41 protein-coding genes, 1 tRNA gene and 1 pseudogene are annotated in these 41,430 nt (G+C 64.0%); 22 read left to right on the forward strand and 21 right to left on the reverse strand.

Annotation, left to right across the window (positions count from 1 at the left end; translation table 11 throughout):
* Positions 1–217: 217 nt before the first annotated feature.
* The 8 genes from GY937_27670 to GY937_27705 all read right to left on the reverse strand — a co-directional run bounded on the left by GY937_27670 (position 218) and on the right by GY937_27705 (position 7,403).
* Positions 218–1,417, reverse strand: a complete 1,200-nt coding sequence (locus GY937_27670) for an LLM class flavin-dependent oxidoreductase (protein ID MCP5060494.1) — start codon at positions 1,415–1,417, stop codon at positions 218–220.
* A 175-nt stretch (positions 1,418–1,592) separates the two neighbouring features.
* A complete protein-coding gene (locus GY937_27675; protein MCP5060495.1) occupies positions 1,593–1,901 on the reverse strand; it encodes a hypothetical protein in 309 nt (102 codons plus the stop codon).
* A gap of 59 nt (positions 1,902–1,960) precedes the next feature.
* The gene (locus tag GY937_27680; protein MCP5060496.1) at positions 1,961–2,101 is read right to left on the reverse strand and encodes a hypothetical protein; all 141 of its coding nucleotides are present in this window, start codon (positions 2,099–2,101) and stop codon (positions 1,961–1,963) included.
* A gap of 23 nt (positions 2,102–2,124) precedes the next feature.
* A complete protein-coding gene (locus tag GY937_27685) occupies positions 2,125–2,880 on the reverse strand; it encodes an alpha/beta hydrolase (GenBank protein MCP5060497.1) in 756 nt (251 codons plus the stop codon).
* A gap of 10 nt (positions 2,881–2,890) precedes the next feature.
* Positions 2,891–4,714: a hypothetical protein gene (locus GY937_27690; protein MCP5060498.1), complete on the reverse strand. Its 1,824-nt coding sequence runs from the start codon at positions 4,712–4,714 to the stop codon at positions 2,891–2,893.
* Between the two features lie 353 nt (positions 4,715–5,067).
* A complete protein-coding gene (locus GY937_27695) occupies positions 5,068–5,940 on the reverse strand; it encodes a motility associated factor glycosyltransferase family protein (protein ID MCP5060499.1) in 873 nt (290 codons plus the stop codon).
* Between the two features lie 4 nt (positions 5,941–5,944).
* The gene (locus GY937_27700) at positions 5,945–6,796 is read right to left on the reverse strand and encodes a sterol desaturase family protein (GenBank protein MCP5060500.1); all 852 of its coding nucleotides are present in this window, start codon (positions 6,794–6,796) and stop codon (positions 5,945–5,947) included.
* A gap of 1 nt (position 6,797) precedes the next feature.
* Positions 6,798–7,403: a TetR/AcrR family transcriptional regulator gene (locus GY937_27705; protein MCP5060501.1), complete on the reverse strand. Its 606-nt coding sequence runs from the start codon at positions 7,401–7,403 to the stop codon at positions 6,798–6,800.
* A gap of 81 nt (positions 7,404–7,484) precedes the next feature.
* Between GY937_27705 and GY937_27710 the strand changes: the two genes are divergently transcribed.
* Positions 7,485–7,760: a hypothetical protein gene (locus tag GY937_27710; GenBank protein MCP5060502.1), complete on the forward strand. Its 276-nt coding sequence runs from the start codon at positions 7,485–7,487 to the stop codon at positions 7,758–7,760.
* A gap of 46 nt (positions 7,761–7,806) precedes the next feature.
* Here the strand turns inward: GY937_27710 and GY937_27715 are convergent, their stop codons facing one another.
* The 5 genes from GY937_27715 to GY937_27735 all read right to left on the reverse strand — a co-directional run bounded on the left by GY937_27715 (position 7,807) and on the right by GY937_27735 (position 14,959).
* Positions 7,807–8,937 carry a hybrid sensor histidine kinase/response regulator gene (locus tag GY937_27715; GenBank protein MCP5060503.1) on the reverse strand — a complete coding sequence of 377 codons (1,131 nt, stop codon included), beginning with the start codon at positions 8,935–8,937 and terminating at the stop codon, positions 7,807–7,809.
* 63 nt (positions 8,938–9,000) lie between these two features.
* Positions 9,001–9,699: a response regulator gene (locus GY937_27720; GenBank protein ID MCP5060504.1), complete on the reverse strand. Its 699-nt coding sequence runs from the start codon at positions 9,697–9,699 to the stop codon at positions 9,001–9,003.
* A 20-nt stretch (positions 9,700–9,719) separates the two neighbouring features.
* Positions 9,720–10,724 carry a hypothetical protein gene (locus tag GY937_27725; GenBank protein MCP5060505.1) on the reverse strand — a complete coding sequence of 335 codons (1,005 nt, stop codon included), beginning with the start codon at positions 10,722–10,724 and terminating at the stop codon, positions 9,720–9,722.
* Between the two features lie 43 nt (positions 10,725–10,767).
* On the reverse strand, positions 10,768–12,180 hold the full coding sequence (locus GY937_27730) for a hypothetical protein (GenBank protein ID MCP5060506.1): 1,413 nt from the start codon (positions 12,178–12,180) through the stop codon (positions 10,768–10,770).
* A gap of 250 nt (positions 12,181–12,430) precedes the next feature.
* Positions 12,431–14,959 (reverse strand): hypothetical protein, encoded by a 2,529-nt coding sequence (locus GY937_27735; protein MCP5060507.1) that lies wholly within the window; start codon positions 14,957–14,959, stop codon positions 12,431–12,433.
* Between the two features lie 67 nt (positions 14,960–15,026).
* Between GY937_27735 and lnt the strand changes: the two genes are divergently transcribed.
* Positions 15,027–16,571: an apolipoprotein N-acyltransferase gene (lnt, locus tag GY937_27740; GenBank protein ID MCP5060508.1), complete on the forward strand. Its 1,545-nt coding sequence runs from the start codon at positions 15,027–15,029 to the stop codon at positions 16,569–16,571.
* 437 nt (positions 16,572–17,008) lie between these two features.
* The gene (locus tag GY937_27745) at positions 17,009–18,310 is read left to right on the forward strand and encodes a DUF1329 domain-containing protein (protein MCP5060509.1); all 1,302 of its coding nucleotides are present in this window, start codon (positions 17,009–17,011) and stop codon (positions 18,308–18,310) included.
* Positions 18,311–18,373: 63 nt separating this feature from the next.
* Here the strand turns inward: GY937_27745 and GY937_27750 are convergent, their stop codons facing one another.
* Positions 18,374–18,523, reverse strand: coding sequence for a hypothetical protein (locus tag GY937_27750; GenBank protein MCP5060510.1), 150 nt, complete (start codon positions 18,521–18,523; stop codon positions 18,374–18,376).
* Positions 18,524–18,668: 145 nt separating this feature from the next.
* On the opposite strand from GY937_27750, the gene GY937_27755 reads away from it, so the two are divergent.
* Positions 18,669–19,958: a beta-lactamase family protein gene (locus tag GY937_27755; protein ID MCP5060511.1), complete on the forward strand. Its 1,290-nt coding sequence runs from the start codon at positions 18,669–18,671 to the stop codon at positions 19,956–19,958.
* Here GY937_27755 and GY937_27760 read toward each other — a convergent pair.
* Complete coding sequence (locus tag GY937_27760) at positions 19,955–20,503, reverse strand: hypothetical protein (protein ID MCP5060512.1); 549 nt, start codon at positions 20,501–20,503, stop codon at positions 19,955–19,957. The two genes, GY937_27755 and GY937_27760, sit on opposite strands and share 4 nt — an antisense overlap.
* 191 nt (positions 20,504–20,694) lie before the next feature.
* On the opposite strand from GY937_27760, the gene GY937_27765 reads away from it, so the two are divergent.
* A complete protein-coding gene (locus GY937_27765; GenBank protein MCP5060513.1) occupies positions 20,695–21,225 on the forward strand; it encodes a hypothetical protein in 531 nt (176 codons plus the stop codon).
* A 27-nt stretch (positions 21,226–21,252) separates the two neighbouring features.
* Here the strand turns inward: GY937_27765 and GY937_27770 are convergent.
* A pseudogene (locus tag GY937_27770) lies at positions 21,253–22,965 on the reverse strand (amidohydrolase family protein).
* 183 nt (positions 22,966–23,148) lie between these two features.
* Between GY937_27770 and GY937_27775 the strand changes: the two are divergent.
* From GY937_27775 to GY937_27830, 12 genes are all read left to right on the forward strand, one after another.
* Complete coding sequence (locus GY937_27775; GenBank protein MCP5060514.1) at positions 23,149–23,739, forward strand: RNA polymerase sigma factor; 591 nt, start codon at positions 23,149–23,151, stop codon at positions 23,737–23,739.
* Positions 23,736–24,164, forward strand: coding sequence for a zf-HC2 domain-containing protein (locus GY937_27780; GenBank protein ID MCP5060515.1), 429 nt, complete (start codon positions 23,736–23,738; stop codon positions 24,162–24,164). The genes GY937_27775 and GY937_27780 overlap by 4 nt, the downstream gene beginning before the upstream one ends.
* 206 nt (positions 24,165–24,370) lie before the next feature.
* Positions 24,371–24,616, forward strand: coding sequence for a helix-turn-helix transcriptional regulator (locus GY937_27785; GenBank protein ID MCP5060516.1), 246 nt, complete (start codon positions 24,371–24,373; stop codon positions 24,614–24,616).
* Between the two features lie 213 nt (positions 24,617–24,829).
* Positions 24,830–27,133, forward strand: coding sequence for a Sec-dependent nitrous-oxide reductase (nosZ, locus tag GY937_27790; GenBank protein MCP5060517.1), 2,304 nt, complete (start codon positions 24,830–24,832; stop codon positions 27,131–27,133).
* A gap of 92 nt (positions 27,134–27,225) precedes the next feature.
* A complete protein-coding gene (locus GY937_27795; protein MCP5060518.1) occupies positions 27,226–27,555 on the forward strand; it encodes a c-type cytochrome in 330 nt (109 codons plus the stop codon).
* Positions 27,556–27,568: 13 nt separating this feature from the next.
* Positions 27,569–28,270 carry a c-type cytochrome gene (locus GY937_27800; GenBank protein MCP5060519.1) on the forward strand — a complete coding sequence of 234 codons (702 nt, stop codon included), beginning with the start codon at positions 27,569–27,571 and terminating at the stop codon, positions 28,268–28,270.
* 3 nt (positions 28,271–28,273) lie between these two features.
* Positions 28,274–28,897 (forward strand): hypothetical protein, encoded by a 624-nt coding sequence (locus GY937_27805; protein ID MCP5060520.1) that lies wholly within the window; start codon positions 28,274–28,276, stop codon positions 28,895–28,897.
* Positions 28,894–30,117 (forward strand): nitrous oxide reductase family maturation protein NosD, encoded by a 1,224-nt coding sequence (gene nosD, locus GY937_27810; GenBank protein MCP5060521.1) that lies wholly within the window; start codon positions 28,894–28,896, stop codon positions 30,115–30,117. Before GY937_27805 ends, nosD begins: the two co-directional genes overlap by 4 nt.
* A gap of 2 nt (positions 30,118–30,119) precedes the next feature.
* The gene (locus GY937_27815; GenBank protein ID MCP5060522.1) at positions 30,120–30,899 is read left to right on the forward strand and encodes a 4Fe-4S dicluster domain-containing protein; all 780 of its coding nucleotides are present in this window, start codon (positions 30,120–30,122) and stop codon (positions 30,897–30,899) included.
* Positions 30,896–31,858: a NapH/MauN family ferredoxin-type protein gene (locus GY937_27820; GenBank protein ID MCP5060523.1), complete on the forward strand. Its 963-nt coding sequence runs from the start codon at positions 30,896–30,898 to the stop codon at positions 31,856–31,858. Before GY937_27815 ends, GY937_27820 begins: the two co-directional genes overlap by 4 nt.
* A complete protein-coding gene (locus GY937_27825) occupies positions 31,855–32,718 on the forward strand; it encodes an ABC transporter ATP-binding protein (GenBank protein MCP5060524.1) in 864 nt (287 codons plus the stop codon). Before GY937_27820 ends, GY937_27825 begins: the two co-directional genes overlap by 4 nt.
* A gap of 273 nt (positions 32,719–32,991) precedes the next feature.
* Positions 32,992–34,029: an ABC transporter permease gene (locus tag GY937_27830; GenBank protein MCP5060525.1), complete on the forward strand. Its 1,038-nt coding sequence runs from the start codon at positions 32,992–32,994 to the stop codon at positions 34,027–34,029.
* A gap of 6 nt (positions 34,030–34,035) precedes the next feature.
* On the opposite strand, the gene GY937_27835 is transcribed toward GY937_27830, so the two are convergent.
* The gene (locus GY937_27835) at positions 34,036–34,692 is read right to left on the reverse strand and encodes a hypothetical protein (protein MCP5060526.1); all 657 of its coding nucleotides are present in this window, start codon (positions 34,690–34,692) and stop codon (positions 34,036–34,038) included.
* 128 nt (positions 34,693–34,820) lie between these two features.
* Between GY937_27835 and GY937_27840 the strand changes: the two genes are divergently transcribed.
* Positions 34,821–34,897, forward strand: a tRNA-Arg gene (locus tag GY937_27840).
* 202 nt (positions 34,898–35,099) lie between these two features.
* Here GY937_27840 and GY937_27845 read toward each other — a convergent pair.
* From GY937_27845 to GY937_27860, 4 genes are all read right to left on the reverse strand, one after another.
* Entirely contained in the window at positions 35,100–36,518 is a 1,419-nt protein-coding gene (locus tag GY937_27845; GenBank protein ID MCP5060527.1) for an FAD-dependent oxidoreductase, read from the reverse strand.
* A gap of 116 nt (positions 36,519–36,634) precedes the next feature.
* Positions 36,635–37,534: an SDR family oxidoreductase gene (locus GY937_27850; protein ID MCP5060528.1), complete on the reverse strand. Its 900-nt coding sequence runs from the start codon at positions 37,532–37,534 to the stop codon at positions 36,635–36,637.
* Between the two features lie 34 nt (positions 37,535–37,568).
* Positions 37,569–38,114, reverse strand: coding sequence for a hypothetical protein (locus tag GY937_27855; protein MCP5060529.1), 546 nt, complete (start codon positions 38,112–38,114; stop codon positions 37,569–37,571).
* Positions 38,115–38,142: 28 nt separating this feature from the next.
* Positions 38,143–38,709, reverse strand: a complete 567-nt coding sequence (locus GY937_27860) for a PadR family transcriptional regulator (GenBank protein ID MCP5060530.1) — start codon at positions 38,707–38,709, stop codon at positions 38,143–38,145.
* Positions 38,710–38,839: 130 nt separating this feature from the next.
* On the opposite strand from GY937_27860, the gene GY937_27865 reads away from it, so the two are divergent.
* From GY937_27865 to GY937_27880, 4 genes are all read left to right on the forward strand, one after another.
* On the forward strand, positions 38,840–39,667 hold the full coding sequence (locus GY937_27865; GenBank protein ID MCP5060531.1) for an SDR family NAD(P)-dependent oxidoreductase: 828 nt from the start codon (positions 38,840–38,842) through the stop codon (positions 39,665–39,667).
* Between the two features lie 48 nt (positions 39,668–39,715).
* Entirely contained in the window at positions 39,716–40,213 is a 498-nt protein-coding gene (locus GY937_27870) for a nuclear transport factor 2 family protein (protein ID MCP5060532.1), read from the forward strand.
* Between the two features lie 212 nt (positions 40,214–40,425).
* Positions 40,426–40,545 (forward strand): hypothetical protein, encoded by a 120-nt coding sequence (locus GY937_27875; GenBank protein ID MCP5060533.1) that lies wholly within the window; start codon positions 40,426–40,428, stop codon positions 40,543–40,545.
* A complete protein-coding gene (locus GY937_27880) occupies positions 40,546–41,094 on the forward strand; it encodes a hypothetical protein (GenBank protein MCP5060534.1) in 549 nt (182 codons plus the stop codon). It begins immediately after the preceding gene.
* Positions 41,095–41,430 lie beyond the last annotated feature (336 nt).

The raw sequence follows: 41,430 nt of genomic DNA on the forward strand, positions 1-41,430 counted from the left end.
AGATGACAGCCTGTGCGGTAGAATCCGGCTTCATGAAGGGGCCCTTGTTGAGGGGAAACGCGTGTTGCAACTCGTTTCTACCGCAACTGGGGCCTTCTTCAATTCAAGACCACGACTTCTTCATGAATTATTCGCGCTAGCGCTGGTCCTCGAATGCCTTCCGGCCAGCCTGTCTCACCTTGTCCATGTTTGCGCGTTGCTCTGTCGTGAGCGCTCCTTAATCGGTGATCTGGCGCCCGAGGGCAGGAAAGGTCGGGATCTCATCGTCGGCGAGCTCCTGCATCTTCTCCTTGCGGGCCATCGCGGCTTCCAGATAGGGCGCGAGTTCCTCCATCTTCTTGCGCTCACGCGCCGCTTCTTCTTCCTTGAACTCGGGCATGACACGCTCCGCGAAGAGCTCGAGGGATTCGCAGATATGTTCGTGGCGATTGCGCCCTCCCTGCTGGATGAAGGTCACCTGGTCCACACCCGCCTCGGCAAACCCGCCGAGGTGGGCACGCAGCTCGTCCGGCGTACCGATGCCGCGGTTCGCGCCGTCGTCGGGCAGCATCGGCCGCGCTTTCTCGAAGGCCTTCCAGATATCCGTGCGGCCCGGTTTGTGCTCACCGAAGATGTAGTGGTGGCCCAGACCGAAGCCGAAGAAGCGGAAACCGTCTTGCCCGCGGCGCTTCGCTTCTTCGCCGTCTTCATGAAGCGAAAAGCCCGTCACCATCGCGATGTTCGGGTTGATGGCGTGACCGATCGGCACACATTCCTCCTTGAGAATGCGGTAGTAGTCATCGACCCACTTCTTGGCCTCGGCAGGGTCGACGAAGGCGAAGGTGAGTGCGCCGATACCACAACGAGCTGCAAGCTTGATCGTCTCGCGGTTCGAGCACGCCACCCATAGCGGTGGATGGGGCCTCTGCGCCGGCTTGGGAACGATGTTCCGACAAGGCATGTCGAAGAACTTTCCCTGGAACCCCGGGTAGGGATCCATCACCAGCATGTTGGCGATCTGTTCCGTCGCCTCCCGCCAGGCTTCCCGCTTGCTCGCGACATCGACATTGAAGCCGCCGAGCTCGAGAATGGCGGAGGACTCGCCAGTGCCGAATTCGACGCGACCGTTCGAGACGAGATCGAGCGTGGCGATGCGCTCTGCGACCCGCGCCGGGTGGTTGTAGCCGGGGGGCGTCTGCACGATGCCGTGGCCCAGGCGAATGTTCTGGGTGCGCTGGGAGCACGCCGCCAGGAAGACTTCTGGAGCCGAGGAGTGGGAGTATTCCTCGAGAAAGTGGTGCTCCACCTCCCACGCGAAGTCGATGCCTACGCGATCGGCCAACTCCACCTGATCGAGGGCTTCCTGGAACAGGCGCAGCTCATCGCCGTCGTTCCAGGGCCGCGGCAACTGGTGCTCGTAGAAGATTCCGAACTTCATTGGGGGCTCCGGGCGCTAGGGGTTCGAACCGCGACACGCTCGTCGAGAGCAGAGAACGCGATCAGTGGGCCAGCTGGAACCCATGAAATGGAACGCGGGTGAGGTAGCAGGGCCCTCCCGGGCCTCCGTCGGGGCGATCCGGCAATGCCGGTGCACGAAGCGCCGCAGGTCTCGGCTAGCTGCCGCCCCAAAGACCAGGGCCTGGGTCGACGGCTCGTTCCCGATTGTCCGCGTCCCTCGGAACCCGCTTCAAGTCCGCCTGGCCGGGCGAACCCCAGAGGTGGGCCGTCGGTCTCCGCGCAGTGTTGGAAGCTCCCGGGTCCAGGAGGATTCCCTGCTCTTGCCGACCGTTGCGGCTTCCTTCGCCGCAACCGCCGTATGGCTCGCGATCCGTCGACGTGAAACCCTGGATGCGGACACTCAGTTCCGCCGACGAGTGCGAGACCTCGCTCTCCTGTGCCGCTCCATCGGGCTTCGAGTTCAACCTACACCCACCGGCACCGAACTGGAAGCCCAATTCTCGTCGATTGTGCGCAGCGGAATTCAACTTCCGGTAAACGCCGCGATGCGTTCTACCAGGGTTTCCACGCGGGTGAAGGGCAACATATGGCCGCCGCCTGGAACCATCCAGAGTTCGCTTTCGGGAGCGAGCCCGTGAAGCGTCTCCCCGACGCTGGCAGGCACCAGACGATCACCGTCCCCATGAATCACCAGGATGGCAGCTGTAGATCCGAAGGGTCGATGTCCGCGCGCCCGTCAAGATCCCGCCCTTCGTTGCGAAACGTCTCGAGCGTATGAGGCGCCGCGAAATTGGCGTCGAGCAACGCACGGTACCCCGGCGTGACGCGCTCGGGTTCGAAGGCAAGCGCGGTCATGTTCTCGCGTAGGCGTGCGGCGACCGGAGGAACCGCGCTGATCCACGAGAGAACGGGCCCGACCATCAACTCCATCAGCCACTCTGGCGGTGCAGGGCGATCCTCGACGCCCGGCCCCACCGAACCCACCAGCACGACACGAGCCAGGCGCGACGCATCCTTCTTTGCCGCCGCGATCGATGTTCCACCCCCGTAGGACCAGCCGACGAGCGTCACCTCGCGAAGATCCTCTGCCGCGAGGAGAGCGAGGAGTTCATTCGCGTTCGCATCGACGCGTGAGGGCACGGTGCGCGCGTCGGAGCGACCGTATCCCACGCGATCGTACGCCAACGCGTGATGGCCACGCTCCGCCAACGCATCCATCACCGAGCGCCAATCGTAAGCGGAACCCGGGTGCCCATGAACGAGGACGACCGGGGGGCCGGAACCCGCTTCGATGAGGTTCACCCCCACACCAGGCGCCACTTCCACCCGCCGTCCGGCCAGCGGAAGCTCGGGCTCGGCGGTTGGAAACAAGGCGAAGACCAGCGGCGGCAGCACGAGTGCCACCACCACGAGCATCAGCAGGATACGGAGGAGGCGGGCCACGCCTTCGGCGCTAGTTCACATCCAACCAGAGCCCGATGAACTCGCCGGCACGCGAGGCCTCGACGAAGGACGTCGTGAGCCCCAGCAGGCTCGGGATCGGGAACGAGCCGAGGGAGTCAGCAAGGGAGGGCAGCGCCGCATCGAGAGCAAAGGTCAGCACGGCATCGAGCACGGCCTCGTTGGTGTCGATCCGGTTCAATACGATGTCGATATTGATGGTACCGGGCACCACGCTCGCGATCGTGATCGCCAGTTCCCCGGCAACGAAGTTGAAGTCGAGGCCCACCTGCGCGTCGACCACCACCGTCACCAGCGGAACGTTGCTGCCTTCCGGCTGCAACTTGAGGACGAGACCGGGCACGTACATGAGCGCGAGCTCACCCGCCGGGCCTGGGGCTCCCGTGATGAACGGGGCGGCTCCGGGCTCGAGGATCATTTCGAACGGTTCGGCCGGATCGAGGATCGCCATCTCCGGGATGAACGCTGTGAGCAAACCCGCCGTGAGCGGAAGCGGCCCGGTGCCAAAGAGATCGAGTTCGGTAATCGTCGACGCCAGCAGGCCGCTCTCGACCTCCGCCTTCAACAGCTGATTGAAAGCGGACGTCCCAAGGGAGAGTGCAAGCCCGTAGGGAAGCCCACCGACCGGCGTGAGCGCCGGGAAGTCCGGGAATACCTCGTCCACGTGGTAGGAAGCCAGAAGATCGGGTGCGCCAGCGGCCGGCATCGAAGCCGTGATGCTCGCATCCGTCCCGATCGTCAGGCCGTTCGGATCCTCGAGGGCGGCGAACGTCGGGGCATCCATGTTCACGCCGATCGAGGTGCCGATCGCGCCGTCGATATCCAGTCCGGCCGTGGCCGTCTCGATGGCATCGGCAATCGGCGCATCCGCCGGCCCTGTTCCGTCCGGGTCGGAGAGGAAGGACTGGAAGCCGGAGGTCACGTCGTCCTGGAGGTCGCCGATGATCAACCCGATCAGATCCCCGATGATGGGCACGTCGCAGATTCCGCTCACGAATGACTGATTGAAGCCACTGAAGCTCACGCTGATCGCGGTCTGATGAACGTCGAGGCCCGGGAGGGATGTGGGAACCGTCGGCTCGACCTCGTAGGTTCCGGGAAGATCCGTCAGTGCCGCCGTCAAGCGGACGCCGCAAGTCGGAACCAGCCCGGTGCCACTGATCTGGATGTGGATATCCAGGTCGTAGATCGAAACCGTGCCGTTCAAGGCATCGGTGATCGGCACGATGTCGAGGCCGAAGCCCGAGATCGACGGCGGCGGATTGGAAATCGACGTCGTGGCCGAGCCCAGGCACGTTCCGAACGGCCCGGGGATCTTACAGCCGCTATCCAGCACGGTCCCAACGGGTAGGAGAGCCGCCGGATCCAACGTGACCAGGCTCGCCATCACCGGCGCCATCGCAGCCAGCCCGGTGTCCGTGATGCGCATGGCCATGGCCTCGAGCGAATAGGCGCCATCTGCGACGGAATCGGAATTGAAAACGGTGATCCGCTCGCGCCGGGTAATCAGCCCGGATACCCCCGTGACCATGATGGGATTTACGATCGCGACCGGGTCGAGCGTGACGCTCGTGCTCCAGCTGCCGTCGGGCTGAATCGGAACCGACGTGGCTCCCACGGTCAGCGTGGCATTCGCGGCTGCATTGAGGAAGCGCCCGTCCAGCGTGATCGATGGGGCCGTCGTAAAGATGCCACTCGCCGGAGAATCCACGATGAGCTTGGGCTTGGGGTTGCAGCTCCCGCCCATGCCGAAGATCAACACGAAGCCAAGCAATACAATCAGGGCGAACCGGTTCCGGGCGAGCGGCGAGCGCATGCAATTCTCCTTGGTGAACTGAGCCACTGTGAAGCAATCCCGGTGCCGGGAAAAAGTTCCCGACATCCCTTGGATTTCAGCAGTTTACGCGACTCGACCGATGGTTGGGCCCGGCATTTGAGAATGGGTTTTCTGCGAGTGGAAAGGTTTTTCCCTCAGGGTTCCGAGAACGGGACAACTCGCGTTTCCACCGGCGAAGGCTCCTCTGCGCCGATCCACCTGAAGAGCATCCCGCCCTGCTGGCTACGTCCCGGAAACTGGAGCTGCTTCGCTTCGCCGGGGAGGGGCACGGGTCACGCGACTCCGCACCGCGCGCGAGAAGCGAAGCGGAACCAGACCGAAGGGGCCCCGAGCTAGCCGATCCGTCCCATCGGCTCGATCACGCCCTCCGCCCCACGGATGACCGCCTCGAGGAGAGCCTTCGAGCGGTCGACCGCTCCATCCACACTGCCGTCCGTTTTCCGGGATGCGAGTTGCAGCTCGTGCAACTCGTTCTGGGTCAGGAACTCGACGACCGGGAGACGCCCGAGGCGTTTGTGCACCTTCCGCTCGGCCTTCGCTGCAGCGCGCAGCAGTGAGGCTTCGGCCGCCGTTCCCTTGCCGTTCTCGAAGCGTGCAAGCTTCTCGAGGGCCCGGTTGGCTTCCGTCTGCAGGAGGCGAGCGGCCTGGGCGAGAGAGCGACTCGCTTCGGCGAGGCCACCCGACGCTGGAGCCGCAGCCGCAGCGGCCAACGCTTCCTCCACGGGGAGCGTTGGACCTTCGAGTGCACGAATCAGTGGGCCGAAGGCCTCATGCTCGAGACCAGGGATGCGGGCCCCACCTTCCGTGCAGTTGATGAGGCGTACGCCTTCCGGCGCCAGGATCTTCCCGATGGCCCGATACTCCTCCCGGAAGCTTGCATAGCTCCGGTCGGTCCAGACCTCTTCGCCATGCCATCCTTCGACACGAAGCGTACCTGGAGCGAGTTCGCGATCCGGTGTCGGACGCCCGAACAGATCCGCCTTGATCTTGAGATTCGTGAAGTAGAGGCTGCCGTCCTCGTGCTGGGTCACCCCCATGTCCTCGTACAATGAGCCCTCCGCATAACGTCGTCCGCTGGTGAATGCGAGATCCTGGCCGATCAGCATCACGTTCTCTGCGCCGAGAAAGACGGCCAGGAAGACCGCTGAGGCTGCGACCGTTCCGCCGGAGCGAAGCCACTCGGTTTCACCCAGCGCTTCGCCCAACCACCTACGCAGCCAACGCGCGGAGTTCGTCCGAGGTATGCGTCGAACCGTCCGGGCTCCAGCCCGGCGGCTTGATCAGGTAGGCCAGGCGGGTTCGCCAGGGGCCCGGCCGGAGAGCATCGCGAATCACTGCAATCCACTCGTGGAATGCGATCCAGAAGGGGTTGTAGGAATCGATGTTCTTGGTGAGCCCGTAGACGACCTTCTCCTGCTCGGGCTCGAACGTTCCGAACAGCTTGTCCCAGACGATGAAGACCCCTGCGTGGTTGCGATCGAGATACTGGAGATTGGTGCCGTGGTGCACGCGATGGTGGCTCGGCGTATTCATCACCGCCTCGAATGCGGCGGGAAAGCGATCGATCTCTTCCGTATGGATCCAGAATTGGTAGACCAGATTGAGGGAGTAGACGGTGACGACCATCAGTGGATCGAAACCCAGCAGCGGGATCGGCGCGTAGAAGATCAGGGCGGTCATCGGCGTCCAGCTCTGGCGTAGTGCCGTCGCCAGGTTGTAGTGCGTGCTCGAGTGGTGGGTCACGTGGGCCGCCCATAGCACCCGCACCTCGTGATGCAGCCGGTGGAACCAGTAGTAGGCGAAATCGACGACGATGAACGCCGCAATCCACGTCGAGATGCCATGCCCCAGATCGAAGAAGGCATAGGAGTAGGCCCATTCGTAGGCGCCCAACTTGACGCCCACCCAGGCCATGCCGACGACGACACTGCCGATACCCATGGTGACACTCGCAATACTGTCCCTGGCCTCGTGAACCGGCGCACCACGGCGACGGGTGAGCCAGACCTCCAGCAGCAACAACGCGATGAATGCGGGCGCCGTCCAAAGGGTGAAATCCATCTCAGGCAACCTCCTTGCGAACGAGCTCGGCCAGGGCGGCGAGCATCGGCTCGTGGATTTCGAAATCCCGGGCGGCCAGGCTCCCGAGCGCAGCGCCCTGAAGAGCATTCACGACCAGGGAAACGGTGGTTTCGAAGTCAGGCCGCCCGGCCACGTTGGGAAAGAGTTCATGGGCGATTCGCCGCAGGTCGGCGCCGTGTTGATCCGCGACCGGCGCAAGCGTCCGCGCAAGCTCCCGATCCGTACGCGAGGCGTTGTACAGCTCGAAGGCCGTGTGGAGCTTCGGCTCCTGGAAGATCTCCCACAACACGCGGACCGCGGCTTCGGCTCGATCCTGGGCGCCGACCAGGCGCGGCAGCCTGGCCTGGAAGAGCTGCTTGAGATCCGCGAACAACACCGCAGCCGCCGCCGCCACGAGGGCGGCCTTTGTGGGGAAATGGCTGAATAGCGCCCCCTGGGAGAGGCCCGATCGGGCGCAGATGCGGGTCGTCGTCGCTCCCGCCCATCCATGCTCCACGAGCATCTCCACGGTGGCCTCCAGGAGCTCGCGGCGGGTCGTCTCGCGACGCTGCTTCTGGGTGCGACGGGGCAGATGGGTGCTCGGCATGGGATCACCCTAGATCAATATTTACAAAGTGACAAGTCACTTTATAAATATTCGAGGCCAGGAGGGGATAGATTTCCCGGAATGCGCATCCTCATCGTCCTCGTCAGCCTTCTGGCGCTCGGAGCCCTTTTCCTCTCGACCACCGCAGGGCGCCGTCTGGCCGAGCGGCTGGGCCTCCCGCCACTCCGCGACAAAGTCCCGAAGGAAGACCGCGCCTTCCTGTTGAAAGCATGCGACGGGAACCGTGGCCGGGTACGAGAGCGGTTGGATGCTGAGCGTGTGAGATCACCGGACGCATCGGATGCGGAACTTCACCGCAAGGCGATCCGGCGGGTGTTTCAGGAGCGCGATAGCTGAGGACGGCGCGAGAATCAGCCGGCCCCGCGGATCCAGGTCGGGCGTGTCAATCCGAGGGGAGACTGATCACGAAACAGGCCCCACCCGCTTCGGATTTCTCGACGCGGACCGACCCCGCGTGATCCCGTACAACGCTTTCGACGATCGCCAGGCCGAGACCATTGCCCTGGCTCTTGCCTTCAGTCACGAAGGGCTCGAAGAGTCTGTCCTGGATCTCCTCGGAAATACCGCGGCCCGAGTCCGCCACACTCAGCTCCACCCGCTCGTCGAATCCACGGGCTGCGACCTCGAGCGTTCCGCCCTGGGGCATCTCCTCCACGGCATTCTGCAGCAGATTGCGAAGCGCTCGCAGCAACTGGTCTTCGTCACCTCGGAGTTGAAGGCCAGGGGCCCCGTGAAGACCGACGTGGATGCCGGCGCAACCAGCGAGTTCGAGATAGGGTGCGACGGCTTTGCTCAGGAGCGCGTCAACCTGGAGATCCACGGGCGCGAGGGGGCACTTCGAGACACGGGTCACCTCGAGAAGTTCCTCGCACATTCGCGCCATGCGCTGGGTCTCCTGGAGGATTTCCGCGAGCAACTCCGACGCGGTCTCCTCTTGATCTCTGGCGATCTGCGCGAGTCCCTGGATGGCCGCCAGAGGTCCACGAAGATCGTGGACGATCGTGGCAATCGTCTTGCCGACGGCCGAGAGCCGTTCACTCGCAAGCAGCTGGGATTGCGATCTCTCTAGCTCGGCGAGCGCTTCTTGGAGGGCATGGTTCTGCTCGACCGTGATCGAAACGAGTCGCCGATTTTCCCGTGCGAGGCCGACACGAACGAGAACGCCTCGCACGGCCTCCTCCAGGTCCGGTGGCGAGCAGGGTTTATGAAGGTAGGCATGAACTCGGCCCCGATTGATGGAATCGACAGTCGAGTCCATGTCCGAGTAGCCAGTGAGAAGGATGCAGCCGACGTTCTCGTCCTGTTCGGCGACCTTTGCCAGCAACTCGACGCCGGACATACCCGGCATTCGTTGGTCAGAGACGATCAAGTCGAATGCTCCAGGCGAGAACTTCCGCCAGGCCTCGTCGCCACTGGCGGCCGTCTCGACATCACCGAGACGCCGGAGCGAGCGGACTAGCAGTCCGACCGCGCGGGGCTCATCGTCCACGACCAGGATTCGGGGCTTGTCCACGACCTGTCATCGACCGGTCCGGAAATCGACCTTAGAGAGCGCACCCGAAACTGAGCAGTTCGCCTAGGCTGTACGCCCGATCCAGGACTGGATTCGCTCTGCGGCTCCAGCGCCCACGTCGCTGAACGAGACATCCAGGCCTCCGGGGCGACCCCACGCAGGCTCCACCACACCCTCGACCCGAGCAGCCAGCGGCAGCCGTTGGCGATTCACCACGAGGGTCAGCACCAGCTCGCTCCCGGCCTCCACCGGACCCTCGGCGAGCAGAAATGCCCCATCCGGCCTAAGCGATCCAATCTCCCAGGCGACCGTGAGCGCCAGCGGCTCCTCGGGATCGACGAGCAGCGCGTAGCCAAGCGCCGCCGTCGTCCGTCGCCTGGAAGGCGCGGCCACCTGGGTGGGCACGTGACGTTCCCAGACCTCGACGATGTCGCTGAGCGCCAGAGGCTTGGGCAGGTAGTCGAGCGCGCCGAGGCGATGGGCCAGTGTGGCACCGCCGGGGGTGGGCTTTGAGGTCACAATGATCGAGGGCATTTCGGGCCTCTCGTCTCGCAGCAGATCGAAGCCGGTGCCATCGGGCAGCACCACATCCGTGACCAGCAGCTCGATGTCGTCGCGCTTTTGAAGCTGTTCCGCCGCTTCGGCGCAGGTCCGGGCGGTGATCACCTCCTCGCAGCAGGTTTCGAGCATCCGGCGCAGGGCGTCGGAGAAGACGGCTGAATCGTCGACCAGCAGAACGGTTCCCAATTCGATCGTCATCATCTGTTCCCCAGTTGTTGTGTTCAAGCCTTCATCGGCTCGGGAAAGCTCTCGCCCCGTACGGCCCATGCCAAAGAGAGCGGAAGAATGAAGCCGGTCAACGCGATGGCGTTTTGCGGCGAGCGGCCCCCCGTCACGAACTCGAAGAGCGTGATGACGACGGGAAGCAACAAGGCGACCCCGCAGCCGAGTGCGACCGTGCGCAGCCGTGCGCGCACCTCGGCAACCAGGGGCCGGCGGTAGCGTTCGACCTCGGAGACCACGAATACGACCAGCGCGACGCCGATGGCGCTCACAGCGACCAGGTGAGTCGTCGTGTACACGCTCGGTGTCCGGAGGCCCCATTGGTTGGCGGCGGCAAGGAACCCGGCGAGGATGTACGGAACGACGACCAGCCATGGGCGGCGACGCACCGGGCCGAGCGCGGTCGGGAAGCAGAGGGCCATGTGCAGGGCGCAGGCAGGCAACAGGGTCTCGGCGAGGGCGTGCACCCGGAAGGTCCGGTAGGGCCCGTAGATGTCCATCGCCGTCAACGCCCACACCGCGGCGACCAGCAGGATGGGTGCGACCGCCATCGCCGAGTCGTTGCGATCTCGGGCTCCCAGGGCGATCAGGGCGGCGATTCCAAGGGCCAGGCCGTTCAAGAGATAGAGGCCGTGTAGAAGCGTGGCGTCTCGCCAGCCGAAGTGACGGGTGGCGATCGATCGCTCGAAGCTCCCCTCGCTTCCGCGGAAGCTGTAGGCAAGCTCGGTGCCGATCGGGCTCTCGGCAACGATCGCGCGGATCGCGTTGACGTGCAGGGTGCGCTCGCCGTCGATCGCAGTGATCTCGTGCTGGTAGATCTCACCTCCGGCCGTGCCAGGCCAGAGAGAGAGGCCCACCGAGGCAACGACGCGATTCTCGAGGACCAGAAAGCCCGGGAAGGGCTGACCGATCTGCGAGAGGGCGCCCGCCCCGCCAGCCAGCCCTGCCAGGAGAAGCAGGACGGCAGCGGCGACGCGAAGCGGGTCATGAAAGAAGGAACGCATGGAGGAACTACCTGAGAGAGAGTGTGAACGAAGAGTCGTTGCTCTACTTCAGGGTTGCGGTCGCCGTGGCCCCGTCACTGGCAGTGACGGTGACCGTGCGGCCATCCAGGTTCGTGTTGGTCTTGTACTTGTACTCGAAGCGATCCTTCTTCGCGTTCCACTTCATGGCGCCTGCACCGACACCGTCGACGGTCGCGGTCAACGTCACGTCCGGGCTCGAAGCCGTGGCGAACACTTTGACGATGGCCCTCTTGTTGTTGTAGACCGACGTGGTGATCGTGATCTCGGTAGTCGGCGTGACCGGCTCCGGATCGGAAACCGTCACGAGCTCAGGTTCGGAGACCGTTGCCGGCGCCACGGCGACCGTCGATTCTTCCGTCGCCTTCAACGTCACCTCGTCGGAGCCGGCGAAGATCGCACCGAGTGCGTCCATGGTGGCATTCTCGGTCTTGTAGACGGTCGCGCCAAACGTCAGCTCGGCCATCTCCTCGGGTTCGATCGGAAGCTTGGTCACGGCAGCAGAGGCCAGCAGATCGACGGTTCGAGAGCCCGGCGAAACCTGGTCGGGCACGGAGATCGCAACGATCAACATGTCATGATCGATGTGGAAGCTCCCGTCCGGGTGGAAACCATCGCTTACTTCGTGGCTGCCACCCTGCTGGTGGGCCCTCGCGTAGGTCTGGAACTCGTGACGCCAATAGGTGAGCAGATCGCTGTTGTTCTCCTTGTCCCAGGCCTCGGCGACCTGCGAGTTGAAAGTGAGGCCGCGCAGTCCGGCGTCGTCCTCGACCTCCCATCCGTAGTAGCTACCCCATTCGCGCCCGGTGGCGTCCTCGACAGCCAGCGTGAAGAGCGTCAAGTCGACGCCATCGCGATTGTAGAACACGACGTCTTCCGGACCGAAGCGAACCGGGAGCTTGCCGAGGCTCATCGCGAACTGCGTCGGATCGAGAACGTCCCGAAGGTCGAACGGAATCAGGATGGTTCCATCCTCCGTCACTGCGACCATCAGCTCCTGCATCATGATGACTGCGTCGCCGGCCGGGAGGCGGCGCGGCAAGGCCATCGCTGTGAACAGGCTGGAATCGTAGACGTCAGTGTCTCCCCGCTCCGTCCCTTCCATCTCGGTCACATGGAGCTCGACCGGTCCTATGTTGACGAGCTTCGGCATTTCGATGCGAAGCTGGGTCTTGCTGTCGGCGACAACCGTCACCTTGGCGACGAACCATCCCGGCTTGCCGAACGAGACCTCGTAGGTCTTGCCGACATCGAACTCGTCCTTCTGGGCGTTGATCAGCATGGGCTGCCCACCCGAGGCGAACGGCGGCATGATTGGCGCCCAGGCCGGCGGCGGATGATCGCAGCCGCAGCCAGCAAGAATGGGAGCGGGGTTCGGCACCAGCGCCAGCAGCGCGAGAACTGCGGTAAGTGCGAAAAAGCGATAGATGGAGGTCATCACGAGGTCCCTTCGAGATCGAAAATCGGTTCCGTCGAGGCTCGAAGGAGCAAGGGCCATGCCATGGGCAGAAGACGCGGCAACCCCTCGAAAACGTGACGTTGTCCGCGGAGCGATCTGCCCGCGGCGGTGACGGCCCTCGGCACGTCCGGCTTCGTCAACATGCAAGCATCGACGAAGACACGCGAGATTGGGCTGCTTGCAACGCCGACAACCGGGTTGTCAGCACACAGCGACAACTGCGTTGTCGCTAGTTGCCCTCTCGAGCGAGCTGCGAGCGCTGCGGGAGTTCGACGCGAAAGCAGGTGCCCTGGCCGGGTTCGCTCCGCACCTCGAGTCGGCCGCTGTGGCGAGTCACGATCCCGTAGGAGATGGACAAGCCCAGCCCCGTCCCCGTCCCTACCTCCTTGGTGGTAAAGAACGGCTCGTAGATCCTCTCCACAACGTCCGGAGGGATGCCACAGCCGTCGTCTTCTACCTCGAAGAAGACTGAATCGTCGCCGACCTGACCGAGGCGAACCGTGATGTTGCCAGCTTCGCCGAGGGCGTCCGCGGCATTGGCCAGCAAGTTCATGAGTACCTGACCGATCTGGCCCTCCAGGCACTCGACCGGCGGGGTGTTCGCGTACTCGCGCTGTACCTCGATTCCTGTCAGGCGACCCCGCAGAAGGTTCACGGTGGCATCGAGGGCCTGGCCCAGGTCGACCTCGGAGACCTCACCTGCATCCGTTCGAGAGAAGCTACGCAGATCCCGAACGATGCGAGTTGCGCGCTCCACGCCCTCGTCGCAGCCCTGAAAGACCGATCCTAGATCTTCGAGAACGAAGTCCAGGTCGTGCGCTTCGCGAATCGCCGCAACCCGCTCGCAAAGCCCGGGCCCGTCCTCCTTCGCAGCATCCTGAACCTCCTCGAAGGCCCCGCGCAGGGCCTGCATGTAGCCCCGAAGATGGTGAATGTTGCCTTCGATGAAGTTCAGCGGGTTGTTGATCTCGTGGGCGACGCCCGCCACCAGCGCGCCAACCGAGGCCATCTTTTCCTGATGCACCATCTGACGCTGGGTCTCCTGCAACTCCTCGAGGGTTTCCGCCAACTCAGAGGTTCGTGCTTCGACCCTGCCCTCGAGCGTACGGTTGAGTTCCTGAAGCGCGTCGACGGCCAGCGCGTTCTCGAAGGCAATGGCGCCCTGGTTGGCGAGCACGTGGAGGAGGCGCCTGTCCTCACCGCCAAAGAAGGCCCCGGACCGTCTACCACCCAGCACCATCAAGGCCACGAGTCTGTCTTCCAGGGCGAAGGGGATTGCCAAGCCGCCGCCATCGAGGTCGTAGGCGAACTCGATCTGGCCGGAATCGAGTTCCTCTGCAATGTCTTCGGGAACCGCCATACGCGTCAGTTCCGGGCTGACGGAAGAGGCGTTCGACGCGCGAACCAGCAGCACGACGCTCTCGGGCTGAAATGCCTCCGTCACCGCTTCCCGGATCTTCTGCTCGATGAAATCGAGATCCGTAGCCGAGGCCAGGTCGGCACTCGTCCTCTCGACCAGAAGGCGAAAGTCGTAGCTGGTGCGGAAGAAGACGCGGTCGATCGCCGACTGCACTCGGTTCCGCAGGGGAAGCAGGACCAGGACGGACGCTCCTGCGAAGAGCCCACTGCGGGCACCCAGAGAAGGCGAGCCACTGAATTCGAAGACAGCCTCCATCAGCGTCGCGGTCAACGCATAGACACCGGCCAATGCGACGGTGAGTGCCGCGTAGCCGAACCCCCGCCGGACGATGATGTCGATATCGAGCAGGTTCTGGTGCAAGACCGCGTATCCGATCGCCAGCGGATACAGGAACACCGTCAGGGCAGCGGCACTTTCCGATGCCGCGCCGCCGGTCGCGACGGAGCTGAGGATCAGCAAGCCGGGCGGGCCCAGGGAGACCACCGTTCCCAGGGCCAGCACCTTCACCCGTTGACGCGCCTCGAAACTCTCCGACCAACGCCACGCGTAGACCTGTGAAGCCAGCAAGGCCGCCAGCCCGATCCCGAACCCGATCACGGCCACACGATGGGTCGCGGTGTACAGCACGGGATCGTAGAGGCCGACCTGATTCGCGACAGCGAGCACGGCTGACGCGCCATACACGCCGGGGAGAAGCCATGGATACCGCTCGAGGAGAGCATGGGGAGCAGGAAAGACCAGCGCGACATGAACGGTCGCCGCGAACAAGAAACACTCGAAGGCAGCGTGCAGTCGAAATAGATGATAGTCCCCGTAGAGGTCCATCGCCGTCAGTGCGAACATGCCACTGATCCAAAGCGACCAGGCAATGCCGCCTGCACGACGCATCTCGCCGCCACGCAAGAACCGGATCGTCAGCGCGACGCCGCAGAGACTGAGTCCGCATAACAAGAAGGCGCCGAACAAGAAGATGTAGTCCGTTCGACTGAACATCCGGGTCTCGATGATGCGTTCCGTTTCCTCACCGGTGGGTGCGCGGAATCGAAGAGCGACGGGCGTCCCTACGGGAACCGTTCGCGCGTATTGGCGCAGTTCGCGCGCATCTGCGAGGAGGTTCCCGTTGGCCGCGACGAGTTCCTGTTGGAAGAGGTCCCCTGCGGCGGTCGCTGGCCAGTTCTCCAGCCCCGCCGAAGCGACGACACGGTTCTCGAGCAGGAGCAGTCCGGAGAAAGGTTGATCGACGAAGCCCAGCGAACTCCGCACACCCACGGCCGTCGCAACCAGCCACAAGGCGACACCGATCCAGAGGATCGCATCCTTCTCGCTGCGCACAGCCATGCTGGCCGTTTTCGGTCTGACACACGGGTAGCTAAAGGCACACCTGCGCACGGACGATGCCCCCGGCGTGGGTCGTGTGCTTGCCGTCTTCGTCTCGGCCGTGGCGTACGGTGCGCTGTGCTTCCCGCCATGGGCCTGGAGCTGGCTGGCCTGGATCGTGCTCGTGCCCTTGCTGTTGGTGCTTCGCGGCTCGGGCCCCTTGAAAGCCTTCATATGGACAGCTGGATGGGGCTACCTGGCCACGATTTCCGTCATTGCGTGGCTGCTCCCCACGCTGACAGGCCATTTCGAGTGGTCCCAGCCCTTGAGTCTGGGTTTCATCGTCGGCTTTGGGGTCGTTGCTGCGGCACCGTTCTACGGGCTGGGAGGTGTCTTGTACGGAGCGGCCGCACGACGGCACGGCCCCCTCGCGGGCGCCGTCCTGTTCGCGGCCTGCTGGGTGGTGGGTGAGTTCGCGCGCACCCATCTCGGCTTTCGCACCCCCTGGGCCCTTCTCGGCGACAGCCAGGCGGAGGCGATCAGGATCCGCCAGTTGGCAGACCTCGGTGGCGTCTATCTGGTCACCGCCATGGTTGCCTTCGTCAACGCCTGTCTCGCGGAGTTGATCCTCGTCTGCCACCGCGTCCTGCAACGCTCGCAGGCGTCTCCGCGACTGGCGCTTCCCGTCGCAGGTGCTGCTGTGGCGGTACTGCTCGCCTCGAATGTCTACGGCGAACTGAGGCGCCGCCAGTTCGCGCCGACCGAGAGTGCGTTCAAGGTGGCGCTCGTCCAGGGCAATGTCCCCCCGCAGCTCCGCTGGCGCAGCTCAACTGCGAGCCATGTCGTGCGACGCTACGGAAGCCTCACGCGGAACCTCCTGCTCGAACGCGAGGAGCCAGACCCCGATCTCATCTTGTGGCCCGAGAACGCCATCCAGACTCCGCTCGACCACCCGACCTACGGTGCAGCCATTCAACGGGTTGCCATGCGAAGCCCTGTCTTGCTCGGCGCACCGCGCAATGAGGTCCTGGAGGGAAGCAACCGCGCGTACAACAGCGCTGTGCTGGTCGATGCCAGCGGCACGGTGGGTTCCTACGACAAGCGCCGCTTGCTTCCTTTCAGTGAGACCCGGCCGCTAGGCGATTGGTTGAGTCTCGGCGAGCGCGGCGATCTGGACGCAGGCTCCTACTCGGCCGGGCAATCCCCAGGGCTCTTCGCTGTCAATGGCGAAATGCTTGGTGTCCTGATCTGCATGGAGGGTCTGTACCCTGATCTGAGCCGTGAGGCCGTGCTGGGCGGCGCCAGCCTGCTCATCAATCTCTCCAATGACGGCTGGTACCGCGGCCTCGGCGGCGCCGAGCAACATCTGCGACAGGTGGTCTTCCGCGCGATCGAGAACCGACGGCCTCTGCTTCGGGCAACCACGACGGGCATTTCAGCGATCGTCGGGCCCGATGGCTCGATCGTGGCCAGCTTGCCTCAGGACGCGACGGGCGTCCTCGAGCATGCGGTTCCGGAGACGCCTGTAGGACTCTCGCCCTACACCCGCGCTGGAGATCTCTTCGCCTGGTCCTGCGTCGCAATTGCCGGGTTCGCGGCTCGACCACGGCAGAAGAAGAGCGATTCCGGGTAGGACCGCGATATTCCCGGAGACCCCGCGCCCTTCCCTGCAAAGGATCTCCGATGACCTCGGCCCCCTCGAGGCCTTTGGCGTCTGCGAACGTCGGGATGACGTCTGCGCGACCGCCGACCTCTGTGCCCGCAAACCCCAGACCGTCCCGGCCCTCGATCTTCCGGGCGCGCTCGCCGAGATTGCCCGTCTCACCTACGAGCGGCCCACGGATTTCGAGCGAGCGCTCGCCCCGATGATCCCCTGAACGGGCGAAAAGGGGCAAATACCGGGGGCCCCGAAGGGCTCCGGCTGAGCCGCGGGAGCTGAGCCGTGGTAGGATGGCCGCCCGCTGAAACGCCCCCGCGGGTTTCGGGGTCTACCCGGGTGCGTATGGAACCGCTCCACGCACGATCCCGCTCAGAACGCCAACCCTTTCATCCCATCCCGAGGAGGATGCAATGATTCGCTTTTTGATCTCCACGCTCGCGCTCCTGGCCCTGGCCATGCCGGCGGCCTCACAGGAAGACGCGGGAGGCGCGCCGTCCTTCGCGGAAGGCGACGTCATCACGATGGACCAGATCGACAAGCTCAAGCCCTTCCTGCCGGAGGAGTTCTGGTCGAATCGCGACTTCTTCTTCTACGAGGGCATGCAGCTCGAGATCGGCCCGGCCAATTTCGACTACAGCCCGCCGCAGGTCTACATGGACGCCACCAAGAAATTCTCGGCCCAGGTGAAGCTCGGCCCCGAATCCAGCCTCGAGAACTACCGGGCCGGCCAGCCGTTTCCGATGGAAGACATCGATTGCAAGGGCGATCCGGGTGCCGGCGCGAAGGTTGCGTGGAACTTCATGCGACGCTGGGCGGGCGCCGGCGGAAAAGCGCGCTTCTACTACAGCTATTGGGATCGCGGGGAAGAACTGCCCCTCTACTACGAGGGAAACAGCAACGGCGTGGACCTCGCCTACCGATCGGAGCCCGAGTACGACGCCACTGATGGCGACATCTTCCGCGGCGAGAAGCGGTATACGGCCGGCGGCCCGAATGTCGAGGCGCCGTTCGACGCCCGCGGCATCATGTTGCTGACCTACCGCTACAAGGATTCATACAATCCCGAGGCCACAGGAAAGAACGACGACACCTGGGTATACGTTCCGACGCTTCGACGTGTACGCCGCATCTCGACTGCTCAGCGAACGGACGCGGTCTCCGGGACGGACTTCACTTTCGACGACCTGTTCAGCTTCAACGGCGTCGTGCCCCAATATGAGTGGGAATGCCTCGGCGAGGAGGACGTCATCGCACCGGTGAACACCAAACAGATGGCGTTCCCGTACAACCGGGACCACAACTTTGGCCCCTACGGCCTCTCGTTCGCGGACGATCGCTGGGAACTGCGCAAGACCATCAAGATCCGCTTCGTGCCCAACGCCCCAGATCATCCCTACAAGTTCAAGGATATCTACATCGACATCAACTCGATGGAGCCTCTGTACTCCTTCGCCTACGACCGCAAGGGCGAGCTGTGGAAGATCCTCTGGCATAACCATCGCTGGAGCGAATCCGAAGGATACGAGGAGTATGCCGGATGGGAAGGCGTCGAAGAGCCCCGCGATCTCCGAGTGGTCTCGGACATCATCGTGAACGTGCAGACCGGCACCGGCAACCGCATCGAGTTCTGGGATGTCTCCGGCACGCCCATGAAGAGCAAGGGCAAGATCCGCCGCTTCATCGACGTGGGCCGCCTGACCAAGGGCCGCTAGATCCCACGGAACGTTGCTGACGGGCCGGGGCGGCTGCCGCCTCGGCCCGTCTTGCGTTCTGCCTCAAAGCGAATGCATGCCCTGGAGCGGGAGCCGGCCCGTCGCGGCCTTGACGTTGCCATCCCGGAGACACGCCTGGATCGCCCGCTCTGCGATCCGCCATGGGTGGACCACGTCCGCGCCATCGGCGAGATGCGACCCATCCCGCCCCATTCCCCCGGCAGTTGGGACAGCCGGAGACCGCGCTGGTGGGCTTTCATCGACATCTTGATGACACCGGCGACGAGGTCATTGCAACGCTCCCGAGTGAAGCCGCGGGGTAGGAGTGTCGCCGGGGAATGCCTACTATCAACGGGCCATGGATGTCCTCGAACAACTCGGTCGCCTTCCCCTTCCCTTCCTCGCACGTTGCCGGGTGCCGAGCGATCTGGCTGGCGTGACCTCGCGAGGCGAGGAGGTCAGCGCCTGGGATACGGGCTCCGACCCGAAGGGCGTTGAAGCGATCTGGGAAGCAGCCGAAGCCCTCTACCGGACCGGCATCACACCGGCTCTGCAGTTGTGCATCCGCCACCGCGGCGAGATCGTCCTCGACCGGACGCTCGGCCATCTCTCCGGGAACGCTCCGGGCGACGATCACCGCACGCCCGAAGTTCTTGCCACCCCGGACACGCCCTTCTGCCTGTTCTCTTCCTCGAAACTCATCACCGCAATGCTGATCCACAAGCTCGACGAACGTGGCCTCGTCCACCTCGAAGATCGCGTCGCCGATTACGTACCGGGCTTCGAGCGCCACGGAAAGAAGTGGATCACCCTTCGGCACCTCCTGGCGCATAGGGCGGGCATTCCGAACCTGCCTCCCGAGGCGATGGATCTGGAGTTGCTAGCCCATCCGGATACCGTGGCCGAGCTCATCTGTGAAATGCGCCCATCCACCCGTGCTGGACGGCTCGTAGCCTACCACGCCATCAGTGGCGGCTTCGTACTCGGCGAGGTCGTGCGTCAGGCGACGGGGAAGACCATTCGGGAGTTCCTGGCGGCCGAAGTCTGCGAGCCCCTCGGCTTGCGCTGGATGAACTACGGCGTCGCCGAAAGCGATCTCGACAAGGTCGCCGTCAACGCGCGCACCGGCCCAAACCCGCCGCCGCCTGTCGCAGGGCTCCTTCGCCGCGCCCTCGGCAAGAGCATCGACGAGATCGTAGAACTCTCGAACGATCCGCGATTCCTTCGCGGGATCATCCCGGCCGGAAACGTCGTCTCGAACGCTCGCGAGGTGACGACCTTCCTGCAATGCCTGCTCAATGACGGCAGCGTGGGCGATGTGCGCATCTTCGATCCGCGCACCATACACCACGCCCTGACAGAGCAGAGCTACCGGGAGATCGACCTCACCCTCTTCATGCCGCTTCGCTACGGCCTCGGGCCGATGCTAGGCGACGATCCGGTGGGCCTTTTCGGGCCGAGCACGGGCCGCGCGTTCGGCCATCTGGGCTTCTCGAACATCATCCCCTGGGCCGATCCGGCACGGGAGATCTCCGTAGCCCTCTTGACGAGCGGAAAACCGATCGTCAGCACCCATGTGGTGCGGTTGGCCCAGTTGCTAGGCGCGATCAACGCCGCATTCCCGCGCCAGGATCGCCCGCTGGACTAACGAAACGTTCGCTCGAAGAGCCCTTCGATCGCCCGGCGACCGTTTTCCTCGAGCAGGCGCGTGCCCGTTCCCGCGAATGCAGCATGGGTCACGATCGGCTCGCCGCCCGCCTCCCAGCCATCACCCGTCCAGTGATGCCAGGAATCGGTGGACTGGTCGAAGACGTAGAGGAGCTTGTTGCAGAGCTTCGCAAACTCGGCGCCCCAGCCCGTACCGCCCTTGACCGTCCCGTCATCGTTGATCTGGCCGATGACGTAGATCTCCTGGCCACTGTTCACCTGATGCCAGATGCTCTGGAGCACCCTGCGAAAGAGCGGGGTGTCCCGATACTCCCGGTGCATCAACTTGGCGACATAGGCCAGACTGACATCGCCCTGTTGGAGCTCGGCTGGAGTCAGGACGCGGATGCCACGTGTCCTGGCATCGTTGTGCCCCTCGAAGGTGAAATTCACTTCGGCCACACCGTGTCGCTCGGCAGCAGCCCCAAAGGCTGCCTCGGCGCCGTTGGCCGCTCCACTGTACAGGACACATTCTTCGGGCTTCATCGTTCTCTCCCTCGCGAGCGGGAAGAGAATGGCATTCCTGCACCCGCGCGCCAACGCCAAATCCGGGTGTTGGCTGGAGGCGGCTCCGGGGTTTCCATGTAGCCCCGCGGGTGTCGCATCAAGATGGGCGGCGCCGGCGTCGAAGAAAAAGTGACTCTCGCAACACCCCGCCTCAGGGAGCCCCCAGAAAAATGAAACGCCTACTTGCCCTGGTCTGTATCGCCGCCTTCGCGGTGACGTTTCTCGCTCCCGCCTCCTCCTTGGCCAGGAAAAAGAGACGGGTCATCTACTGGTACGAGTACTCCGTGCCGTTCACCTGTGGCAGCAACGCGACCGATCCGGGCCGCATCTTGACAGGCGACCACGCCACGGTGATCCACGCGATCAACTCCAACACGGTAGACGCAACCGTCTACGTCGGCCTCGCCCTCACCTACCCGGCCGGGAATCTCTTCCCGGGCTGGGTCTCCGATCGCGCCGCTGCCACCCTGCCGGCCGGGGCTGCAAGCCAAGCCAGCTGCCAGGACGCGCTCGACCTGCAGAATCAGATCGTTCCTCCGCCCTTCCCGATCCCGCCGTACGCCCAGGGCTTCGCCACGATCCAGAGCAGCGTTCCCCTCACGGTCCAGCAGACCCATTCCGTCGAAATGCCAGGCGGCCAGATCGCGTTCACCAACCAGGCGGTCGCGGCCCGAATGATACTGCCTCCGCCCGCTCCCTAGCCTGGCTTCGGGGTCGGACGCGAGGCTTCAGGCGCGAGCGCCGCGAATCAACCTCCCGGGCAATTCTCCGGTCGGCTCGTCCTCCCGCATCGTCACCGTTCCCGATACGACCGTCGCCTGGTATCCCCGCGCCCGCTGCATCAGCCGCTTTCCGCCCGCCGGGAGGTCGAAGATCATCTCGGGGAGTTCGAGACGCAGCGAATCGTGGTCGATCACGTTCAGGTCGCCCTTCAGGCCGGGAGCCACTACGCCACGATCGCCCAGACCGTAGAGTGAGGCGGTGTCCATGCTCATGCGCTTCACCGCGAACTCGACGGGGATCTTTTCGCCGCGTGTCCTGTCGCGAACCCAGTGGGTGAGCATGAAGGTCTGGATGCTGGCGTCGCAGATGATTCCACAATGGGCTCCGCCATCGCCGAGACCGAGCGCCGCGTTGGGGTGGTAGATCATCTCGCGAATGGGATCGGCGATCAGGTCGCTGTAGTTCAACACGGGCAGTAGCAGAAGCTCTTTGCCGTCCTTCTCGAGCATCTTGTCGTAGAGAAACTCCAGCGGATCCCGGCCGGCGCGTTTCGCCAGCGCTTCGATCGAATCCTCGTAGCCAGGTTCGTAGTTCGGCGGGTCCCCCATCGGGAACCACTTGCCGAGCTGAGACAGCAACAGGCTGGGCTCGGCCGGTGTCTCGGACAGGATCTGCCTCTTCACCGCCGAATCCCGCAGCTGCGCGATCCTCTCTTCGAATGGAAGCCCCAGAAGCTTCGCGAAGGTGGGCCGATCGGAGAAGGGATGGATGTCCGTCTGATGGCCGACCAACATCCCGAAGGGGCGGCCTGCCACCTGAGGGAAGAGCTGGGCACCGTCGGTCGTGGCTTCTGCCGAGAGCTCCAGGAGCTCCCGCCAGAGCCGAGGCGCCGAATCGACCTGGAGCATGGCGAAGGAAACCGGCCGATGGATCTCAGCGGAGAGTCTGCGCATCCAGTCGAGTTCCGTCTTCGGTGCAGCCACGTCCTCACCAGCCGCTCCGGCACCTGCGACCTCGAATATGCCCTTGCCGAGCTCACCTCACATGCGACCAATCCCGAAGAGCTCGTCTTCGGCAGCAAATGTTCCCGGCACCGGCTCGCCCGTGATTGCCCGATGGGCGATCGTGCGGGAGGTCGAAAAGCCAAGGGCCCCCGCTGCGATGCCTTCTTTCACGATCGCCGCCATCGACGCGATATCCTCGGCCGTGGCCGGCTCGTTGTTCGCGCCGCGCTCACCCATGACGTAGGTACGTACGGAACCGTGAGGCACCTGGGTTCCCAGATCCATCGAGAAACGCAACCCGGCCAGGCAATCGAGGTACTCCGGGAAGGTCTCCCAGTTCCAGGCAATGCCCTCGTGGAGTGCGGTGCCGGGAATGTCTTCGACACCCTCCATCAACTGGATCAGGAAATCCTCCTGACCTGGATGCACGGGGGCGAAGCCCACACCACAGTTGCCCATCACGATGGTCGTCACGCCGTGGTAGCAGGAGGGCGCGAGAAGCGGATCCCATGTGGCCTGGCCGTCGTAGTGCGTGTGGATGTCGACGAAGCCCGGTGTGACCAGCATGCCCTTGGCATCGATCTCTTCCCGGCCCGAGCCCGTCACCTCGCCTACTTCGGTGATCCGGCCTTCCTGGATGGCAACGTCGGCCTGGCGGGGCGGGCTGCCGGTGCCGTCGACGAGCGTGCCGCCGCGAACCACGAGATCGTGCATGGGATTCTCCAGATGGGTTCGGAACGTGGCCCCATCCTACCTGGCCCTGGAGAGGGTTGGGTGCGCCCCGCGGGGCTCAAGAGAATGAAACGCGACACGCCCCGTTCGTGTCATAGTGGGCAAGCGAGACGCGTTTCTGGGGAGCGCTTTTTGGAAGGCACCACGACGAATCGAATCGGTCGGATGATTGGGCGAGCCGCTACGACGAGCCCGGCCGATCCCGAGCTCGACCGGCGATGGCTGGCGGGCGACGAAGGCGCCATGGCCGAGGTGCATTCGCGCTATCGCCGACGTCTCGAAGGGGTCGCGTACCGGATCGTCGGGAACCAGGCGGATGCCGAGGACGTGGTACAGCGGGTCTTCGTGGCACTGCCCCGAGCGGCCTACGACGGAACCGCCAGCCTCTGGTCCTACCTCTACCGGTCCGCGGTCAATGGCTCGGTCAATCTCCTCCGATCGCGCAAACGCCGCGTCGGGCTCGAACGAGAGGTGCTCTCCCAAGCGCGGATGCATGGCGACGCCAGCCCGGGCCCCGAGGCGCAGGTGCTCGAAGGAGAGATCCTGGCAGCCGTCGCCAAGGCCCTGCTGGAGGTCAAACCCCAACATCGCCGAGCGCTCGTGTTGCGCATTCATCACGGGCTCACGAACGTAGAAATCGCCGAGCGTGAACTCGTACCGCCGGCCACGGTCGGCACCTGGTTGCGAAGGGGGAGAGAGGAACTCCGCGAGGCCCTCGGGCCGCTGCTGCGCGACGTTGGAAGGAGTGAACCGTGATTCATTGGAAGGCCCGCCATCTGCTCCCCCAGCTGCTGGACGGAACCCTGGCCGCACCCCTCGAAGCCCAGGTGCGAGAGCATGCCGTCGAGTGCGGGACGTGCCGTCGCACGCTGGCCGAATTCGATGCTTGCGAGAGCCTGTTGGCCCAATTGCCGCTCTCACTCGTCCCTCTCGAAGCCCCGGAAGGCCAGGTCGATCGGTTGCGCGCGCTATCCCGCTGGATCGTCGATCCGGAGCCGAGCCTCGGAGAAAGGGTCGGAATGTCGGCCCTTGGCGCCCTGGCCGCCGCCGCCATGCTCGCCATCGTGCTGACCGGGGGCACGTGGGATCCAGCCCCGAAAACCACCGAAGCACCGGTCGCCATGGCAGGCGTGGTTCCCATTCCCGATACCGAGTTGATTCCCATGGGTCGCTGGCGCTAGAGCCGCACGCTTTGCAAAGCTCTTTTGTCGAGGGCTTTTTCACCCACCAAGATCCACGTCGTTGATTTCTCTCAACTCTCCGTTTTCGTTGGGATATTGTTGATCCGAGCAGGCATGTGGGGTTCTCCGGACTTCGCCCCCGCGCTGCACGATCGCTAACCTCCGCGATGCCCCTTGCGGGGTTCGAGATCGAGGCACCCCCCTAGATGAACCGCATTCGCGCAGCGCGACAAGCCCTCGGCTGGACACAGGCCGAGTTGGCGGGCCGTGCGCATGTTTCTCCGCGCACCATTCACGCCATCGAAAAGGGCCAGGCCTGTCGACAGGCGACCAAGCGGAAGATCCTCACCGCACTCGGTGTGCCGTGGGAACTGCGGGCGGACTACTTCCCCCGACCCGTGCGGGTTCCGGTACGCGCCGCCGCCGTCGCAGCCATCAGCGAGAGCGCGTAGCAACTCGAAGGCATGGCCGAGACGTTCCTTACGAACGTCCCAGTTGTGGCATCGATTCAGCCCACACCAGAATGCCCCGATATCGCTTGGGTGTAGCCTGGTGTCCCTTTCTAATCGAGCGTCACTGCTCTATCTGACCTCTTCGCCCCGGAACGCCCCTTGCAGATCGGGGCACTTGGGCGATCGTGTCGATCATCCAGCGGAGGGACAGCTATGTCGGGGCGATCGGTCAGAGGATGGGTTCACGGATTCGGAGTAGCGCTGATTGGCGTTGCACTCGTGCTGAGCGCGAGCCCCAGTTCTGCTGAGACACTTCAGGAAGTGATGAAGAAGCGGGGGCTCACCCAGGAGAACCTGCTGGCAGCCGCCAAGACCTATACGCCCACCGGGGGCCGAGACGAGTACATCGCCTTCGCGTCCGGTGGCCAGAGCGGCCATGTCATCGCCTACGGGATCCCCTCGATGCGGATCCTCAAGTACATCGGCGTCTTCACCCCGGAGCCCTGGCAGGGCCACGGCTTCGAGGACGAGTCCAAGGCGGTGCTGAACCAGGGCCGAATCAACGGCCGGGACATCACCTGGGGCGACACCCACCATCCTGCACCCTCGGAGACGAATGGAGACTACGACGGCGAGTTCCTGTTCATCAACGACAAATCCAACCCGCGCCTCGCAGTCATCGACCTGAAGGATTTCGAGACGAAGCAGATCGTCGTGAATCCGGTCTTCCAGAGCGAACACGGCGGCGCCTTCGTCACCGGAAACACGGAATGGCTGATGGAGCCCGCGCAATACGCGGCGCCCCTCGGCGGCGAGTACGCGCCTCTCGAGCTCTTCAACGAGAAGTACCGGGGGGGCGTGACCTATTGGAAGTTCAACCGCGAAAAAGGCCGGCTCGAGAAGGAGAATTCCTTCGCGATCGAGCTGCCGCCCTACAGCCAGGATCTCTCGGACTTCGGCAAGGGCCCGAGCGAGGGTTTCGCGTTCGTGAACTCGTTCTGCAGTGAGCGTTACGTCGGTGGCATCGAGCGGGATCGTCCGCCCTTCGAAGCCGGCTGTTCAGCGAAGGACACGGACTACCTCCACGTCATCGATTGGAAGAAGGCGGTGAAGGTTGCCGCTGCCGGGAAGGTCAAGATGATCAACGACTTCCCGGTGATCATGCTCGAGACGACGATCAAGGAGGGCCTGGTCCACCTGATTCCCGAGCCGAAGAGCCCCCATGGAATCGATGTGAGCCCGGACGGTGAGTACATGGTGGTCTCGGGCAAGCTCGACACCCACACCTCCGTCTTCAAGTGGTCGAAGATCAAGGCCCTGATCGATGCGAAGGATTACGCAGATACCGACCCCTACGGTCTGCCGATCCTCGACATGAAGAAGGCCCTGCATACCCAGGTGCAGCTGGGCCTCGGGCCGTTGCATACCCAGTACGATTCCGTGAAGGGCGTCGCCTACACGTCGCTCTACGTGGACTCGATGGTTGCACGCTGGAACTACATCGAGGGCAAGCTGCTCAGCCGGATCCCGATCCACTACAACATCGGCCACTTGATGACGATGCATGGCGACACCGTGAAACCGCACGGGAAGTACCTGGTGGCACTCAACAAGCTCGCCATCGACCGCTTCAACCCGGTCGGGCCGCTGCATCCGCAGAACCATCAGCTGATCGACATCTCGACGGACGAGATGCAGCTGCTCTACGACATGCCGCTGCCCCTTGGCGAGCCGCATTACGTCGTGGGCATCGATGCGAAGCTCATCAAGCCCAAGATCCGCTACAAGAGCGGCACCAACCCCCGTACGGGCGAGATCTCGGAGCACAAGACGCGGGCGGGCCAGGAACGCATCGTCAAGACCGGAAACAAGGTCGAGGTCTGGGGGACGTTGATCCGCTCCCACATCACCCCGGAGATCATCGAGATCGATGAGGGCAATGAGTTGGTCGTCCACCTGACCAACCTCGAGCGGGCCGAGGATCAGACCCACGGTTTCACCATCGGCAAGTACAACGTCCACGGTTCCTTCGAGCCCGGCGAGACGTCAACCGTGAGCATGGTGGCCGACACTCCCGGCGTGTTCCCCTACTACTGCACCGAGTTCTGCTCCGCGCTCCACCTGGAGATGCAGGGGTATCTGCTGGTCAAGCCGAAGGGCTACAAGGCCCAGGTCGGCGAGTTGATGGCGAAGGAAGAGTACACCCAGGCCGACTATGACAAGCAGGTCGCCACGAATGTGGAGACCCAGGCCGTCATCGACGGGGTGGTGGGCTTCATCACGAGCCAGAACTACCAGGACTTCCCGGATGTCGTGGCCCTCGTCGAGGACGCGACCGATCAGCTCGGTCGGGCTGGAGAAGCCAAAACGCGGTCCGAGGAAGAGGCCGCGAAGGGGTCCTGGAACAGCGCCACACTCTGGGCGGGTCAGTGGTGGCAGTACCAGGTCAAGGCGGCGGACATCGGGCTCCGTGCGAAGACCTACCTGGAAGAGCACGGCTCGAAGACAGTGAAGTAGCGCTCGCGCGCTTCATTCCGGCCTGACGGGGGTGAGGGGGGAAAACAACTCCCCCCCACCCCCGTTCCCCGTCCTACATGGAGGAAGAGAAAATGAGGATCTTAAAGACGAGTTCCAGCGTGGGGCTCATCGGCCTTCTGCTGGGGCTGGCGCTCCCGGCCATGGGCGAGGAGTTGGACGGCGCTACCCTCTACACGCAGCGCACCTGCATCGCTTGCCACGGGCCGGACGCGAAGACGCCGATCCTGCCCGAGTATCCGAAGCTGGCCGGACAAAATGCAGCCTATGCCCTTCAACAGATGAAGGACATCAAGAGCGGAGCCCGGTCGAACGGAAACACTGCAGCCATGAGCGGCGTGATGCACCTCGTCACCGACGAGGAAATGCAGGCGATCGCGAACTGGATCTCCAGCCTCGATTAGAAGGAAGACCAACATGAACCGACCTACACTCATCGTTCTTGCCCTTGCTTTCCTCTTGCCGGCAGCGGCTCAGGCGCAGCCGCAACCGAAGCAGGAGGGCATCGAGTCCGAGGGCTACACGTGGAACGAAGCCAAGGGCGAAAAGATCGAGGCCCTCGAGCTCACCGGTGACCCGGAGAACGGCGAAGAGATCTTCGAGATCTGCTCGGCCTGCCATCTGCCGAACGGTGCCGGCCGCCCGGACGGCACCTTCCCGCAGCTCGCCGGCCAGCACGCCACGGTGCTGATCAAGCAGATCGCCGACATCCGCGGTGGCCTTCGCGACAACCCGATCATGTATCCGTTCGCGAAGAGCATGACCGATGCCCAGGAACTCGCGGACGTCTGCGCATTCATCCAGACGCTTCCAATCCCTGGCGACAACGGGCGCGGCTCCGGCGAACACCTCGACGAGGGCAAGAAGCTCTACGACGCGAATTGCGTCGAGTGCCACGGCCAGAACGGTGAGGGCTCGACGGAGAAATTCTATCCGGTCCTGGCCGGCCAGCACTACAAGTACATGCTGCGACAGGTCACGGATATCCGTGACGGCCGGCGGCGCAACGCCAACCCGGACATGGTCAAGATCGTGAAGAAGTACACGGACGCCCAGCTCGACGCGGTCGTCGACTACATGTCCCGTCTCGAGTGGCCCGAGCGTTCGGCAGGCGAATAGACGTTGGCATTCCGCGGGCTCACCATCGCAGGGCTTCTGCTCATGGCGGCGTCGTTCTTCTCGCCGCTCTGGTGGGTCTCGCTGAAGGCACCGAACTACCCGGAACACACGTTTCCGGGTGGCGTGCGCATCCACATGCATTGGAACGGCGTGGAGAACGGCTGCAGGCTGGTGGCTCGTGAGGAGGTCGAGGAAGAGGAAGCGCTCGATTGCGTCTTCGAAATGAACACGATCAACCACTACATCGGGATGGCGCCGATCGAGAAGGGTGCTGTGCTGGAATTCGCGGCGGCACCCTATCTCTTCCTCGCGTTCGGCCTGGCCCTGATCGTGCTCCTCTTCTACCGCGGCCCGTTCTGGTGGGTGTTGGCTCTGCCGGCGATCCTCGCGCCCGTGGCGTTCTTGATCGATTTCACCGCCTGGATGTGGTGGTTCGGGCACAACCTGCACGATTGGGCGGCTTTCACCGTGAAGCCGTTCATGCCGACCATCATGGGCGAGGGCAAGGTGGCCCAGTTCTCCACCTACGCCTACCCGCACTACGGATTCGCCCTCTCGATCGCATCCTCGCTTTGCGTACTTGTGGCGACCCTGCTTCGGCGAAAAGAGCTCCGGATCGGATCATGATGGCCTGGAGAGCCGTGGCCCTCCTCTTGCTCGCGGCCGTTGCCGCAAATGGGGAAGAGATCCGCCCCCTCCAGAAGTTGATCGACGCAACGCCAGCCGGCGGAGAGCTGCGACTCGAGCCGGGCGTGTACGCCGGGCCCGTCGTCGTCACGCTGCCGATCCTGATCGATGGCGCCGGCAAGGCCACGGTCGATTCTGGCGGCAAGGGCTCCGTATTCGTCCTTGAAACGAATGGCGCCCAGCTTCGCGGGCTCACCCTGCGAGGCTCCGGCGAGAATCACGACACGCTCGACGCCGGTGTCCAGATACGCGGCGACCACAACGTCGTCGAAGACAACGTCATCGAGGATTGCCTCTTCGGCGTAGATCTGGCCCAGTCCGATGACAACATCGTCCGCAACAACCGGATTCGTTCCAAGGATCTCGAACTCGGTATTCGGGGAGATGCCATCCGGCTCTGGTACAGCCAACGCAACCAGATCCTGGGCAACCAGATCGAGAATGCCCGTGACATGGTGGTCTGGTACTCCGGCGACAATCGGATCATCGGCAATCGGGTACGAGGCAGCCGCTACGCCCTCCACTTCATGTATGCGAAACGCAACGAGGTGGAGGAGAACGACTATCGCGACAACATGGTCGGCATCTTCCTGATGTACAGCGACGACGTCGAGATCCGGCGCAACCGCATCGTCGGCGCACAGGGCGCGACCGGCATGGGCGTCGGATTCAAGGAGAGCAGCGGCGTCGTCCTCGAAGAGAACGAGATCATCTACTGCGCCAAGGGCATCTATCTCGACATCTCACCCTATGAAACGGATCGGGCGAACAGGTTCGAACGCAACCAGTTGGCCTACAACGGCGTCGGCGTCCTCTTTCATAGCCAGTGGCGCGGCAACCTCTTCGCCAACAACGACTTCGTCGACAACTTCACCCAGGTGGCCGTGCGCGGTGGTGGCCACGCCATGGCCCACACCTGGAAAGGCAACTACTGGGACGACTACCAGGGCTTCGACCGGGATGGTGACGGAGGGGGCGACCTCCCCCACAAGGCGTTCGCCTACTCCGACCGGATGTGGATGGACAAGCCGGCGGCGGCGTTCTTCCGCGCCTCCCCTGTCTTCGAGGTCCTCGATTTCCTCGACCGGTTGGCTCCGTTCATCGATCCGCTGCAGATCCTGGAGGATCCGAGCCCGCGCTTCGAGCCGCGGGGTTTCTGACCATGAGCGACACGTCGGAGCAGAAGAAGAAGACCCAGAAGCGGCGGCCGCGCCGCAGATTGAGCCGCCAGGAAGAGAATCGCCGGCGTTTCCTGCGCGCCGGCGTCGTGACCGGAGCCATCGTGGCCCTGCAACCGGTCTTCTCCTGGGTGAGCCGGCGATTCGGCCGGCTTCGCTTGCGACCGCCTGGCGCCTTGGAGGAAGAGACGACATTCCTCGGTGCCTGCATCAAGTGCGGCCAATGCGTTCAGGTCTGTCCGGTCGAAGCCATCCTGCTCGCGGACTTGAACGATGGCCTCGGACACGGCGCCCCGTACATCGAGCCGCGGGATCAGGCCTGCGATTTCTCTTGCGACGCACTCTCCTGCATTCTCGCCTGCCCCACGGGCGCACTCAGCCATGAGCTTGGCGCGAAAGAGGAAGTCTCCATCGGCATCGCGAAGCTGAGCCGGCCCGATGCCTGCCTTGCACGGCGCGGAGAGGGCTTTCGCGGACCTGCGCGTGGTGGGCAGTTTCCCGGGCGCCTGCGCTACGAAGAAATCGATCGCTGGGTTCCGCAGCCGGTACGAGATTACGAGTACGACGTGGAACTCTGCGATCTCTGCGTGCGAGAGTGCCCGATCGGTACGACCGCCCTCCGCCTGGAGCCGCTTCCGGACGGCAAGGGCTCCACGCCGGTAGTCGGCGACGCCTGCGTTGGCTGCGGCGTCTGTGAGATGATCTGCCCTGAGGAACCGACCTGTATCGAGATCATTCCATCCGCCGCGGAAGCCCGGGCATGAGATTGCTGCGCGACATCGGCGTGATGCTCGGGCGTGCTCCGGAAAAGCCCAAACAGAAAACCGACATGGCGGAGATCCTCCACGCCCGCAAACGCGGCAAGGGCGGAGTCAACATCGCTCGGCTGATCGAAGAGATTGCCCAGGCCAAGACCGTGCATACCTGGCGAAATCGCCGCTGGGCGGTCCTGATCGGTGTGAACCTGCTCTTCACGCTCTCCTTCTTCCTCGACATCCAGATCCTCGAGGGATCCCTCACCGCCTCCCGCTTCCTGGGCTTCCACATGGCGGACATCTACTCCGGCCTGCTCGTGGTGCTCGCCGAGAAGCACGTCGCCGTGAATCTGGTGATCGGAAGCGTGACGATCCTCCTGCTCTGGGGCCTGATCGGAGGGCGCGCCTTCTGCTCCTGGGTCTGCCCCTACCATCTGGTCGCCGAGTTCGCCGAAATGGCGCACGTATGGCTGGCCAAGAAAGGGCTCGTGCAGGATCACGCGCTCCACCGGGGTGTGCGCGTCGTCTTCTGGGTGATGTTCGCACTCCTCGCCTTCGTCACCGGACACGCGCTCTTCCTCACCGTGAACCCGATCGGCGTACTGAGCCGCGCCCTCGTCTACGGCCCGAGCCTGGCGCTTCTCTGGGTGCTGCTGCTTCTCGTCTTCGAGGTGGTCTATTCGCGGCGGGCCTGGTGCCGCTACGTCTGTCCGATCGGCCTCACCTACGGCGTGCTCGGAGCAGCGGCGCCGGTGCGTATCCGGTACCACCTGGAGGCCTGCGCACACGAGGGCGAGTGCCGCGCAGTATGCGAGGTGCCTCACGTGCTCGATCTCACCATCAAGAACCGCGCCCCTGCCGCGCACATGGATATCGGCCCGGATTGCACGCGCTGTGGCCTGTGCGTCGATATCTGCCCGACCAGCTCACTCACCTTCAATGTGAAGGGATTGGACAGGATCCTATGACGATCCAGGCGAAACATGTAACGAAGCGCTTCGACAAGGCGGCGGTGCTCGATGATCTCAGCCTCGACATCAGCGCCGGCGACCGGATCGCCCTGGTCGGCGCCAACGGCGCCGGGAAGACGACCCTCGTGCGCTGCCTCCTGGGCGAATACCGGTATGAGGGAGAGATCTCGATTGGCGGCCTGGAGCCCCGCAAGGATCGTCGCGAAGTGTTGCGAAGGGTCGGCTTCGTCCCGCAGCTCCCGCCGCCCTTGCGCATGACGGCACGTCACCTGATCGATTTCACGGCGCGAATCGCTGGCTGCGACGCAGGACGGATCGACGACACAACGGCGCGCCTGGGCCTCGATCTCGCCAGCCTGGCAGGGCGTCCGTTCGTCAAACTCTCCGGAGGCCAGAAACAGAAGCTGCTGATCGCCTGCGCCCTGGGCCGGCCCTGCGATTTGCTCTTCCTCGATGAGCCCGCGGCAAACCTCGACCCGGATGCTCGGAGCGTATTCTTCTCGCTCCTCGAGGAGCGTGTCGGCCACGCCACGATGCTCGTCTCCAGCCACCGCCTCGATGAAGTCGCTCCCCTGGTCGGGCGAGTCGTCGAACTCGACCTGGGAAAGGTCGTGCTCGACGATCGGGTAGCGGATGCAGGCGCGATCACGGATCGCCTCCACTGCATCGTCGAGCTTGCGCGCCCGGACACCGCGTGCCGAGCTGCCCTCCTCGACTGGACACTCGCGGCAGACGAAGCGGGCCTGCTCTTCTCCGGCGAGATTGCTGGCCCCGACAGGCTGCGCTTTCTCGGCACCGCCTCCCGCTACTCCGGCGTGATCCGCCGCCTCGAAATCGAAACGAAGGAGCCCTCGTGAGCCGGCCCATTCTCCTTGTGTTGATCCTTCTCCTGGCCGGCTGCGGATTGCAGCCGAGCACAGGCCCCGTCGAGCCCACCTGGGATCGCGACAGCTGCGAGCATTGCCGAATGACCATCAGTGATCGCCATTTTGCCACGCAGATCCGTTCGGCCAGCGACGGCACCTTGCGGCACTTCGACGATCCTGGCTGCGCTGTCCTGGGGCAGGGTGATGCGGGTTCACCCGACGACGAAATCTGGGTCCGCGATGCGAAAGGCGACGCCTGGCTCGATGCGCGAAGCGCCCGCTTCAGCACGGGCCACAAGACCCCGATGGGCCACGGCTACGGCGCAACAAAAGACGAAGGCGACCTCGATTGGGCGACGGTCGAAAACCAGGTGCGGGAACGAGAACGTGAGCGAAGAGAACACACTGCCCACTGAAGCAGGCGCCGTGCCGGCCCTTTCGAGGGAGCCCGAGGCATTGCACGCGCCCGCGCCGAGCGGAGGACTGCGCCATGTGATCAGCCTGGAACTGGCGGAGTCGCTCCGCGCCCGCTGGTTCCTGGTCTACGCCCTCGTCTTTCCGGGCCTGGTGGCCCTGCTCTTCGCCTTCACGCTTACCGAATCCCGCATCCTCGGCTTCATGGGTCTCTCGCGCCTGCTCGTGACCTACATCCAGGTTTGCATGGCGATCCTGCCGATCTTTGTGCTGGTCACGACCGTTCGTTCGGTGGCCGGAGACCGGGAGGCTGGGATCTTCGAGTACCTGCTGGCACTTCCCATCGGCCTCGGCGCCTGGTACTGGGGACGAATCATCGCCCGCTTCGGCCTCGTCTTCCTTCCCGTCCTCATCGCATTGCTAGGCGCTGCCACCTGGGGATGGATCCAGGAGATCCCCTTTCAGGTCTCCACCCTGGCCATCTATTCCGCGCTGCTGCTCGCTTTGACGGCATGCTTCCTGGGCATCGGCATGCTGATATCGGTGCTCGCCCGCTCGGTCGACGCCGCCCAGGGCAGCGCCTTCGTGCTCTGGCTCTTCCTCGTCCTCTTCCTCGATCTGATCCTGCTCGGCACATTGATCGAGGAACACATTCCCGCCGAGACGGCCGTCGCCATTGCCCTCGCCAATCCTCTGCAGGTCTTCCGTACCGCCGCGATGGCGCTCTTCGATCCGGATCTGGTGCTGCTCGGCCCGGCGGCCTTCGTGATCCTCGATTTCTTCGGCCCCAAGGGCTTCCTGGCCTGGGCCGTGTTCTACCCGACCGCCCTTGGCAGCTTGTGCGCGCTGCTCGGGTTCTGGCGCTTCCGGAACTCGGACCTTCCCTGATCGGAATCAACTCTCGGGGTGAGAGAGTCGACTCGCCGCCTGACGAAACGCGGCGACCTCCCGGCTGGAGGGAGAGGGAAGATCCGGCTCGCCTCCGTGCTTGGCGACGCGCTCCAGTTCGTCCGTGATGCGACGCATCGGACGCAATAGCCCGCCTCGAATCAGGACGAAGATTCCTGCCGAAAAGATCGCTGAGCCGACGAGCACGGCGACGAGCAAATCGATGATCAAACGCACGGAGTCACGCTTCAGCATCGCGATGTCGTGCTGCATCTCGAGCAACCAGAGCTTGCCGTCGGCTTCGCGCAAAGGTGGCGCGACGTAGGTGAGCGTCGTGCCGTCCACCTCGCTGCGGCCGCGCCCCCATCCCTGGGAGGGCTTGGCCGTCTCAGCGGGCAACGGTTCCAGGCGAATTCCCGCGTCGGAGATACTGCGCAATCGCTCGAGCAGCGCTTCGACATCCGAACCCTGCTCGAGAGCCCCTTCGAGCGCCGCATGTACCAGCCCCGAAGTTCGATGGGCGTGGAGCTGCGCGTTGCGGATATCCCGCTCGTAGAGCCGGTAGGGAAGGATCGCGAGCGTCCCGGTGATGGCGATCACGGCGATGGCAGCAAGAGCCTGAACGAGCCGCTTTTCGAAGCTGGGAAGACCCGGAACTGCCATTGCGCCCACCTCCCGGTAGCTGAAGGAACGCTACCCAGACGCCGATTCTACCGCGACGGGGCGTGTTGGCCCGCCGAATCCCCCGGTTTGACGCTCCGACACCAATTGCCGACACTCCTGTCGCTCGCGCGCCGGTAGCTCAGCTGGATAGAGCACCAGGCTTCGAACCTGGGGGTCGGGGGTTCGAATCCCTCCCGGCGTGCCATTGATTCCGCGCAGATACGCGGTTCATCCAACGCGTCTTCATCGGCGGGGGCCGTATAGGGACAGTTTCATCGTCGCCCAGCGGTGTCGGGCATAGTGGAGCTTGAGAGGGCGGACGCCCTGCTTCTGTGCGCGGCGGCGAACGCGGCGCCAGGCTCGGTCGATGTTGGCCGGGTCGGGTGCACCACCCGCCGAAGGACGGCTCAAGCGGGGGCAGGGATCTTGGCCGCAGCGAACTGCGCGGACATCAGGACCGCGTTCAGGCCCGGACCAGGCATCGTGTTGTGACCGACGAGGTAGAGGTTGTGAAGATCGGGATCCTCGTTGGGAAAGAACTCCTTGCCGAGTTCCGGACTCGTCACCTGACGGCCGAAGCACGCTCCATGGGGGAGCGAGCACGTGGACTCCAGGTCCAAGGGGGTCCGGTGGAATCCCTGGGTGATGTTCGCTGACAGATTCGGCAGGAGGTATTCCTCGAGTCGCGCAACGATGTCTTCGACGAGCTTGGCGCTCACCTCTTCCCAGCGAACGTCGCACTCGAGATTCGGTACCGAGAGGTAGACGCTGAAGTGGTCGCCGCCTTCCGGCGAGAAGCTGCGGTCGTAGAAGCCGCCGCGATAGACGCCGAGCAGCAGTTCGTCCGGCATCACGCCTTCAGCGTAGACCTGCGAGCAGAACCTCTCCGTATCGGCAGGGAAGACGACCGTCATGGGCGGAAGGTCGGAGTAGGGCCGACGCGTCGTGAAGTGGTACGAGAATATGCTGGGCGAGTACTTGATGTCGCCGAGGAGATCTCTCGACTTCGCGCCGCATTCATCGGGAATCAATCTGCCATAGAGATCGTGAGGCGAGATATTGCTCACCACGTGGCTGACCGCGATCTCCTTCCCCGAGCTCAGTACGGCGCGCTCGACCTCGCCGTTCCGGCAGACCAGACGGGTGACGCCGTCGCCCTTGATCACCTCGATGCCGACGTCGAGCATCAATCTTTCGAGGCCATCCACGAGGGCACCCACGCCACCCTCGGCGGTGAAGCTCCCCCACATCTCCTGCATGTGCAGCATCATGATGTAGAAGCTGCCCGTGGAGTAGGGATTCTCTCCCAACAGGGACGTCCGGAAATCGACGGCCATCCGTACCTGTTCGTCCTCGACGTAGTCCCTGACGACGTCCGCAAAGATCTCCGTGGGGGCGCCCATCTGCTCGAACTGTCGGCGCGAGCGGTCGTAGAGGGCCTTGTATTGGATCGCGTGGTCGTCGCTCCTCTCCTTCAGGCTGGCCAGGGAGAACTCGAGGTTGCCGAGGTCGAGGCTCGTCTTGTCATCGTAGACGTAGCGGGTACGCATGTCGTCTACGTGGATCGCCTCGAAGTAGTCGCTGGCCTTCCTGCCATGCAGCTCGAAGAGCGCGTCGTAGGCCGAATAGTCGCCAGAAGCGAGCGGGTAGAAGCCGCGTACGCCCCTTTCTTCGAAGCTGGCCGCGATGCCTCCGAGCTGCTCGCTCTTCTCGACCAGCACGACGGTGTGGCCCTTGGCGCGGAGCTGCAGGGCGGCCGCCATGCCTCCCATGCCGCCGCCGACTACGACGACGCTGCCATCCTTGTCGGTTTCTGTCGGAGTCATGACTCGCTCCTAGATGAGGGCAACCTTTCACACCATGGAGGCGGCGGCGTGGGCGGCGAATAGACACGGGGCGCTGGGCCGGCTCTCCACTCTCGCTTCGAGCGTTCGAGATCCGGTCAAGGGTTCGGGGCCCCGGCGAGGAGTGCTTCGAAGTAGCTGCGCAGGCTGGTCTTTCCTCGCGGCGGGCCGACTCCGTCGATTTCGCCGGCGGTGATGATGAAGTCCGCGAGATCACCGAACTGCGTCGACAGGAGGCCTATGAGCTTCACGAGGCCCCTTGCCATCCACATCGGGATGACCGTGATCTTGGCAGGCTTGCCCACGACCTCGAAGGCCAGTTCGGCAGCCTCGCGCTGGGTCATGACATCCGGCCCACCGGCTTCGACCTCGAGCTCGTCACCCTCGGCCGTGTCCACGCAGACCTCAGCGAGATCGCGACCGTGGATGGGACTCATCTTGTTGTTCCCGTCACCGACCATGTAGGCCCGACCCTTCTTGGCCATGTCCAGTAGAACACCCATGTCGGAGAAGTAGCCGCAGGGGCGGACGATCCGGTACTCCATCCCTGAATCCTTCAATGCGTCGACGACCTTCTCGTGAGCCTGGGTGATGGCGAGCTGCATGATGTTTTCGGCGCCCTGCATCGACACATAGACGAAGCGCTGGACTCCGGACGATTGGCAGAGATCGATCAGGTTCTTGTTGCACTGGTAGTCGACCTGCTCGAAGGTGAGCCCGTCTCGCTGTCGGGAGATTCCTACCGACGAGAACACCAGGTCGACGTCGTCCATCAAGCCGGAGAGGGTCTCGGGCCGGGTGAGCTCGCCGACGAAGATCTCGTCCACGTCGTCTTTCGAGATGGCCGGTGCGGTGAAGGGGCCCGGCTCGGCGAGGCGTTCTTCGCTGCGCGTCAGCGCTCGAACGTAGTAGCCCCGCTCCTTGAAAGCCTTCACCGCGAACTTGCCGAGATAGCCCGTCGCTCCCGCGACCAGGACTCGCTTCTTCTTGTCGTTCATCGTGATGTGTGAAACCTCTTGCTAGGTGGAGTGGTCAATCCCAGTCGATCCGACCCGGAACCGGGGGGCGGCCGTCGCGGAGGGTGCCCGCGGCGAACGCGTTCTTGAGGAAGGGCGGATCCGAGTGGGGGACCGACCATCCCCAGGTGCTCGAGATGCGGATGCGAACGATCTGCCACGCCTTGAGCCGAGGCTGGAGCTGGAGTTCGTAGATGCCGCCAGTGAGCGCGTACTCGAGCACGGTGTGGAAGTAGGCGGTCACCTCGACCCGATCGAGCGCCTCGCTCGGGACGACCGAGACGTTCGCGGAATGATGTCGCGCACCCTCGCCCGCGAAGGCCGTGAAGAGTCCCCGGATCTCGTCGGGTCCCGTGTAGAGAAGATTGTCGCCGGAGCCGGGGGGGAAGTTCTGGAGCTCGAGTCGAGCGTCGTCGGCGAAGACGCCGAGCAGGTCCTCGAGATGGCCTGCGTCCAGGCAGTAGAGGTACTCGTTGAAACGAGCTCGGCAGGCCTCGATCGCCTCGATGCGTAGGACTCGTTTGCGAAGATCTTCGATCTCGTCGCTCTTGGGATCAGCCATGGGATACGCCTCCTTCCTTCATTGTTTCCTATTTTGCGGCGAGTCGGCGCAGGTGCGCCAAAGTCTGGCCGCACCAGGCCCGCTCCGCCTCACGGATCGCCCGACCATGGCTCAGGGTCATCAGCCAAAAGGGCTGATCCCGATGCTGCGCGCCCGGGCCGCATAGGGCGGACTCGATGTCGGCCAGATACGCCAGGTCTTGCTCGCACTGCTGGCGGTGATCGCGAATCAGCTTCTGGCACGTCTCCAAGGAGACGCGATTGCCGAGGCTCAGCTTCAGCAGGAGCTCCGATCGCTGGGGCTGGGGCTCCGGCGGCATTGCGAGCCACTCGCGCAGCTCCTTCCGTCCCGAGGCTGTGATCGAATAGAGGTTGCGCATGGGCTTGCCCTTGCGCCTCTCTTCGGTGCGGGTCGCGAGCCCCTCGTCCACGAGTTGGCGCAGGATCGGATAGATCTGCCCGTAGCTCTCGCTCCAGTAGTGCCCGAGGTTGCCTTCGACGTGTTTCTTCATCGCATAGCCCGTCTTCAAGCCCATACTCAGCATGCCGAGCACGGCATATCGCGAACCGCGACGACGCTTCTTTGGGGGGGGCACGGCGGGCCCTCCATCACGTCTGGCGCCCTGGGTGGATCTCATGGGTCGCGAGCGCTACCCATGAGATCTATATCAGTTAGATATAGGCTGGGTCAACACTCGAGTTCCGGGATCGAAGGGAGGGCTGACAGTGGAGGGCTTCGAGGGGAGAGTGGCCGTGGTGACCGGTGCGGCCAGTGGGATCGGACTGGCGACCGCCTTGCGATTCGCACAAGAGGGAATGCGCGTGGTACTGGCCGATATCGAGCGCGAGCCGCTCGAGGCTGCGGTCTCCACCCTGCGGAGCCAGGGCCACGAGGTGTTGGGCGTGCCCACGGATGTGAGCCAGCTGGACGCCATCCAGCACCTGGCCGACCGGACGATCGAAACCTTCGGGAAGGTCAACGTCGTGCATAACAACGCGGGCGTCGTTCGCGCCGGCCGCGTGGCAGAGCTGAGCGTCGCGGACTGGGAATGGGTGCTCGGCGTCGACCTGTGGAGTGTGATCTACGGAGTGAAGACCTTCCTGCCCTTGATTCGCGAAGCCGGGGAAGGGCATGTCGTCAACACCGCGTCGAGCTCGGGACTGCAATCGGCGCCCGATATCGCGCCCTACAACGTGGCCAAGTTCGGCGTCGTGGCGCTTACCGAGACGCTCCAGCTCGAGCTGATTGCCGAAGGCAGCCCCATCGGCGCCTCGGTCCTATGCCCTGGCGCCATCGCGACGCGCATCACCGAGAGTGAGCGAAACCGCCCCGAAGCGGTCGCCGAGACCGAAACCAACCAGCGATTCAAGGCCTTTGCCTCCCAGGTGGTCGGGGACGGACTCCCTCCGGAGACGGCTGCAGAGCGGGTCGTCCACGCGATCCGGGCCCAGGAGTTCTGGATCCTCACGCACCCGGGCTGGATCGACGTACTGCGAAAGCGCGTCGAGGGTATGGCGGACGGGCGCAAGCTCGTCATGGGATTCGGGGGTTAGACTGGGCGCCCGAGCCGCAGAACTCGGGCGTACGGAGGAGAGCGAACAGTGGACGAGAAACTGCAGGAACTGCTCGACAAGCAGGCGATCAATGAAGTGATACAACGTATCAGCCGCACGATGGACTGGCTGGACGATGAGGGGCAGGCCTCCTGCTACTGGCCGGACGCTGCAATCGACTTCGGCTTCTTCGTCGGCCGTGCGGATGCTTACGTGCCCTTCGTCATGGAGCATGAACGAAAGGCCACCAAGCGCTGGCATATGATGTCCAGTGCCTCGCTCAAGATGGACGGCGACCGGGCCCAGGCGGAGTCCTACGGTATCACGACCGGATCCGTTGGCAGCGAGTTCAACATGATGTTTGGCGGACGCTACCTGGATGAGTTCGAGAAGCGTGACGGCGAGTGGCGCATCTCCAAGCGTATGTACATGCTCGATTGGATGAAGCCATTCGAAGATCAATCCGCTGGCGCCCAGTTCGAGGGCGGGCGCATGAATACTCCGGACATTTCGGAGGCCGGTCACGAGCTGTACCGGGCCATGTGATGGGAACCTGCGGGTCGTAGGCGACATCGGCGAGTCAACCGACGCAGTCGAGGTAGCCGCGCAGCTCGCACTCGACGAACCGAGCCACGGGTGAATCCGGGCTCTCCCCAAATGCCGATTGTGGAACCATGTCTCCGGTATGAAGTGTCAGCCCTGTCTCGGGAAGCACAACGGTCCTCCGTCTCCACTGCGACGGGTGTGGACGCGATCGCCTGGTCGCATTCTCCTGCAAGCGCCGCGGCTTCTGTCCCTCGTGCAGGGGGCACCGAATGTCGGGAAACGCGGCGCACCTGGTCGATGGGGTGCTACCTGAGGTGCCGATCCGCCAGTAGGTGCTCACCCTCCCGTACCCGCTCCGCGATCGCTATGCGTACGACACGAAGCTCACGAGCGTTGTGCTGCGCGCCTTCGTCCGCTCGCTGTTCGCGGAGCTTCGCAGACGTGCACGTAGGCAGTGGAGCCTTCCGACAGAGCAGTGCAGCGCGGGCACGTTCATTCAATGCTTCGGGTCTGCGCTAGACCCGAACGTCCACTTCCACACTCTCGCAGTCGACGGGGTCTATCCCTACGCGATGGGCCGGAGACATCCCGCGCACGTTATTCCGTTGCCACCGCCCGAGCCCGACGAAGTGGCACGGGTACTCGCTGGAGCGGCGCGTCGAATCCAGTGCCTGGTCGAGGCGCGCGATACCAACGACGCCGACGCGCTCGCACGCGTCGAGCGCCTCCTCGCGCTGCGGCGCAAGACCACTGGCGCGACGGAACCACCCAGACATCCTGACGGGGCCCGTGTGCCCGCACCCGTGGGCCGAATCACCGAGATCCACCCAGCGCCCGCCAGACGCCACGGCGGGCCTGTTGGCGATCACGAGAAACCGTAGAAATCTGATCATCTAGCTCCAATCCGCCGTATTGAGGTGAAGGCCGGACATTGAACTGCCCCTGCGAGTGTGAGAGGAAGGAGTTACGAGGCTTCTCCCCCGCCACCCAACACGGCCACTTCAGTGCGACTGATTCCAGGCTCTATTCGGACACCCGCCACGGGGTTTCTTGATCCATGGCTCGGCTGGGGATCGGCCGCCGGGTCGTCGAGTATGAAGAGCGTGATCTCTTCGTACACGGCGGGTCCGACGTTGACGCTGCGCGGTGGATGCGATCGGTCTGCCCGCGCCAGTCCGGCTCGCCCGGTGAGATCGTGAAGCGGTTGATCTCGTCGG

Source organism: bacterium, from assembly GCA_024228115.1.
Taxonomy (GTDB): Bacteria; Myxococcota_A; UBA9160; order UBA9160; family UBA6930.

Excerpts from the sequence above, each read along its gene's own strand:
- GY937_27670 (MCP5060494.1), bottom strand. The coding sequence starts at position 1,417 with ATGAAGTTCGGAATCTTCTACGAGCACCAGTTGCCGCGGCCCTGGAAC.
- GY937_27690 (MCP5060498.1), bottom strand. The coding sequence starts at position 4,714 with ATGCGCTCGCCGCTCGCCCGGAACCGGTTCGCCCTGATTGTATTGCTT.
- GY937_27700 (MCP5060500.1), bottom strand. The coding sequence starts at position 6,796 with ATGGATTTCACCCTTTGGACGGCGCCCGCATTCATCGCGTTGTTGCTG.
- GY937_27705 (MCP5060501.1), bottom strand. The coding sequence starts at position 7,403 with ATGCCGAGCACCCATCTGCCCCGTCGCACCCAGAAGCAGCGTCGCGAG.
- GY937_27710 (MCP5060502.1), top strand. The coding sequence starts at position 7,485 with ATGCGCATCCTCATCGTCCTCGTCAGCCTTCTGGCGCTCGGAGCCCTT.
- GY937_27720 (MCP5060504.1), bottom strand. The coding sequence starts at position 9,699 with ATGATGACGATCGAATTGGGAACCGTTCTGCTGGTCGACGATTCAGCC.
- GY937_27725 (MCP5060505.1), bottom strand. The coding sequence starts at position 10,724 with ATGCGTTCCTTCTTTCATGACCCGCTTCGCGTCGCCGCTGCCGTCCTG.
- GY937_27730 (MCP5060506.1), bottom strand. The coding sequence starts at position 12,180 with ATGACCTCCATCTATCGCTTTTTCGCACTTACCGCAGTTCTCGCGCTG.
- GY937_27735 (MCP5060507.1), bottom strand. The coding sequence starts at position 14,959 with ATGGCTGTGCGCAGCGAGAAGGATGCGATCCTCTGGATCGGTGTCGCC.
- GY937_27745 (MCP5060509.1), top strand. The coding sequence starts at position 17,009 with ATGATTCGCTTTTTGATCTCCACGCTCGCGCTCCTGGCCCTGGCCATG.
- GY937_27750 (MCP5060510.1), bottom strand. The coding sequence starts at position 18,523 with ATGGGGCGGGATGGGTCGCATCTCGCCGATGGCGCGGACGTGGTCCAC.
- GY937_27755 (MCP5060511.1), top strand. The coding sequence starts at position 18,669 with ATGGATGTCCTCGAACAACTCGGTCGCCTTCCCCTTCCCTTCCTCGCA.
- GY937_27760 (MCP5060512.1), bottom strand. The coding sequence starts at position 20,503 with ATGAAGCCCGAAGAATGTGTCCTGTACAGTGGAGCGGCCAACGGCGCC.
- GY937_27765 (MCP5060513.1), top strand. The coding sequence starts at position 20,695 with ATGAAACGCCTACTTGCCCTGGTCTGTATCGCCGCCTTCGCGGTGACG.
- GY937_27775 (MCP5060514.1), top strand. The coding sequence starts at position 23,149 with ATGATTGGGCGAGCCGCTACGACGAGCCCGGCCGATCCCGAGCTCGAC.
- GY937_27785 (MCP5060516.1), top strand. The coding sequence starts at position 24,371 with ATGAACCGCATTCGCGCAGCGCGACAAGCCCTCGGCTGGACACAGGCC.
- nosZ (MCP5060517.1), top strand. The coding sequence starts at position 24,830 with ATGTCGGGGCGATCGGTCAGAGGATGGGTTCACGGATTCGGAGTAGCG.
- GY937_27795 (MCP5060518.1), top strand. The coding sequence starts at position 27,226 with ATGAGGATCTTAAAGACGAGTTCCAGCGTGGGGCTCATCGGCCTTCTG.
- GY937_27800 (MCP5060519.1), top strand. The coding sequence starts at position 27,569 with ATGAACCGACCTACACTCATCGTTCTTGCCCTTGCTTTCCTCTTGCCG.
- nosD (MCP5060521.1), top strand. The coding sequence starts at position 28,894 with ATGATGGCCTGGAGAGCCGTGGCCCTCCTCTTGCTCGCGGCCGTTGCC.
- GY937_27815 (MCP5060522.1), top strand. The coding sequence starts at position 30,120 with ATGAGCGACACGTCGGAGCAGAAGAAGAAGACCCAGAAGCGGCGGCCG.
- GY937_27820 (MCP5060523.1), top strand. The coding sequence starts at position 30,896 with ATGAGATTGCTGCGCGACATCGGCGTGATGCTCGGGCGTGCTCCGGAA.
- GY937_27825 (MCP5060524.1), top strand. The coding sequence starts at position 31,855 with ATGACGATCCAGGCGAAACATGTAACGAAGCGCTTCGACAAGGCGGCG.
- GY937_27830 (MCP5060525.1), top strand. The coding sequence starts at position 32,992 with ATGCGCGAAGCGCCCGCTTCAGCACGGGCCACAAGACCCCGATGGGCC.
- GY937_27835 (MCP5060526.1), bottom strand. The coding sequence starts at position 34,692 with ATGGCAGTTCCGGGTCTTCCCAGCTTCGAAAAGCGGCTCGTTCAGGCT.
- GY937_27845 (MCP5060527.1), bottom strand. The coding sequence starts at position 36,518 with ATGACTCCGACAGAAACCGACAAGGATGGCAGCGTCGTCGTAGTCGGC.
- GY937_27850 (MCP5060528.1), bottom strand. The coding sequence starts at position 37,534 with ATGAACGACAAGAAGAAGCGAGTCCTGGTCGCGGGAGCGACGGGCTAT.
- GY937_27855 (MCP5060529.1), bottom strand. The coding sequence starts at position 38,114 with ATGGCTGATCCCAAGAGCGACGAGATCGAAGATCTTCGCAAACGAGTC.